Origin of the sequence: Jidongwangia harbinensis (assembly GCF_020216025.1) — a bacterium.
Classification (GTDB): domain Bacteria; phylum Actinomycetota; class Actinomycetes; order Mycobacteriales; family Micromonosporaceae; genus Actinoplanes; species Actinoplanes harbinensis.
Genome location: NZ_JAIWNC010000013.1, coordinates 1 through 56,387, shown reverse-complemented (window position 1 = coordinate 56,387; position 56,387 = coordinate 1). Strand labels below are relative to the sequence as shown.

Sequence of the window (56,387 nt, the reverse complement as noted above, 5' to 3'; positions counted from 1 at the left end):
CGCCCGGTCCACCTCCTGCAACCCCAGCACGTCCGCGTCCAGCCCGGCCACCGCCGACGCCACCCGCTCGGCGTGTACCGTCCCGTCGGACAGCGACCTGCCGTGCAACAGGTTGAACGTCGCCAGGCGCACGCACCGACCCTAACCAACCCGGGTGAACCATGCTCTTCAAGGCACTCTGCTGCACCATGGTGATCTTTCTCGCGATCGGCGCCGCCGGTCTCTGGCTCCGCCGCCGCCGACAATGAACCCATGACCGACGACCCGCACGCCCTCATCGCCCGCCTCGAAGACGACGAACGCCGCCTCACCTTCGACCGGTTCGACAACACCGACGCGCTCGCCCTCGGCACCCTGCTCGTCGACCTCGCCACCACCCGCGACCTGCCCGTCACCATCGACATCCGCCGCGGCACCCAGCAGCTCTTCCACGCCGCCCTACCCGGCACCACCGCCGACCAGGACGCCTGGATCCACCGCAAGGTCCGCGTCGTCGAACGCTACGGCGCCTCCTCCTACCTCGTCGGCCGCCGCCTCGCCGCCAACGACCAGCACCTCGACGCCGAGATGGGCGTCGAGGCCCGCGACTACGCCGCCCACGGCGGCGCCTTCCCCGTCCGGGTACCGCACGTCGGCATCGTCGGCGTCATCACCGTCTCCGGCCTGCCCCAGGCCGACGACCACGCCCTCGTCGTCGAAGCCGTACAGACCTTCCTCGACCGCCGATTGCGCTGACAGCGATCACCCTTCCGCCCGGCACGCCCCACCCGGCACCGTCGGTCCCATGCGACTTCTCGTCCTCGGCGGCACCGGCTTCGTCGGCCGCGCCGTCGTCACCGAAGCCCTCCACCGCCGCCACCACGTCACCGTCCTCAACCGCGGCCACCGCCCCGGCCACGCGAGCGTCACCACCCTCGTCGGCGACCGCACCACCCCCGACGGCCTCACCGCCCTGCACACCGGCACCTGGGACGCCGTCGTCGACACCTGGTCCGACGCACCCCGCGCCGTCCTCGACGCCGCCACCCTGCTCGCCGGGCGCGCCGCCCACTACACCTACATCTCCAGCCGCTCCGTCTACGCCGCCCCCGACACCGCGCCCCTGAGCGAGAACACCCCCGTCGTCGACGGCACCGCCGACTCCACCGACACCACCGACTACGCCGCCACCAAACGCGGCGGCGAACTCGCCGCCCAGCACTTCGGCGACCGGGTCCTGCTCGCCCGTGCCGGGCTCATCCTCGGCCCGCACGAGGACGTCGGCCGCCTCCCCTGGTGGCTGCACCGACTCGCCCGCGGCGGACCCACCCTCGCACCCGGCCCCCGCGACCTGCCCCTGCAGTACATCGACGCCCGCGACCTGGCCGCCTTCGTCCTGGACGCCGCCGCCGACCACCGCACCGGCCCCTACAACCTGGTCAGCCCGCCCGGGCACACCACCATGGGCGAGCTGCTCGACACCGCCAACACCGTCACCGGCGGCCACGCCGACCTGCGCTGGACCGACCCCGACACCATCCTCGCCGCCGGCATCCAACCCTGGACCGAACTACCCATCTGGCTGCCACCCGGCCACGAGGCCGCATACCTGCACCAGGGCGACGTCACCCGCGCCCTCGCCGCCGGCCTGCGCGTGCGCCCGGTCACCGACACCGTCACCGACACCTGGGCCTGGCTGCGCAGCCGGCCCGCCGAACCACCCCACCGGCACACCCGCGCCGCCCTCGGCCTCGACCCCGCCACCGAACAGGCCCTGCTCAGCTGACCGCCAGCAACTCGCCGAACCGCCGCCACCCCACATTGCCCCCCGAGAGAATCACCCCGATCCGCGCCGGCGGGCGCTCCAGCCGGCCCGCCAGCAACGCCGCCACCCCCGACGCCCCACTCGGCTCCAGCACCACCTTCAACCGGTCGAACGCGAACCGCAACGCCGCCCGGATCTCCTCGTCGGACACCAGCACGATCTCGTCCACCAGCCGCACATTCACCGAGAACGTCAGCTCACCCGGCACCGGCGCGGCCTGACCGTCCGCGATCGTCCGCGGCACCGGGATCGACACCCGCCGCCCCGCCGCCAGCGACCGCTTCGTGTCATCGCCCTGCTCCGGCTCCACCCCCACCATCCGGATGCCCGGCCGCACGCCCTTCGCCGCGGTCGCACTGCCCGCCATCAGACCCCCACCACCCACGGGTACGACCAGAGCATCCAGCCCGTCCACCTCCTCGAGCAGCTCCAGCGCCGCCGTGCCCTGCCCGGCCATCACATCCGGATGCTCGTACGGCGGGATCAACGCCATCCCCCGCTCGTCCGCCAGCCGCCGGCCCAGCGCCTCCCGGTCCCCGGTGTACCGGTCGTACGTGACGATCTCCGCGCCGTACCCGGCCACCGCGTCCAGCTTCGACCGCGGCGTGTCCTCCGGCATCACGATCACCGCGGTGCTGCCCAGCTCCCGCGCCGCCAGCGCCACCGCCTGCGCGTGGTTGCCCGAGGAGTACGCCGCGATGCCCCGCTTCAACTGCTCCGCCGACAACCGCGACACCGCGTTGTACGCGCCCCGGAACTTGAACGCGCCGATCCGCTGCAGGTTCTCGCACTTGAGGAACACCTCCGCACCGACCAGCTCGTCCAGCGTGCGCGACCGCACCACCGGCGTGCGGTGCGCCACTCCGGCCAGGCGGGCGGCCGCGTCCCGCACATCGTCCAGGGTCACCGGCGGAGCCGTTGTCATCTGCTCACTCCTCACGTCGTGTCGTCCCTTGAGACGGTCGCACGCCACGTGCCGTGGCACCGGTGACCAACGCCACGCCGTCCGCGGAACGGCCGGATCCGGGTGCGCTTTCCGACCGGCCCGCCCGGCGCCACCGGTCACGCCGCAGCCGCCCTGAACAGCAAGATCAATCCTGCCGGCCGGTTCGGCAATTCAGGGGATGTCGTTGATTCCTTTCTGTTCTTGGTTGTCGGCCGGTGGCGCTGCGTGGCGCGGCGCACACCCTGTAGAGCGTCCTAGGATGTTGGTGGGGCGCGGGTGACGAAGAATGGGGCCGTGGCACAGCCGACGACCCGGGCCGACCCGCCCCCGGCGCACGCGACGCCCGGAGTGGAACAGAGCGCGGCCGAGCTGCGGCGTCTGCGCCCGGATCTGGTGACGGGCTATCGGGCGGCGGTCCCGGCCGCACGGGCGGCGGTGCTGTCGCGGCTGCTGGGTGCGCTGCGCCGGGAACCGCTCCCCGGGTCGGCCGGCTCCGGCCCGGCCCCCGGCGGCACCTGGCGGGTGAGCGTCCGCGGGCGCGACGTCACGTTCCCGGCGGCTCAGGCCCTGCCGTTCGCCCCGGCCCCGGCCGGGCTGTCCGCCACCGTCGACGGCACCGCGTACGCCGACCCGGCCGCGCTGTGCCGGACGCTGTGGCCGGGCACCGCCCTCGCCGCGGAGATCGACAACAGCGTCGCCAACCTGGCCCTCGCCCACGCCGCCCCGCCGCCCCCCGGCCCGGACCACCGCTGGACCCTGCGCGGCGCGGCCGGCGACCCGGACGGCCTGGGCCGCCTCGAACAGCTGGTGACCGACGGCCACCCGCTGCACCCCTGCTGCCGTACCCGCGGCGGCCTGGGCGTCGCCGACGTCCTCGCCTACGCCCCCGAACACCGCACCCGCATCCGCCTGCGCCGCCTGCGCGTGCCGCCGGAACGCTGGCACGGCGGCGCCCCACCGGTCCTCTACGCGCACCCCTGGCAGGCCGCCCGCCTGCAGGCCGAGTTCCCCTGGCTGGCCGACGCCGGGCCGACCGGACCGGTACGGCCGCTGATGTCGCTGCGGACGGTCGCGCCGTCCGGCGGCGGCGACCACGTCAAGACCGCGGTGGACGTGCAGATGACCTCGGCGGTGCGGACCGTGTCACCGGCGGCCGTGCACAACGGGCCGGTCCTGTCCGCACTGCTGGGCACGCTCACCGCGGACCTGCCGCTGACCGTGCTGGCCGAGACGGCGGCCGGCGCTGTGCTGGTCGACGGGCAGCCGCAGCGGCGGCTGGCGTACCTGCGCCGGCGGGCGCCGCGGATCGGGCCGGACGAGACCGTGCTGCCGCTGGCCGCGCTGAGCGCCCGGTCGCCGGTGGACGGGCGCCCCCTGCTGTGCGAGGCGGTCCGGGACCACGGCGGAGATCCGTACCGCTGGCTCGCCGACCTGGCAGAGATCCTGTGGCCGCCGCTGCTGACCGTGCTGGACCGCGGCGTCGCGCTGGAGGCGCACGGGCAGAACACGCTGGTCGTGCTGCGCGGCGGCCGGCCCGTCCGGATCGTGTACCGGGACCTGGGCGGGGTGCGGGTCGGCGCGGCCCGGTTGCGCGCCGCCGGGGTGACACCGCCGCGGCTGCACGGCGACCTGCCCTGCGACGACCCGGCGGCGCTGCGCACCAAGCTCGCCGCGGCGGCGGTCGGCACGGTCGCCACCGAACTGGTCACGCTGCTGGCCCGGCACCACGACGCCGAACCGGCCCGGCTGTGGGGTGTGGTGGCGGCGGCGATCCGCACCGCCGGTACCGCGGACGCCGCCGCGCTGCTGGCCGAGCCGGTGCCGGTGAAAGCGACCACGGCGATGCGACTGGCCGCCGATCCGCTCGTTGACGTGTGGACGTACCTGGACAATCCGATGGCGGGAGAAGCATGACGCACAGCCTGGCCACCGGCCGCCTGGCCGTCGCCGCGGCGCACACCGAGGCGGCGCTGGCGGTGCACGCGCCGGACCTGGTCGACGGGTTCACGGCGGCGCTGCCGGTGGCCGCGGACACGGTGGGGCGGCGGTTACGCGGCGCGCTGGTCCGGGAGGACATCGGCGACGCCCGCGCCCGGCACGCCGGGCGGGGCCGCCGGCACGCCTTCGACCGGGTCGAGTTCGCCACCGCCGCGGCCGACGACCCGGTGGACCTGCTCGGCTCCCTGGACGCGCCCGGGTTCGCCGCCGAGCTGCGCAACGCGGTGGTGAACCTGGCGGTCGCGCTGGCCCGGGGCACCGGTGCGGCCAGGCCGCCGGACGACCCGGACGCGGCCGCGGTCGCCGCGGAACGGCTCGCCCCGGCCGGGCACAACCTGCACCCGTGCGGGCGTACCCGGCTCGGCTGGGACACCGTCGACGTGCTGGCCCACGACCTGGAGGCCGGGCACACCCGGATCGGGCTGATCGCGGTCCGCGACGACGGCCACCTCGGCGACGACGTCGGCGCCGCGCTCGCCGCGGCCTGGCCGGGGCTGCCGGACGCGCCGCCCGGGTACCGGCTGCAGCCGGTGCACGCCTGGCAGCGCGACGTGGTCCTGCCGGCCCGCTACGGCGGCCTGCTGCGCGACGGCGCGCTGCGGATCCTGGACGACGAGATCGACGCCGCGCCCACCGCGGCGCTGCGCACCCTGCTGCTGCCGCCCGGCCCGGACGGGCGGCGCCGCTACCTGAAGCTGTCGCTGGACATCCAGGTCACCTCCACCCGGCGCAGCATCAGCGTGGCCAGTACCCGCAACGGGCCGGCCCTGTCCGCGCTGCTGCACCGGATGGCCGGGGCCGACCCGGACGGCCACCGGCTGGTGCTGCTCGCCGAGACCGCGGGCGCGGCCGTGCCGGCCGGTTCCGGGCGGGACATGTCCGCCATCGTGCGCGACGGCCTGGCCGGGCACCTGGCGGGCGCCGAACGGGCCGTGCCGGGCGGCGCGCTGCCGGCCGTGGACCCGGCCACCGGCCGTACCGTGCTGGCCGGCCTGGTCGCCGGGTACGCCGCGGCCCGCGGCCGGCGCGACGACGCCGGCACCGCCCGGGCCTGGCTGGACGACTACAGCCGGCTGCTACTCCCCCCGCTGCTGCGCCTGGCCACCCGGGGCATGGCGCTGGAGGCGCACCTGCAGAACTGCCTGCCCACGTTCCTCGCCGGAACCCCGCACCGGCTGGTGGTCCGGGACTTCGCCGGGCTGCGCCTGCATCCCGGCCGGCTGGCCGCGGACGGGCACACCATCGCGCTGTGGCCGGGCTCGGTCGTCGGCACCGGCGACGAGCGGGTGCTACGCGCGAAGATCGGCTACACCGCACTGCAGGCCCACCTCGGCGAACTGGTCATCCGGCTGGGCGAATCGCACGGCCTGGACGAGGACGCCGCCTGGCGCACGGTCCGGGCGGTGGTCGACGAGACGTACGCCGCGCTGCCCGGTCCCGCCGCCCGCGCCGACCACGCCGCGTTCACCGCGCCCCGGGTGCCGCACAAGGCCCTGGTCCGGATGCGGCTGGGCGGCGCCGGCGACGCGTACCTCCCGGTCCGGAACCCGCTGCATGCGCCCGCCTGACCGGGTCACGGCCGCGCTGCGCGACCGGCCGCGCCCGGTGTGCGCGTACGTCTACGACACGGCGGCGCTGCGGACCCGGACCGCGGCGGTACGGGCCGCGCTGCCGCCCGGCACCACACTGCTCTACGCGGTCAAGGCCAACGGCCACCCCGACGTGGTACGCACCCTCGCCGCCGGCTGCGACGGCCTGGAGGTGGCGTCCGGCGGGGAACTGGCCCGCGCCGTGGCGGCCGGCGCCCGGCGCATCGTGTTCGGCGGACCGGCCAAGACCGACGCCGAACTGGCCGCCGCGGTCGCCGCCGGCGCGCAGGTCAACGTGGAGAGCGCGCTGGAGTTGCGCCGCCTGGACCGGGCCGCGGCCGCCGCCGGTACGGTCGCCGACGTCGCGGTCCGGGTCAACCGGGCCCGGTCCGCGGTGACCGGAAGCCACGCCATGACCGGCACGCCCACCCCGTTCGGCGTCGACGAGGCCGGCCTGCCGCAGGTGCTCGCGCTGGCCCGGACGTTGCCGGCGGTCCGGGTCACCGGCTTCCACCTGCACGCCGTCTCGAACAACCGGGACGCCGCCGCGCACGCCGCGTTCGTGGCTGACGCGCTGGACTGGTCGGTGCGGGCCGCCGACCGGCACGGCGTGGACCTGCGGCTGGTGAACGCCGGTGGGGGCCTGGGCGTGGACTACCGCTCCGCCGCCACCCTCGACCTGGACGTCCTGCGCGCCGGGCTGGCCGCCGTGGACGTACCCGCCGGGGTGGACCTGATCCTGGAGCCGGGCCGCATCCTGGCCGCCGACGCCGGCTGGTACGCGGCCGAGGTGCTGGACCTCAAGCACACCCACGGGCGCACGTTCGCGGTGCTGCGCGGCGGCACCCACCACTTCCGGCTGCCCGCGGCGTGGGGCTACGACCACCCGTTCACGGTCCTGCCGGTCGAGGCGTGGCCGTACCCGTGGCCCCGGCCCGAGGTGCGCGACGCGCACGTGGACGCGGTCGGTGAGCTGTGCACGCCGCGCGACGTGCTGGCCCGGGACCAGCCGGTGGACCGGCTCCGGGTCGGTGACGTGCTGGTGTTCGCCCGGACCGGCGCGTACGGCTGGGACATCTCGCACCACGACTTCCTGCGCCACGACCCGCCGGAGTTCCTGGTGCTGTGACGTCGTGGTGCTGTGACGTCGGGGGGCTAGGACGCGGTCGCGCGGAACTCGGCCCGCCACCGCCAGCCCAGCGCGTCACCCGGCCGGGGCAGCCGCTCCACCGCCACCGTGGTGAGGCCGCCGGTGGCGAACAGGTCGACCTCGGCGCGGGTCAGCGGCCACGGCGGGCCGTCCTGGTCCACGTCGGTCGCCTGCGCGGCCAGCACCAGCAGCGTGCCGCCGGGTGCGACCAGCGCGGCGACCGCGGCCGCGGCCCGCTCCCGCAGCGACCGGGGCAGCGCCTGCACGGTATTGCTCTCCACCACCAGGTCGGAGCCGTGCCGCCAGGACGGCGGCGGGTCGAACAGATCGGCCACCCGGTAGTCCACGGTGGTGCCGCGGTGCCGTTCGCGGGCCACCCGCACCGCGGTGGGCGAGATGTCGAACGCGGTGGTGGCGAACCCGAGCCCGGCGACGAACTCGGCGTCGCGGCCCAGGCCGCAACCCACCACGAGCGCGGTCCGCCCGGCACCGGCGACGCCGTCGCGGCGCGCCCAGTCGACCAGCAGCGGGCCGGGTTCGGGCCGGTCCCACGGCACCTGCGCGTCGCCCGCCGCGGCCTCGGTGTACAGCCGGTCGAACCAGCCGGTGGGGTCGCCGGCGGCCAGCGACGCGGCGGCCAGCCGGTCGGCGTCGTCCTCGATCCCCATGTCAGGCCCGCGCCGGGCGGATGCGGCGCAGCTCGCGCAGCGCCTGCCGGCGCACGTCGCCGGTGAGGGTGTCCAGGTAGAGGCGGCCGTCCAGGTGGTCCGTCTCGTGCTGCAGCGCCCGGGCCAGGAACCCGGTCCCCTCGATCACCACCGGCTCGCCGTACTGGTCCTGGCCGCGGGCGGTCACCGCGTACGCCCGCGGGGTGGGGAAGCCCAGGCCGGGCACCGACAGGCAGCCCTCCTCGTCGTCCTGGGTGCCGGCGAAGTCCGACAGCACCGGGTTGACCAGGTGCCCCACCTCGCCGTCCACGTTGAAGGAGAACACCCGCAGGCTCACCCCGATCTGCGGTGCCGCGACCCCGGCGCGGCCCGGTTCCCGGACGGTGTCCTCCAGATCGGAGACGAGGTCGCGCAGTGCGGCGTCGAACGACACCACCGGGTCCGCCTCGGTACGCAGCACCGGGTCGCCGTACAGCCGGATGGGACGAACGGTCATGCCCGCAATCGTATCTAGCCCGACCCACGAGCCAATGCGGCGCGAAGCGGCGCAGCTTTCGCGGCCGCCTCCGCCACCTCGGCGGCCGGGTCGCTGTCCCAGGTGATGCCGCCGCCCGCCCACAGGTGCAGCCGTTCGCCGTCGGCCGCCACGGTCCGGATGGTCAGCCCCAGGTCGACGCGGTCGGTGCCGACCCAGCCCAGAGCGCCCATACTCACCCCGCGCCCGACCGGTTCGAGCCGGGCGATCTCGGCGAGCGCGGCCAGTTTCGGCGCCCCGGTCACCGACCCGCCCGGGCACACCGCGCGCAGCAGCGACGCCAGGTCCAGCGGGCCGGTCAGCGGCGCGGACACCACCGACTCGGCCTGCCACAGCCCGCTCCAGTGCCGGACCGCGAACAGTTCGTCCACCCGGACCGGCCCGATCCCGGGCAGCCGGGCCAGGTCGTTGCGTTCCAGGTCGACGATCATCACGTGTTCGGCGCGTTCCTTGGCCGACGCCAGCAGCTCCCGCCGGCCCGCCGCGGTGGCCGGCCGGGTGCCCTTGATCGGCCGGGTGATCACCCGGCCGCCGCGGACCTCGACCAGCGTCTCCGGCGACGCTGTGGCCATCGCCCAGCCGGGACCGGCGAGCACGCCGCCGTAGCGGGCACCGGCCAGCGCGGCCACCCGGCCCAGCGCCGGCCCGGGATCACCGGTGTACGGCGCGGACGCGTGGCCCACCACGTTCACCTGGTACACGTCACCGCGGGCGATGGCGTCGCGGGCGCGGTCCACGGCGGCGGCGTGCGCGGCGGGCGTCCAGGAGTCGCGCCACGGGCCGACCGACAGTGGTGTTCCACCGGAGCGCTCCACTGGAACACCAGCGCCGGGACCACCGGCGTCGTCGTGCGCGAACACCACCGCGTACACGTCCGGAATCCGCGGCACCGGCGTGGGCGCGCCGACCGGCCCGCCGGCCATCACGGATCCGGCGTCCGGCGACACATAGAGTGCCGCGCCGCAGATCCCGCCCGGGCCGAACGGGCGGACCTGCCTGCCCGTTCGGCGGAGGTCTCGCACCGGCAGTCCGTTCGCCGACAGGAACTCGGTAACAAGCTCAGCGGGGTCGCCGGAGTCACCCCGGAACCACGCGAAATCGCATAACGCACGGTGACGGCCCTGGCAGGAGGCCGGAGCGCCCGGATTCGGACGGTGAGGAGGTGTCGGAAAGTGGTCGACGGCGGTCCTACCGTGGACCATCGGAAGCGAGGACTCTGACAACTGACGCCGTCACCCGCTTCGACCGAAGTCGTTCGAACTGAGGTAACCTTCGTCACCGTTGTGAAGCATCACACAGCCCGACCGGAGAAACCCCATGTTGTGCCAGCACAAGACCCCCTGTCCGACCGCCGACGCCGTCGACCGGGAGGCCGCGCGGATCGTCGCGACCTTCCGCGAGCAGGGCTGGAGCCTGCTCTGCAACGGCGTCATCGTCTTCGATGACACCGGTGAGATCCTGCCCGACGGCACCATGATCGAGCCGCACCGCGGCCCGGCCGTGCACGCCCTCGCGGCCTGATCCGCACCCGCCCCGCCGTCACTGACAGTGACGGCGGAGACACCGGAGCCCACCGCACCACCTGACGGGGCCGCGACCAGCGCCGACCGCGGCCCACATCGGCGGCTCACTCCTCGAACGCCTCCGGCGACGGGCACGAGCAGACCAGATTCCGGTCGCCGTACGCACCGTCGATCCGCCGCACCGGCGGCCAGTACTTCGCCGTCCGGTCCACCCCCGCCGGGAACCCCGCCACCGACCGCGGATACGCGTGGTCCCACTCGTCCGCCGTCACCGCCGCCGCCGTGTGCGGAGCGTGCACCAGCGGATTGTCGTCCCGGGGCCACCGGCCCTCCCCGACCGCCGCGATCTCCTCGCGGATCGCGATCATCGCGTCGCAGAACCGGTCCAGTTCCGCCAGATCCTCGCTCTCGGTCGGCTCCACCATCAGCGTGCCGGCCACCGGGAACGACATCGTCGGCGCGTGGAAGCCGTAGTCGATCAGACGCTTCGCCACGTCGTCCACCGAGACCCCGGTCGCCTTCGTGATCGGCCGCAGGTCCAGGATGCACTCGTGCGCCACCAGGCCCCGGTTCCCGGCGTACAGCACCGGGTAGTGGCCGGCCAGCCGGGCCGCCACGTAGTTGGCCGCCAGCACCGCCGTGCCGGTCGCCGCGGCCAGGCCGTCCGGGCCCATCATCCGCAGGTACGCCCACGAGATCGGCAGGATCCCGGCGGAACCGTGCGCCGCCGCGGACACCGCGTGGTGCTCGCCCGGCTCCAGCGGATCGCCGGGCAGGAACTCGGCCAGGTGCGCCCGCACCGCCACCGGGCCCACCCCGGGACCACCGCCGCCGTGCGGGATGCAGAACGTCTTGTGCAGGTTCAGGTGCGACACGTCCGCGCCGAACCGGCCCGGCTTCGCGTACCCGACCAGCGCGTTCAGGTTCGCGCCGTCCACGTACACCTGGCCGCCCGCGTCGTGCACCTGCGCGCACAGCTCGGCGATCCCCCTCTCGTACACGCCGTGCGTCGACGGGTACGTCACCATGATCGCGGCCAGCCGGTCCGCGTGCGCGGTGATCTTCGCGGACAGGTCCGGCAGGTCCACGTTGCCGGCGTCGTCGCACGCCACCACCACGACCCGCATGCCTGCCATCACCGCGCTGGCCGCGTTCGTGCCGTGCGCACTGGACGGGATCAGGCACACGTCACGGTGCGCCTCGCCGCGGGACCGGTGGTAGCCGCGGATCGCCAGCAGCCCGGCCAGCTCGCCCTGCGAACCGGCGTTCGGCTGCACGCTCACCGCGTCGTACCCGGTGATCTCCGCCAGCCAGCCCTCCAACTGCGCCACGAGGGCCTCGTAGCCCGCGGTCCGCGACGCCGGCGCGTACGGGTGGATGTTCGCGAACTCCGGCCAGCTCACCGGCTCCATCTCGGTGGTCGCGTTCAGCTTCATCGTGCACGAACCCAGCGGGATCATGCCCCGGTCCAGCGCGTAGTCCCGGTCGGACAGCCGGCGCAGGTAGCGCAGCATCGCCGTCTCCGACCGGTGGGCCCGGAACACCGGATGGGTCAGGTAGGTGCTCCGCCGGGCCAGCGCGTCCAGCCCCGACGCGAACGCACCCGCCGCCGCCGCGCCGAACGCCGCCAGCACCGTCGCCACGTGCGCCTCGGTGGTCGTCTCGTCGCAGGCCACCGACACCCGGTCGTCGTCCACCAGCCGCAGGTCGACGCCGCGCTCGGCGGCCGCCGCGACCACCGACGCGGCGCGGCCCGGCACGACCGCGGTCACGGTGTCGAAGAACGCGGCGTGGGCGACCTCGACGCCGGCCGCGGCGAGACCGCCGGCCACCGACAGAGCCCGATCATGGGTACGCCGGGCGATGTCGCGCAGCCCGTCCGGCCCGTGGTACACCGCGTACATGCTCGCCATCACGGCCAGCAGCACCTGCGCCGTGCAGATGTTGCTGGTCGCCTTCTCCCGCCGGATGTGCTGCTCGCGGGTCTGCAGCGCCAGCCGGTACGCGGGCGCGCCGTCGGCGTCGCGGGACACCCCGACCAGACGGCCCGGCAGCGACCGCTCCAGCCCGGCGCGCACCGCCAGGTAACCGGCGTGCGGGCCACCGAATCCCAGCGGTACGCCGAAGCGCTGCGTGGTACCCGCGGCGATGTCCGCACCGATCTCCCCCGGCGCCCGCAGCAACGTCAGCGCCAGCAGGTCCGCGGCCACCGTCACCAGCGCACCGGCCGCGTGCGCCGCGGACACCAGCGCGGCGTGGTCACGCACCGCGCCGGACGCACCCGGATACTGCAGGTGCAGGCCGAAGTACGCGTCCGGCAGCGGGTCGCCGGCGTCCAGGTCGACCAGCCGCAGCTCGATGCCGAGCGGCTCGGCCCGGGTGCGCAGAATGGCGAGCGTCTGCGGCAGCGTGTCCGCGTCCACCACGTACACCGGCGACTTCACCTTCGACGCCCGCCGGGCCAGCGTCATCGCCTCCGCCACCGCCGTGCCCTCGTCCAGCATCGACGCGTTCGCCGTGGTCAGGCCGGTCAGATCGGTCACCATGGTCTGGAAGTTCAGCAACGCCTCCAGCCGGCCCTGACTGATCTCCGGCTGGTACGGCGTGTACGCCGTGTACCAGGCCGGGTTCTCCAGCACGTTGCGGCGGATCACCGCCGGCGTGAACGTGCCGTAGTAGCCCAGCCCCAGCATCGACGTGCTGAGCTGGTTGCCCGAGGCGATCGCGCGCAGCTCCGCGATCGTCTCCTCCTCGGTCGCCGCGGCCGGCAGGTCCAGCGTGCCGTGCCAGCGGATCACCTCGGGGATCGCGGCGTCCATCAGCTCGTCCACCGAGGCGTACCCGATCGCCTTGAGCATCTGGGCCTGCTCGTCGGCGTCCGGACCGATGTGGCGGGAGGGAAAAGTCGTCATGGGCACTCCTGGCGGAAGGTCAGCGGACGGACCTCCCCCTCTGTCGTACCCGGAAAGGGCACTCCAGAGTCGCCTCGCCCGCGTGGTCCGTTTGCCTGAGAGGTTCCGGGGAGGAATTGCCCCTTCGGCGCCGCCGGCCGTCTCCGGCCCGGCGGGCTCTCCCACGCGGCTGGCGACCAACCTACCAGCGCACCCGTTACGGCCGCGTGTCCCTAAGGTGTGGCGTGTGACCTACTCTCCCGCGGGCGACCGCTACGACACCATGACCTACCGGCGGGCCGGCCGCAGCGGCCTACGGCTGCCCGCCGTCTCGCTCGGCCTGTGGCACAACTTCGGCGAGGGCCGGCCGCTGGAGACCCAGCGCGCCATCGTGCGCCGCGCGTTCGACCTCGGCGTCACCCACTTCGACCTGGCCAACAACTACGGACCGCCGCCGGGCAGCGCGGAACGCAACTTCGGCCTCCTGCTCGCCGACGACCTGCGCCACCACCGCGACGAACTCGTCATCTCCACCAAGGCCGGCTACCACATGTGGCCCGGCCCGTACGGTGAGTGGGGTTCGCGCAAGTACCTGGTCTCCTCGCTGGACCAGTCGCTGGCCCGGCTCGGCCTGGACTACGTCGACATCTTCTACCACCACCGGCCCGACCCGGACACCCCGCTGGAAGAGACCATGACCGCGCTGGACGCGGTGGTCCGGGCCGGCAAGGCCCAGTACGTCGGAATCAGCAACTACGACGCCGAGCAGACCGCCCAGGCCGCCGCCATCCTGCAGGAACTCGGCACCCCGCTGCTCATCCACCAGCCGTCGTACTCGATCCTCAACCGCTGGATCGAGAAGGACCACCTGCTCGACACGCTGGAACGCGTCGGCGCCGGCTGCATCGCGTTCAGCCCGCTGCAACAGGGCCTGCTCACCGACCGCTACCTGGGCGGCATCCCGGACGACTCGCGCGTACGCACCAGCGTCTTCCTCAACGAGAGCGACCTCGACAACCAGACCATGGGCCGGATCCACGCGCTCAACGACATCGCCAAGGGCCGCGGCCAGTCGCTGGCCCAGATGGCCCTCGCCTGGGCGCTGCGCGACCCCCGGATGACCAGCCTGATCATCGGCGCCAGCAGCGTCGGGCAGCTCGAGACCAACGTGGCCGCGCTGGACGGCCCGCCGCTGACCCGCGAGGAGCTCGACGCCATCGACGGGACCGTGCTGGACCTGTGAACGACGTCATCCTGTCGGTCGTGGTCGGCTCCCGGGCGTACGGCCTCGCCGGCCCGGACTCCGACCACGACCGGCGCGGTGTCTTCGCGGCACCGACCCGCGCGTTCTGGCACCTCGACAAGCCGCCGACGCACCGCGACGGACCGCGCGACGAGGAGTTCTCCTGGGAGATCGAACGGTTCTGCACGCTGGCGCTGCAGGCCAACCCGACCGTGCTGGAGGTGCTCTGGTCACCGCTGATCGAGCGGGTCACCGACGAGGGCCGCCGGCTGCTCGCGGCCCGGTCCGCGTTCCTGTCCACCCGGGTCGCCGACACCTACGGCAACTACGCCCGCGACCAGCTCGCCCGGGTCGAGGCCCGGCAGGCGCGCACCGGCGAGACCAACCACAAGCAGGCCATGCACATGATCCGGCTGCTGCTGGCCGGTGCCCACGTGCTGCGCACCGGCGAGATCCTGGTCGACCTGTCGCCGCTGCGCGACCGGCTGCTCGCCGTCCGCCACGGCACCGCGCCCTGGCGCACCTGGGCGCAGACCCTGCTCGCCGACCTGGCCACGGCAACCTCGGAAACCCGGCTGCCGGCGCGGCCCGACCGCGAGAGGATCGACACGCTGCTGACCGGCGTACGCGAAAGGGGCCTGCGATGACCGTGGACGTGCCCGCCTGGGCCGCGGAGGTGGCCACCGACGTGCCGTACCCCCTGATCTTCGCCACCGTCAGCGGCGCCCACCTGTACGGCTTCGCCTCCGTCGACTCCGACCTCGACGTGCGCGCCGCGCACGTGCTGCCCGCCGCCGAGGTGGTCGGCCTGCGCACCGGCCCGGAGACGGTGCAGGCCGGTGGCGTGCGCGACCGCGTCGAACTCGACGTGGTCAGCCACGACCTGCACAAGTTCGCCCGCCTGCTGGCCACCCGCAACGGCTACGTCCTGGAACAGCTGTTGTCGCCGCTGGTGCTCGCCACCTCCCCGGTGCACGCCGAACTGGCCGGCCTGGCGCCCGGGCTGGTCACCCGCCACCACGCCCACCACTACCTGGGCTTCGCGGCCACCCAGGAACGGCTGTTCGCCCGCACCGGCGAACTCAAGCCCGCCCTGTACACGCTGCGGGTGCTGCTGACCGGCCGGCACCTGATGCGCACCGGCGAGGTGGTCGCGGACCTGAACCGGCTCGACCCGCCGGCGTACGTACCGGATCTGATCGCGGCCAAGCGGGCCGCCGAACACGGACCGTTCCCGGCCGCCGCGCGGGCCGCCCTGGACCGTGACGTGCCGCGCCTGCGCGCCGAGCTGGAGGCGGCCCGCGACGCCTCGGCGCTGCCGGACCGGCCCGACCCGGACGCCCTGACGGCGCTGCACGACCTGGTGGTCCGGGTCCGCCTCAGCTGACCGGGTTCAGCACGGCGCCGGCCACCGTGTCGACGTACCAGCGCTCGAACCGCTCCACCGGCCAGCCCCGCTCCCGCACCAGCCAGTCGTAGTTGCGCACGTCCATGGCCAGCCACAGCACGTCGGCCACGCGGTCCACGTCGTGACCGGCGCGCACCGCCCCGGTCGCCACCAGCTCGGCCGCGAAGACCGCCATGCCCTGGCGGCGCTCGGCCCGGTTCTTCTCCCAGATCTCCGCCGCGTCCGGGTCCGCCGTCGCGGCCCCGGCCAGCGCCACCATCACGTCCGCCTGACGCGCGTGGGTGGTGGTCAGGTGCCGGGCGAACCGGGCGAGCTTGGCCCGCGGATCCGCCAGCGCCCGGATCTCCGCGACGAACGGCCGGTCCGGCACCGCCACCGGCGCGTCGTCACCGGCCACCGTCACGTCGACCAGCGCGGACAGCAACTGCGGCTTGCTGCCGAACGCGGCGTAGACGGTCTGCACCGCCACGCCGGCCTCGGCCGCCACCGCGGTCAACGGCGTGGCCGCGTACCCCGGCTCCACGAACAGCCGGCCGGCGGCCGCCAGGATCGCCCGGCGGGTCTGGCGGGCCTGTTCCTGTCGCCGGGCCGAGTCGTACCGCCGCTTGACAACCACGCCCGCAGTGTAGTGCTCTATTCGATAGAGGTTCACTACAACGAAATTGGGGACGCCATGCCGTTCGGAGTGCTGCAGGAGATGCCGGGCGTCAGCCCGGAGGAATACCGGCTGGTCGAGCAGCACCTCGGCCCGGACCGGCCGCCCGGCCTGCTGGCCCACGTCGCCGGCCCGGTCGACGGCGGCTGGCGCATCATCAACATCTGGCAGGACGAGGACGCGTTCCGGCGGTTCCAGTCCGAACGCCTGATCCGCGCCGCCGGCCTCGCCGCCCAGACCGACGGATTCGACCCCGCCAAGGCCGCCGGCTTCCGCGCCGTCACGGTCGACGGCAACGAGATGCCCTTCTGATGGCCGCCATCGCCACCCTGCGCGACCGCAACGCCGCCTTCTGGGCCCGGGCCGCCCCCGGCTGGATCGCCAACGCCGACCGGCACGACCAGTGGGCCCACCCGATGGGCGCCGCCGCCCTGGACCGGCTCCGGCCCCGCCCCGGCGAACGCATCCTCGACATCGGCTGCGGCTGCGGCGGCACCACCGCCGACCTCGCCGCCGCCGTCCGCCCCGGCGGCACCGCGGTCGGCCTGGACCTCGCCGCCGCCATGGTGGACGCCGCGCGGACCCGGTTCCCCGAGGCCGAATTCCGCCACGCGGACCTGGAGACCGCGGCGCCGCCCGGCCCACCGTTCGACGCGGCGTACTCCCGCATGGCCCTGATGCTGCTCGCCGACCCCACCGCCGGCTGCACCGCGATCCGCCGCGCGCTCCGGCCCGGCGGACGCCTCGCCGCCACCGTCTTCCGCGACGCCGCCGCCAGCCCCTGGCTGCACGCCACCCTGCTCGGCGCCGCCCCGCACCTCGGACCCCTGCCGCCGCTGCCACTCGGCGCCGAACCCGGCCCGTTCGCGTTCGCCGACCCCGCCCGCGTCACCCGGATCCTCGCCGCGGCCGGCTTCACCGCCATCACCGTCGAATCACACGACGCCACGATGGACGTACCCGACGATCCCGACGCGGTCGCCGACTGGCTGATCACGCTCGGCCCGGCCGGGGCGGCCTACCGGACCGCTCCCCCGCCACAACGCGACGCCGCCCGCGCCGAAGCCGCCCGGCTCCTGGACCGGTACCGCACGCCCGGAACCGGATTCCGCCTGCCCACCGGGATCTGGCTCGTCAGCGCGGAGCGTCCGGCGTGACACCGCCGGTCACCCGCCCGGCGGCCCCCGCCGCTCTGGCCATGGTGGCGGTCCTGACGGCCGGCGGCTGCGCCGACCGCCCGGCGGCCGCGCCGGAGGTCCCGCCGCCCGCCGCATCGTCCACCGGCGACGTCGCGTCCCCTGCCCCCGAGGGCTGCGGCGACGTCGCCGACCAGGTCCGCCGGCACCTCGGGCAGGCCGCCGTCCGGTCGGTCACCGCCGAGGGCCAGTGCACCACGATCGTCGTCACGGCCGTCGACGCCGATCCCGCCGCCGCCACCCGGCTCTGCGACGCCGCGGCCCGGGTCGCGTACACCGGCGACGTCAATTCCGTCCGGATACTCGGGCCGTCCGGCGACGAACTCGCCAACGGCATCGCGGGCGCGGACTGCCTGACCGGCTAGCCGCCCGGACCCAGCATGCCGTGAGCGGCTGGCCGCTCGGCCCGGAGGGCCTGTGCGCCTGTGCGCCTGTGCGCCTGTGCGCCTGTGCGTCTGCTGACCTTGGCGTGGAAAGTGTCGTACAGGTGTTCGATACTGGGTGGCGTGCAGGGAGAACTCGAACGACTCGCCGGGGAGCTGGGCAAGCACGCCCTCGCGCCGCTCTGGTCACTGACCGACGCCGAGATCGCCGACACCCTGCACGCCGCCCACCGCCTGCAACAGATCGCCGCCGCCGTCACGCTGCACGTGATCCGGCAGGCCGACCTACGGGAGCTGCACCGCGAGGACGGTTTCCGCACCACCGCCACCTGGCTGCGCACCCAGCTCCGCCTCGATCCCCGCACCGCCCGTGACCTGGTCGACCACGCCACCACCCTGGACCATCGCCCGCATCTCGACCACGCACTGAGCACCGGAGCCATCGACGCCCGGCACTCCGAGGTCATCGCCGCCGCCCTCCGCGCCCTGCCGGCCGACACCCCCGCCGACACCACCGACCGAGCCGAGGCGATCCTGATCGACCACGCCCGCCACCTCGAACCGGCTCCGCTCGGCAAGGCCGGTCACCGCATCCTCGAGCACATCGCGCCCGAGGTGGCCGAGGAGGCCGACCGGCTCGCCCTGGAACGGCAGGACGACCGCGCCCACCGCGGCCGCGGCCTCACCCTCTCGGCACCGTGGAACGGCACCGTCCGGATCACCGGCCGGCTCGGCGTGGAGGACGCGGCGATCGTGCACGCCGCCCTCGACCCGCTCTGCGTACCGCACCACGACGACACCCGCACACCCGCCCAGCGCCGCGCCGACGCGCTCACCGACGTCTGCCGCCTCGCCCTGCGCACCGGCGAGCTGCCCGACAACGGCGGCGAGCCGCCCCAACTGGCCGTCACGGTCGAACTCGATCCGCTGACCGCCGCGCTAGGGCGCGGTCTGCTGGACACGGGCGAGCGCGTCACCCCGGCGACCGTCCGGCGCCTGGCCTGCGACGCGCAGGTCCTGCCCGTCGTGCTCGGCGGCCCCGGTCAGATCCTGGACGCCGGACGGGCCCGCCGCCTGGCCACCGGCCCGCTCCGCCGCGCGCTGGCCGTACGCGACCGCGGTTGCGCCTTCCCCGGTTGTGACCGCCCGCCGCGCTGGTGCGACGCCCACCACATCCGTCCCTGGTCGGACGGCGGACCCACTGCCCTCGACAACCTGGTGCTGCTGTGCCGCCACCATCACCGCGAGATCCACCGCGGCGACTGGGCCGTCCACCTCGCCGACGACCGGCAGCCCGAGTTTCGGCCACCCGCCCGCCTCGACCCCCGGCGACACCCCCGCCGCAACATCTTCCACCGGCGCACGTGACGGTCACGCGCGCCCGAACACACCGCCTAGAGCATCCTAGGATTCTACGAGCCGAGCGGTAAGTGGGACCGCGGTATCCGTTTGGTCTATGTTCGAAGGCTCACCGATCCCCCGCGTCAGCCGAGGGAAGACGACGCCCCCACCGTTCCGCAGGGCCGCCGGTGACCGTCGGCCGGGGGCGGGCGACGGCCGGCCCGCGCTCCACCTCACCGGACTCGCCAAGACCTTCGGCGGCAACACCGCGGTCGACCACGTCGACCTCCCCGACCTCACCGACCTCACCGTCCCGGCGGGATCGTTCTTCGGGCTGGGTCGGGCCGAACGGCGCGGGCAAGACCACGACGCTGTCGATGGCGGCCGGGCTGCTGCGGCCCGACGCCGGTACCTCGACGGTGTTCGGCGCCGACATCTGGGCCGATCCCGTCCGGGCCAAGGCCCTCATCGGTGTACTCCCGGACAGCCTCGCCCTGCCCGAACGGACACTGGTGGTCGACTACTCCACCGGCATGCGCAAGAAGATCGGGCTGGCGACCGCGCTCCTGCACGCACCCCGGCTGCTGGTGCTCGACGAGCCCAGGCGGTCGACCCGGTGTCGGCGGTGGCCCTCAAGACGATTCTGGCCCGCTTCGTCACCGGCGGCGGCTCGGTGGTGCTGTCCAGCCACGTCATGGCGTTGGTCGAGCGGGTGTGCGACACGGTGGCCATCATGGTCCAGGGCCGGGTGGTGGCCGAGGGGCCGCTCGACGAGGTCCGCGGCGAGGGTTCCCTGGAAGACGTTCGTCCGGCTGGCCGGCGCCGACGCTCGCGTCGCTGAAGGGCTGTCGTGGTTGGCGTCCTGATCCCGATGAAGTGGGCGATCATCGGCAACTCCATGACCGGCGGTCGCGCCGCCCTGATGGTCACCGGCGGCACACTCGGCCTGCTCGTCGCCGTCGCCACCATCTGGCTCAGCCTGCTCGATCCGTCCGGGCCGGGTGTGGTCCCCGACCTGCTCGCCACGGCGTACCTGATGTGGATGCTCGGATGGGTGGCCGGCCCGGTCTGAGGTGCCTCGTCGGTGCTGCGGGCCGACCATTTCGCGCTGCTGCCGCTGCCCCGACGACGGCTGGCACTCGGGTTGCTCGGTGCCGCCTTCGTCGCCGTCACCTCGGCCGTCACGGCGTTGGCGTTCCTCAGCCTCGTCGTCTACGGCATCCGTCTGGGTGCGCTGCCGGCCCTGGTGGCGGTGCCGGCGGCCGGCCTGAACCTGGTGCTGGTGGTGCTGCTGTCGCGCGCGTCGTACAGCGTGCTCGGACTGATCGCCCGCCGGCGCGCCGGTTCGGCGTTCACCGGCCTGCTGCTCGCGGCTCCGCACCTGGTGGCGCGACCCGGCCGCACCTCGATGCTCGCGATCGTGTACGGCTGGGCGCTGGGAACCGCGCTGCTGCCCCTGACCCTCGGGCGGACCGAGGCGCTGCCCTTGGCCGGTGCCGGTATGGCCCTGATGGCGGCCACGGTGGCCTGCAACCTCTACGCCGACGACGGCACCGCGCTGTGGCTGACCCTGCAGACCGGCACCGAGAACCCGGACGTGCGTGGACGCCAGTGGGCGCACCTGCTGGTCTTTGGGGTTCCCACGGTCGCCGCCACGGTCGGCCTCACCCTGCGGAGCGGCCACGCCTGCGCCTGGCCGTGGGTACTCACGCTGGTTCCGGCCCTGCTCGGCGGCGGCGTCGGCCTGGCCGTCGTCACCTCGGTCGTCGCGCTGGCACCCGGCCCCGACGCGCACAAACGGCCCGACAACCCGCTGGAGCACGGGGAGACCTCCTGGCAGTCGCAGGTGCTGTTCTGGATCTGCCTGCTGCTGCCGGTGCCGGCCGTCGTGCCCGTCATCGTCGGCACCGTGCTGGGAAACCCGGTCCTGGTGTGGTCCGGCGTTCCGATCGGGCTGCTCACGGGTGTGTTGCTGGCCTGGTGGCTGGGGCGGGTGGCGATCAACCGGCTCCGGGCCCGCGGCCCCGAGATGTTGTTCCTGATGCGCACCGGGCGGCCCGGGACGACCGCCGCCGGCGACGGGACCGGCAACCCCGAGGCCGGCGACCCCGAGGCCGGCGTACCCGCGAGCAAGCTGACCGGACGGGAGAGCCTGGCCGCCGGCGCGTGCTGGATCCTCGGCCCGCTCTGCCTGTTCCCGCAGGGCCTCGTTCCGATGGTGTTCCTGCTGGCCGGCTCGGATCTCACGCTCTGGTTCCTGCCGCTCCACCTGCCCGATCCGTGGCGCTGGCCCGGAGCTGTCGTGCTGAGCCTGCTCGGGATCTTCCTGGTGTACGAAGCGACCCGGCTCACCGTCAAGAGCACCCGTCCGGCGCCGCACCCTGGCGACCGGTCGGCGGCCGACACCGACGCCGGACACACCGCCTAAAGCGTCCTAGGATTCTAGGAGTTAGGTGAGGGGCGACCGCGCGGTCTACCCTGTACGCATGACCACCCCAGTCGTGCACCTCGCCCGGCCCCACCGGCCGGTGCTGGTCGCCGGGACGCTGAGCGAGCTGGCCGGGCCGGTGCACGGTCCGGTGGAGCTGCCGCTGCGGCTGTGGTGGAATCCGAACCGGGTGTTCGACCTGGACCAGCACGACTCGCTGCTGTGGATGTACGAGAACGTGCTGCGCGAAGCCGTGCACGCCGACGAACTCCGCCGCTACCTGCACGGGCCGACGCTGGTGCGGGTCTGGCCGGAACTCAACCTCCCCCGAGGCGTCCGCAACGCCTGGGAGGCCCGGCACCGAGCCCTGCGCACGGCACCCCACAGCACGGCACCCCACAGCACGGCACCCCTCGGCATGGCACCCCTCGGCACGGCACCCCTCGGCAAGGCCCGGCTCAGGACCAGCCCGCCTGCGTGAGCGTCGACCCGTTCTACACCGACGTCGCCCGCATCGCGCTCGGCGTGGCGGACAAGCACGGCTTCGTCCTCGGCGGCGGCGTCGCCTGGCTGGTCAACGGCCTCGTGGAGCGGCCCACCGAGGACGTCGACCTGTTCACCGACACCGACGACGGGGTGATCGCCGCGGCCGGCGAGGTGTGCGCCGCCCTCACCACCGCCGGGTACACCGTGGCGCGCGAGGCCGCCGACGAGCTGTTCGCCGGCATGGAGGACAGCCTGCGGGAGTTCCTCGTCGCCGACGGCGCCCGGGCGCTCCGGCTCACGCTGTGCCGGCTGGACCGCCACCGCGCCCCGGTCGTGATGGACCTGGGGCCGGTGATGCACCTCGACGACCTGGTCGCCACCAAGGTCGCCGCGCTGGTCGGCCGGCGCGAGGTCCGCGACTACATCGACGTCGCCGCGGCGCTCGACCGGTACCCGGTGGACCGGGTGCTCGAGCTGGCCCGCGCCGCCGACCCGGGTCTGGACGACGCGGACATCGCCGAGGCCGGGCAGTACCTGGACCGGCTCGACGACACCCGCTTCGCGGTCTACGGCCTGGACGCCGCCGCGATCACCCGCCTCCGCGACCGCCTACGGTCCTGGCCGCGCTGACCCGGCGCGCCCGGCCGGCCGCAACCGGCCCGCAACCGTCCGCGCACCCGGCCGGCAACCCGGCGTACCCATCCTGGTGTGCACTCCGCAGGGTCCCGCGACCGGCCGGGTGCGAGCGCTCGCACCCGGCCGTCGTGCTGTGGATAGAGTCGGTGCCATCATGACGCTCATCGACCGCCTGCCCGGCACCGCCGAACCCGACGCCGTCTTCGATGCCTTCTCCGGCTGGGTGTCCGAGCAGGGTCTGACGCTCTACCCGCATCAGGAGGAGGCGCTGATCGAGGTCGCCACCGGGTCGAACGTCATCCTCAACACCCCCACCGGCTCCGGCAAGAGCCTGGTCGCCACCGGCGCGCACTTCGTCGCGCTCGCGGACAAGCGGACCACCTTCTACACCGCGCCGATCAAGGCCCTGGTCAGCGAGAAGTTCTTCGCGCTCTGCGCGGTCTTCGGCGCCCGGCACGTCGGCATGCTCACCGGCGACGCCAGCGTCAACGCGGACGCGCCGATCATCTGCTGCACCGCGGAGGTGCTGGCCAACCTGGCGTTGCGCGAGGGCGCCGACGCCGACGTCGGCCAGGTCGTGATGGACGAGTTCCACTTCTACGCCGAGCCGGACCGGGGCTGGGCGTGGCAGGTGCCGCTGATCGAGCTGCCGCAGGCCCAGTTCCTGCTGATGTCCGCGACGCTCGGCGACACCACGCGCTTCGTCGACGACCTGACCCGGCGCACCGGCCGGGAGACCGCGGTGATCGCGACCGCGGAACGGCCGGTCCCGCTGTTGTTCTCGTACGCCATGACGCCGCTGCACGAGACCATCGAGGAGCTGCTCACCACCCGTCAGGCGCCGGTGTACATCGTGCACTTCACCCAGGCGGCGGCGCTGGAACGCGCGCAGTCGCTGATGAGCATCAACATGTGCACCCGCGCCGAGAAGGATTCCATCGCGGCGGCCATCGGCAACTTCCGGTTCACCGCCGGGTTCGGGCGCACCCTGTCGCGGCTGGTGCGCCACGGCATCGGCGTGCACCACGCCGGCATGCTGCCGAAGTACCGCCGCCTGGTCGAGACGCTGGCGCAGGCCGGCCTGCTGAAGGTGATCTGCGGTACGGACACGCTCGGCGTCGGCATCAACGTGCCGATCCGCACCGTGCTGTTCACCGGCCTGAGCAAGTACGACGGCGTGAAGACCCGGCTGCTCAAGGCCCGCGAGTTCCACCAGATCGCGGGCCGCGCCGGACGCGCCGGGTACGACACCATCGGCACCGTCATCGTGCAGGCCCCCGAGCACGTCATCGACAACGAACGCGCGCTCAGCAAGGCCGGCGACGACCCGAAGAAGCGGCGCAAGGTGGTCCGCAAGAAGCCGCCGGAGGGCACCATCGGCTGGGGCCAGCCCACGTTCGACCGTCTGGTCGGCGCGGACCCGGAACCCCTGACCTCGTCGTTCCAGGTGTCGCACGCGATGCTGCTGAACGTCATCGCCCGTGGCGGCGACCCGTTCCAGGCGATGCGGCATCTGCTCACCGACAACCATGAGGAACCGGCCGCGCAGCGCCGGCACGTGCGCCGCGCGGTCGCCATCGCCAAGGCGCTGATCGCCGGCGGCGTGATCGAGAAGCACGGCGACCGGTACCGGCTGGTCGAGGACCTGCAGCTGGACTTCGCGCTCAACCAGGCGTTGTCGCCGTTCGCGCTGGCCAGCCTGGAACTGCTCGACCCGGAGTCGCCGGACTACCCGCTGGACGTGGTCTCGATCATCGAGTCCACCCTGGAGGACCCGCGCCAGGTGCTGTCCGCCCAGCGGCAGAAGGCCCGTGGCGAGGCGGTCAACGCCATGAAGGCCGAGGGCATCGAGTACGACCAGCGGATGGAACTGCTCGAGGACGTCACCCACCCCCGTCCCTTGCTGGAGTTGCTGGAGGCCGCCTACGAGACGTACCGGCGCGGGCATCCGTGGGTCGCCGACTACGAGCTGAAGCCGAAGTCCGTGGTCCGCGACATGTACGAGCGGGCCATGACGTTCACCGAGTACGTGTCGTTCTACGGCCTGTCCCGCTCCGAGGGCCTGGTGCTGCGGTACCTGGCGGACGCCTACCGCGCGCTGCGCCAGACCGTGCCCGAGGACGCCCGCACCGAGGAACTCGGCGACCTCATCGAGTGGCTCGGCGAGCTGGTCCGCCAGGTCGACTCCAGCCTGCTGGACGAGTGGGAGCGGCTGCGTGACCCGTCCGCCGACCCGGCCGAGGTGCGGCTCGACGACCAGCCGCCCGCGGTCACCCGCAACGTCCGCGCGTTCCGGGTGCTGGTCCGCAACGCGCTGTTCCGGCGGGTGGAACTCGCCGCGCTGCGCCGCGCCGACCTGCTCGGCGAGCTGGACGCGGAGGCCGGCTGGACCACGGACCGCTGGGCCGACGCGCTGCAGCGCTACTACGACGAGTACGACGAGATCGGCACCGGCCCGGAGGCCCGCGGTCCGGCGCTGCTGCACATCGACGCCGGCCCGGCGACGTGGACGGTCCGTCAGGTGTTCGACGATCCGAACGAGGACCACGACTGGGGCATCGAGGCCACCGTGGACCTGGCCGCCTCCGACGAGGCCGGCGCCGCCGCGATCACCGTCCTCGACGTCGGCCCGCACTGACGCCCCGCGCCGGCGCCGGGCCACCCGGTCGACCACGGCCGGCGGCGGCGTCGCGGAGCGCCGTGACGAACGCGGCGACCGCCGGATGCCCGGCGGCGCCGCGCCGGTAGGCGATCCGGGTCCGCCGCCGGGTCGGCAGCGGCACCAGGCGTACCCCGGCGGGCGGCCGGTCCGCCGCGAGTTCCGGCACCAGCGCCACCCCCTGACCGGCCCCGACCAGGGCCAGCACGGTGGCGAAGTCGTCGGCGTGGTGGCGTACCCGTGGCCCGAACCCGGCGGTCCGGCACACCTGCACCGCCACCGTGTGGCACAGGGTGCCCGGGCTGCCGACGATCCAGGGCACGTCCGGCAGGTCGCCGACCCCGGACGCGGGCAGGTCCGCGGGTACGGCCAGGTACACCGTCTCGTCCAGCAGCGGCACGCCGTCCAGTGCCGGGTCGGGCCGCACCGGCACCACGTCGTAGTCGTGCAGCAGGCCGACGTCGAGCCGCCGCTCGTGCAGCGCGGCCGGCACGGCGACCGGGTCCATCTCGCTGACCAGCAGTTCCAGCGCGGGGTGGTCCCGGCCCAGCGCCACGAGCGCGGCCGGCAGCAGGGTGCGGACCGCGGTCGGGTACGCCCCGATGCGCACCGGACCGGACAGCCCGGCGGCGGTGGCGGCGAGCGCGGCGGTCGCCTCTTCCAGCGCGGCCAGGACGTTGTCGGCGTGGCCGGCGAGCGTCCGGCCGGCCGGGGTGAGCGTGACGCCACGGCCGGCGCGTTCCAGCAGCGGCCGGCCGGCCTCCCGTTCCAGCGCGGACAGTTGTTGCGACACCGCGGACGCGGTGTAGGTGTGCGCCTGGGCGACCGCGGCGATGGTGCCGAGCCGGGACAGGTCGCGCAGCAGGCGCAGGCGGCGCACGTCGAGCATCAGCGCAGCTTACGCAATGCGCCAGAAAGACGAACTGGATCTTAAGGTACGGCTACCGCAGGCTGATCCCATGACGCTGACCGGGCTGTACGTACCGATGATCACGCCGTTCGACGCCGCGGGGGCGGTGGCCGCCGACGTGCTGACCGCGCTCGCGCACGACGTCCTGGACGCCGGTGCCACGGGCCTGGTCGCGCTCGGCACCACGGCGGAACCGGGGTCGCTGACCGGCCCGGAGCGGGACACCGTGGTGGACGTGCTGGCCGGCGTGTGCCGGTCCCGGTCGGCCGGCCTGCTGGTCGGCGCCGACACCGTCGCGGCGGTCCGCGCCCTGCGGACCCGACCCGAGGTGACCGCGGCGCTGAGCCTGGTCCCGCCGTTCGTCCGGCCCGGCGCGGACGGCGTCGTCGCGCACCTCACCGAACTTGCCGGCACCGGGGTGCCGATCGTGGTCTACCACGTGCCGTACCGGACCGGGCAGTCCCTGCCGGAGGCGGCCCTACGACGGCTGGCCGGCGTGCCGGGAGTGGCCGGCGTCAAGTACGCGACCGGCGCCGTCGACCCCACCGCCGTCGCCCTGCTGGCCGACCCGCCTGCCGGACACACAGCGCCGGGCGGCGACACAGCGCCGGACGGCACAGCGCCGGGCGGCACAGCGCCGGACGACACAGCGGGACCGGGCGGTTTCGCGGTGCTGGGCGGCGACGATGCCGTCGTCGCGCCGCTGCTGGCACTCGGCGCGCACGGCGGCATCCTGGCGTCCGCCCACGTCGCCACGGCCGCTTTCGCCGAACTGATCGCGGCGTGGCGGGCCGGCGACGCGGCCCGGGCCCGGCCGCTCGGGCGGCGGCTCGCCGGATTGTCGGCGGCCCTGTTCGCCGAACCCAACCCCACGGTGGTCAAGGGGGTGCTGCACGCGCGGGGCCGCATTCCGACCCCGGCGGTACGCCTCCCGCTGCTCCCGGCCGCCCGCGACTCGGTGACCGCGGCGCTGCGGCACGCCGAGTCGCTCGAGAACGCCGGCTGACCCCCGTGCGCCGGCCGGTCGCCTGCCCGGCGCCGCCCCACCGCCGGGTGACGCCGGCGGTGGAGGGCGATCGCGGTCGCTATTCGCTGCGCAGGCCGCCGGGCTTGGTCAGCCGCCACAGCAACGGCAGGCTGGCCGCCGTGGTCAGCAGCACCACCAGCGCCGCCGCGCCGGACGTCGCGCCGATGCCGAGCCAGTCGAGGCGGATCGGGGCGCCCGCCGCGGCCTGTAGGACCGCGCCCAGGCCGGTGCCGACGACGACCGCCAGGCCGAGGCCGAGCAGCACCGGGACGGCGATCTGGTACAGCACCGATCCGCCCAGCGTGCCGCGGCGGGTGCCGAAGGCGACCAGGATCGCCAGCAGCCGCCGCCGTTCGCGCAGTTGCTCGATCACGTTGACGAGCATGCTGGCGCCGACGAGCAGCAGCAGCGCGGCGGCTCCGACGAGCACTGCCTCGCGGATGGTGGACAGGACCGAGGCGAAGGTCCGGTCCGGCAGCGTACGGATCATGGCGGTGGGATCGATCCGCGCGGCGGCGTTGCGGAGCCGCTCGATCGCGGCCGGGTCGCCGGTGTCCAGCCCGACGTAGACCCGGTCGGCCGCCAGGGTGGGCCGGGCGTCGCGCACGGCGGCGGGGGTGGCCAGGACGGTCGGCCCGTAGGCGGCCTCGAGGCCGGTGCCGCGGCCGGGCACGGTCGGGGCGTTGCCGGGCAGGGTCCAGGCGACCGTGCGGCCGCTGCCGGGTTCGCCGAGGGTGTACGTGGTGCCGGGGGTGACCGCGGCGCCGCCGGCCGCGCCGTCCGTCTGCGGGACCAGGATGAAGACGTCCCCGTCGGCGCAGTCGCCGATGGTCGCGCGCAGCCGCAGCAGGGTGCAGTCGGCGACCTCGACCGCGTGGGTGTAGCCGTCCGCGGGTGCCGGGGTGGGCGTGGCGGTGACCCGGGACAGGACCCCGGCGGTACGGACGCCGGGGGCGTTCGCCAGGCCCTCGGTCCACCGTGCCGCCGCGCCGGCGGAGGGCAGGACCATGGCCTGGTAGTTGCCGGCCGGGTCGGTGCCGCCCTCGGCCGAGTACTGGCCCTGCACGGCGGACAGGACGCCCTGCAGCGCGATGGCACCGGCCACCGAGACGGCGATGCCGGAGACCGCGCGGACCGCGGTGCCGCTGTCCAGTTGCAGCCGGCGCACGGCGAGCTGCCAGGCGACGCCGCCGCCGTCCAGCCGGCGGACGGCCGCGTCGACCAGCCAGGGCAGCAGCAGCGCCACCCCGATCAACAGGGCCGCCATGCCGGCCATGGCGACGTAGGCAAACCCTTCGCCGCCGCTGGCGTCCGGGCCGCTGCGCACGGTGAACAGCAGGCCGATGCCGACGACGGGCAGGATCAGCCGCCACCACAGGCGCCGGCGGCGGGCCGTGCTGTGCCGGACCACGCCGAGTGGTTCGAGCACCACCCGCCGCAGCGCGGACACGGTGACCAGCACCGCGCCGACCGGCACCACGACCGCGACGATCGCGGCCAGCATCGGGACCGGCCGCAGGTCGGCGCGGTAGAAGCTCATCCCGGGTGGCACCAGCCGGCTCGCCAGCAGTCCGACGACGGCGAACAGCAGCGCGCCGGTCAGCAGCCCGAGCACCGCACCGGCAAGGGTTTCCCCGGCGGCGATCCGCCGGGTCATGGCGGCGTCCGCGCCGACCAGCCGGAGCGCGGCGAGTTGCCGGTCCCGGGCCTCGCCGCCGAAGCGGACCGCGGTGGCCAGGAAGACCGCGACCGGCAGCAGCAACGCGACCAGCCCAACCAGGCCGAGGAGCAGCAGCGGTGCCGCGATGCCCTCGTCGACGGCGCGGGACGAACCGAACGACCGGATCCGGTGCGCGGTCTCGTCGGTGAGCGAGTCCACGCCGAGGTAGAAGACGAACTCCTGGGGGTTGAGCACGCCCTCGGGGCCGAGCGTGCCGACGATCCGCCCGTTCCACCGTTCGGCCAGCAGCGCGCCCTCGCCGGTGGCGAGGTGTTCGGCGAGGGCGGGCGAGACCACCATCTCGCCGGGGGCCGGGATCCGGTCCGCGCCGGGCGGCAGTGGTGCGCGGTCGCCCTCGCGCTGGACCAGGCGGCCGTGGATGGTGCGTTCCCCGTAGAGGGAGTTGGCGTCGGCGATGAGCATGGTGTCGTCGCCGCGGGGGATCTCCGACTGGTTGTCGATGGCGCGGGCCACCAGGCGGGTGTCGCGCGCCGCGACCAGGGCCGGGACGGTGGCGGCGAGCAGCAGCATGGTCACGCCCAGGCCGACGCCGGCGGCGATCATGGCGAGCCGGGCCCAGCCGGAGCGGCCGCCGGCCACGCTGAGGCGTACCCCCATGGCCAGTTCGGCGAGCAGGCGGGACCGGGTGCCGCGGCGGTGCGGCGGGGTGACGCTCATCGGGCGTGCACCTGCTCACGGACCCGGCCGTCGCGGACCACGGCCTCGCGGTCGGAGTACGCGGCGACCCGCGCCTCGTGGGTGACCAGGACGACGGCGGTGCCGGTGTCCCGGGCCGCGCCGGTGAGCAGCTGCATCACCCGTTCCCCGTTGAGCGAGTCCAGGGCGCCGGTCGGCTCGTCGGCGAAGACCACCCGCGGTCCGCTGACCAGGGCGCGGGCGACGGCAACCCGTTGGCCCTGCCCGCCGGAGGCCTGCCCGGGCCGCTTGCCGGCCACGTCGGCGACCTCCAGGCGGTCCAGCCAGGCGGCGGCCCGGCGCTGCGCCTCGCGCCGCCGGACGCCGGCCAGGCGCAACGGCAGCGCCACGTTCTCCAGGCAGGTCAGTTCCGGCACGAGCTGCCCGAACTGGAAGACGAACCCGAATTCGGTACGCCGCAGCGCGCTGCGCTCGGTGTCGGACATCGCGGACAGGTCGCGCCCGGCGTAGCCGACCCGGCCGGAGTCCGGGGTGAGGATCCCGGCGAGGCAGTGCAGCAGCGTGGACTTGCCGGAGCCGGACGGGCCCATCAGCGCCAGCACCTCCCCGGCGTAGACGGTCAGCGACGCCGAGTCCAGCGCCCTGGTGGGGCCGAAGCTGAGGTGCAGGTCGTCGGCGATGAGCAGGGGTGGCTGCAGATGGTTGACCATCAGATCTCCTGGGTCGACGGGGGACGGACCTGGGCGGCGAGCTGGTCGAGGCGCGCGGCGGTGAGTTCCAGCCAGCGCAGATCGGCCTCCAGGTGGAACAGGGCGTGGTCGCAGATGAGGTGGTCGGCCAGGTCACCGCCGGTCTTGCGCCGGGTCAGCTCGCGCATCAGCCGCAGATGCTCGGCGCGCTGGATGTCCAGCAGGTCGGCGGCGTCCCGGCCGGTCAGCAGCGCCAGGACCACCTTGGTGTAGAGCGTGCTCTGCAGGTACGGCTCGGGCTTCTCGGCGTGGGCGAGCCAGCCGGCCACGTCGGTGACACCGGCCTCGGTGATCGCGTACCGCTTGCGGTCCGGACCGTCGCCAGGCTCGGACCGCACCTCGACGAGGCCGTTCTTGAGCAGCCGGGCGAGGGTCGAGTACACCTGCCCGTAGTGCAGTTCCCGCCCCCGGCCGAACCGTTCGTCATAGGAACGCTTCAGGTCGTAACCGTGGCGGGGACCGGACTCCAGCAAACCGAGCAACGCATGACCGACTGACATGCCGGCGACTATACACACCACGTACACACTTGGTGTATACCCAGGTCAGAGCGTTAGGCCGGGATCTGGGTCGTAACCGGGTCCGGCTCCCGGCGGCCGGTGCGTTCCGCGCCGATCCCGGCCACCACCACGAACCCGATCCCGGCCACCGCGTACCCGGTCGGCACCTGATGCAGCGCCACCAGGCCGATCAGCAGCGCGATCGCCGGCTCCAGGCTCATCAGCGTGCCGAACGCCGCGGTGGTGAGCCGGCGCAACGCCAGCAACTCCAGGCTGAACGGGATGATCGGCAGCAGCACGGCCAGCCCCAGGCCGAACAGCACCAGCCCGGCGTCCAGCCGCGGCAGCACCGCCGGACCGACCGCCAAGGTGGCCACCAGAGCCGCCACCGGCATCGAGACGGCCAGCCCCTGCAGACCGCTCACCCGGTCGCCGACCCGCTGGGTGAGCAGGATGTACACGGCCCAGCACGCCCCCGCGGCCAGCGCGAACCCCACGCCCACCGGATCCGCGCCGCCCCGCCACGGCTCGGTGAGCAGCAGCACGCCGACCGCGGCCAGGGCCGGCCACAGCTTGGCGCCGTGCCGGCCGCGGAACACCGCGACACCCAGCGGCCCGAGGAACTCCAGCGCGCTGGCCGTGCCCAGCGGCAGGCGGGCGATCGCGGCCATGAACAGCACCGTGACGCCGGCCGTCACCACCCCGAGTCCGGCGCAGGCGAGCAGCGCGGAGCGGTCCAGGCGGCGCAGGCTCGGGCGGACCAGCAGCGGCAGCAGCAGCCCGGCCCAGGCCAGCCGCAGCCAGGCCGCGCCCTCCGCGCCGAGCTCGTCGATCAGGCCGATCGAGGCGGCGAGGCCGAGCTGCACCAGCAGCATCGACGCGATCGCCAGCAGGGTGCCCGTGCGGGCCGGGTTGCCGGTCATGGCGCCAGTACACGGCAGCGGGATCGTTCACGTCCACGTGGTAATCCTGGACACACCGTTCAGGTATTCCGGACAATATCGGCATGGACACCCGCCGCCTGCGGATACTGCGCGAACTGTCCCGCCTCGGATCGATGCGCGCGGTGGCCGAGGAGATGGGGCTCACCACCTCCACCGTGTCCCAGCAGGTCGCCCTGCTCGCCCGGGACGCCGGCACGGCGCTGATCGAACCGGACGGCCGCCGGGTCCGGCTCACCCCGGCCGGGCGCCGGCTCGCCGAGCACGCCGTGACCATCCTGGCCGCGGTCGAGGCGGCCCGGCTGGACCTGGACCCGGACGCCGAGCCGGCCGGCACGGTGCGGGTCTCCGGGTTCGCCACCGCGATCCGCCGGTCCCTGCTGCCGGTCATGGCGCGGCTGCGCGACACGCACCCGCGGGTCCGGATCGCAATCGCCGAGCACGAACCCGTCGAACAGCTCGCGCTGCTCGCCACGGACGCCGTCGACCTGGCGCTGACCTACGACTACGACCTCGCCCCGGTCGCGTTCGGCGCCACGCTGGTGGCCCGCCCGCTCTGGTCGGTGCCGTGGGCGGTGGGCGTGCCGGCCGGCGCCGCCGACACCGGCGTGCTGACCCGGGACTGGATCGTCAACTCGCGCAACACCGCGGACGAGACGGTGGTCCGTACCCTCGCCTCGATCCGGGGTTTCCGCCCCCGGATCGCCCACCAGGCGGACAGCCTGTCACTGGTGCAGGACCTGATCGTCGCGGGACTGGGCGTCGGCATGCTGCCCGCCGATCAGCCCACCCGGGCGGGCGTGCGGCTGGTGCCGCTGACCGATCCGGAGGTACGGCTGCGGGCGTACGCGGTGACCCGCCGCGGACGCGCGCAGTGGCCCCCGCTCGCGTTGCTGCTGCGCAGCCTCGGCGCACCACCGCCCTGACCCCGGGGGCCGCACCGGCCCCCGGCACCGCGCCCGCCCGCCGCGGTCAGGCCACCGCGCTCCCCCGGCCGGCGAGGCCGACGTACTCCCGCAGGTGCCGGGCGGTCAGCGTGTCCGCGGACCCGACCAGGTCGGCCGGCGTGCCGGTGAACACCACGCGGCCGCCGTCCTGCCCGGCGCCCGGGCCCAGGTCGATGATCCAGTCGGCGTGCGCCATGACCGCCTGGTGGTGCTCGATCACGATCACCGTGTTGCCGTCGTCGACCAGCCGGTCCAGCAGCGCCAGCAGCTGATCGACGTCGGCCAGGTGCAGGCCGGTGGTGGGCTCGTCGAGGATGTACGTGGCCGCCTTCTCCGCCATGTGGATGGCCAGCTTGAGGCGCTGCCGCTCACCGCCGGACAGGGTGGACAGCGGCTGCCCCAGCGACAGGTAGCCGAGGCCGACGTCGACCAGGCGGTTCAGGACCGCCCGCGCCTGCTTCTCGGTGAAGAACTCCTGGGCCTCGGTCACCGACATGGCCAGCACCTCGCTGATGTCCCGGCCGCGCAGCTTGTAGGTGAGCACCTCGGGGGTGAACCGCTTGCCCTCGCACCGCTCGCACACCGACGCCACCCCGGCCATCATGGCCAGGTCGACGTAGACCAGGCCGAGCCCCTTGCAGTTCGGGCAGGCGCCCTCGGAGTTCGCGCTGAACAGGGCCGCCTTCACGCCGTTGGCCTTGGCGAACGCGGTACGCACCGGATCCAGCAGGCCGGTGTACGTCGCCGGGTTGCTGCGCCGCGACCCGCGGATGCCGGACTGGTCCACCACCACCACGTCGTCCCGCCGCGGCATCGACCCGTAGATCAGCGAGCTCTTGCCCGACCCGGCCACGCCGGTGACCACGGTCAGCACGCCCAGCGGGATGTCCACCGACACGTCCCTGAGGTTGTGCAGTGTGGCGCCGGAGATGGTCAGGTGGCCGGTGGCGGTGCGCGGCTCGTCCCGCAGCCCGACCCGGTGGCCGATGAACCGCCCGGTCAGTGAGTCCGAGGCGCGCAGCCCGGCCACGTCACCCTGGAAACAGATCCGGCCCCCGGCCGGGCCGGCACCCGGTCCCAGATCCACGACGTGGTCGGCGATCGCGATCGTCTCCGGCTTGTGCTCCACCACCAGCACCGTGTTGCCCTTGTCCCGCAGGCGCAGCAGCAGCGAGTTCATCCGCTGGATGTCGTGCGGGTGCAGGCCCACGGTGGGCTCGTCGAAGACGTACGTGACGTCGGTCAGCGGCGAGCCCAGATGCCGCACCATCTTGACCCGCTGCGCCTCGCCGCCGGACAGCGTGCCCGACTCCCGGTCCAGCGACAGGTAGCCGAGCCCGATCTCGACCAGCGAGTCCAGGGTGTGCCGCAGGGTGGCCAGCACCGGGGCAACGGACGGCGCCTCCAGCCCGGCGAGGAACTTCGCCAGGTCGCTGACCTGCATCGCCGCGCACTCGGCGATGTTCCGGCCGGCGATCCGGGACGCCAGCACCTCCGGCTTGAGGCGGGTGCCGCCGCAGACGGTGCACGGCTGGAACGTCGCGACCCGGTCGATGAACGCGCGGATGTGCGGCTGGGCCGAGTCCCGGTCCTTCGACAGGTACATCCGCTGCACCTTCACGACGAGCCCCTCGTACGTCGTGTTGATGCCGTTGATCTTGACCTTGGTGCCGGGGTTGTGCAGGAACTGCTCCCACTCCTCGGCGGTGAAGTCGCGCAGCGGCTTGTCCGGGTCGAAGAAGCCGGACTCGGCGAATCCCTTCACGTACCAGCCGTCGGGGCTGAAGTTGGGCACCGTGATCGCCCCGGAGTTGATCGACTTGTCCCGGTCGACCAGGCCGTCGATGTCGATCGTGGTGACCTTGCCGAGCCCCTCGCACGCCGGGCACATGCCCTCGGCGTTGAACGAGTACGCCAGCGCGCTGCCCGCGCTCGGCTCGCCCAGCCGGCTGAAGACGATCCGGAGCATGGTGTACGCATCGGTCGCGGTGCCGAGCGTGGACCGGCTGTTCGCGCCCATCCGCTCCTGGTCCACCACGATCGCGGCGCTCAGGTTGTGCAGGGCGTCAACGTCCGGACGGCTGGGACTGCCCATGAACGACTGCAGGAACGCCGAGTACGTCTCGTTGATCAGGCGCTGCGACTCGGCGGCGATGGTGCCGAACACCAGCGAACTCTTGCCGGAGCCGGACACCCCGGTGAACACGGTGAGGCGGCGTTTGGGCAGGTCGAGCGAGACGTCGCGGAGATTGTTCTCCCGCGCACCGCGGACCTGGATGACCTCGTGGCTGTCTGCGATCTGAGTCACCGCGGGACCATATCCCGCCCTGCGGTCAGAAGCTGACCGTTATCCGGCGCGGCGCCGGGCCCGCCGTGCGGCGAGTTCGTCGCCCGCGGGCGTGTCGGCCGGCACGTCGGTGCCCACCGGCTGCGGCTGCGCCGCCGGTTCCGCCGGCAGGTGCGACAGCGAACCCTGGATCTCCTTGAACGCGCCGCCGATCGCGATGCCGAACACGCCCTGGCCGCCCTGGAGCAGATCCACGACCTCCTCCGGCGACCGGCACTCGTACACCGTGGTGCCGTCCGAGATGAGCGTGATGCCGGCCAGGTCCGCCACGCCCCGCGACCGCAGCGTGTCGATCGCCTTGCGGATGTTCTGCAGCGACACCCCCGCGTCCAGCAGGCGCTTCACGACCTTCAGCACCACCAGGTCACGGAACGAGTAGAGCCGCTGGGTGCCGGAACCGGACGCGTCCCGGATGCTCGGGACCACGAGCGTGGTGCGAGCCCAGTAGTCGAGCTGCCGGTAGCTGATGCCCACCGCCTGGCAGGCCGTGACTCCGCGGTATCCGACCGATCCGTCCTCGCCGACGTGTGGGCCCTCAAGAGGCTGATCGTGCACGCGACTACCTCCCCGCTGCGCGGTGCCGCTGTACTGGACTTCCCGAGCGTATATCTCAGCCGGTCCGGAAACATGGAGGTAATGCCGCGACACGCCGCGTACGGACGACCGGACCTGTGGTAACCGTCGATGCCCGCAGCGTCACCGCCGGTCCACCCCGGTCAGCCGGGTCAGCCCGCGAAGTCCTCCGGGCGCACCTGGTCGAGGAACTCGCGGAACTTCTCCACCTCGTCCTCCTGCTCGTCCGGGATGACGATGCCGGCCTCGGTGAGCACCTGGTCCGCGCAGCGGATCGGGGCGCCCACCCGCAGCGCCAGCGCGATCGAGTCGCTCGGACGCGCGGAGACCCGCAGGTTGTCACCGATCAGCAGGTCGGCGTAGAAGACGTTCTCCTTGAGTTCGGTGATCTCCACCGCCTTCAGCGGCGCCTGCAGCGCCGCCAGGATGTCCCGCAGGAGGTCATGGGTCAGCGGCCGGGCCGGCTTGACACCCTGCTGTTCGTACGCAATGGCGGTCGCCTCCACCGCGCCGATCCAGATCGGCAGGTAACGGTCCCCGTCGACCTCCCTGAGCAGGACGATCGGCTGGTTACTGGGCAGCTCCACCCGAACCCCGACCACGCTCAGCTCGCGCACCGCACGCCTCCGTGTCGCTGTTGTCGCCGCCCCAACAGGCCGTCGACGAGACGGCCCGGTCAGGTCGCCGGTCCATCCACCGGTCTGGCGACCTGCCCTCTCCTGCACGGTACACGCACGTCGTACGTCACCGTTTCCACCCGCATACCCCCGAACAGCCTATGCCGAACCCGTCACCGGCCCAGAGTGCCGCGCAGGCCGGCCCGCACCAGAGCGGCGTGCAGCCGCTGCGACAGTGCCTGCAGCTCCCGGGCCGTCTCCGCGGCCCGGGCCCGGGCCGCCGGGTCGTGCTGGCGCACCAGCGGGGCGAGCAGCTGCGTGAACAGGCCCACCTCCCGGTCCGCGCCGGTCCGGAACGCGCGCAGGTGCCGCAGTTCCAGGCCGTGCCGGGTGAGCCCGACCACCGCCTCCACGATCACCGCGGCGTCGCCGTCGTACCACCCCGGCGGCCGGGCCACCACCAGGCCCAGCTGTTCCAGCTCGGTCAGCATCTGGTCGGACACGCCGGTGCGGGCGATCAGATCGTCGCGCGGCACCCGGGTGTCCGCCGGATCGGTCGCCTTCTCGGTGCCCACCGCGACCAGCGTGGGCCGCTGCGGGGCGAACTGGTCCTCGCCCTGCTCCGCCGCCTCCAGCTGCTCCCGGATCACCCGGAGCGGAAGGTACTGGTCGCGCTGCGCGGTCAGCACGAACCGGAGCCGGGCGACGTCGTGCCACGAGTACTTGCGATACCCGGACGGGGTCCGCTGCGGGTCGACGAGCCCCTCCGCCTCCAGGAAGCGCAGCTTCGAGATCGTCGTGTCGGGGAACTCCGTACGCAGATGGGCGAGCACCTCACCGATGCTCATCAGCGCATGGTCGCTGCGACCCGGACGCCCCGCGCCCGGGTCGTGTGCCGCAGCCCCCGACGGGTTCACGCCCCGCCCTCGCCCTCCGGCCGGGGACCGGCGATGAAGACCAGGCGGAACTTGCCGATCTGGACCTCGTCGCCGTTGCTCAGCGTCGCGGCCTCGACCCGTTCCCGGTTCACGTACGTACCGTTCAGCGAGCCCACGTCGCGGACCGTGAAGGTGCCGGCGTCGCGGTGGAACTCGGCATGCCGGCGGGACACCGTCACGTCGTCCAGGAAGATGTCACTGTCCGGGTGCCGGCCACTGGTGGTCACGTCATGGTCCAGCAGGAACCGCGCACCGGCGTTCGGCCCGCGGCGCACCACGAGCAACGCCATGCCGGGCGGCAGCGAGCCGGACATCCGGCTCGGCACCACATCGGTCTCCGGGCCCTCGAGCACCTCGTCGAGCGCACCGAGGTTCAGCGTGGACGTGACGTCGAGTGGGGGAAACTCGTCGTCTGGGCGCGTCATCGGACCACCTCACGGATCTGTCGGTCGCCGCCCGACGGCACAGGGTGAGCGGGACCGGACATGACGCCCGGAGCGCGGCACCCCCGCCGCTGCCCGGAGGCCCCGGACGGACGACTACTGGTTTCGAAGAGATAACAGTTCAAGCTGTGCCACGCGAGCCTAGTCAGCGCCGGATCGACGCGGCAACCGGACGCGCGGGGCGGATCAACTCTCGGTCAGAGCGCGGTACGCCGAGGCGTCCAGAAGGGCATCCACGGCCGCCGGATCATCCGGAGCGATCTCCACCAGCCAGCCCGCCGCGTACGGCTCCGCGTTGATCAACTCGGGTTCGTCGGCCAGCGTGGTGTTCTTGGCGACCACGGTCCCGGAGATCGGCGCATAGATCTCCGACACGCTCTTGGTCGACTCGATCTCACCGAGCGAATCGCCCGCCTGCACCGCGCTGCCCTCGTCGGGCAACTGCACGTAGACGATGTCGCCGAGGGCGTCCTGCGCGAAGTGGGTGATGCCCACCCGCACCGGTCCGCTGCCGTCGCTGGCCACCCACTCGTGCTCGGCCGTGTACCGCAGGTCCTCAGGAATCACGCATTCCTCCGTAGTCGCACCCGTGCTGCCGGTCACGAGACCGGACGCGCGTACTGCAGGCTGGTGGCCTTACGCACCGCGGTCACCTCGACCGATGTGCGTTGCTCCATGGTCACGCTACCGCCGTCGCTCTGCACCGACGCGACCACCCCACCAGGGATCTCCAACGCCGTCTGCATGGTCTGCGGCACACCGATCACGGTCAGCGTGTACGGCCCGGTCAACCGCGTCCCGTCCACGTCGATCCCGCCACCGCCGGCATCGACGAAATAGGTCGACGCGACGATCCGTACCGAGCCACCGTCACTGCCGGTGACCTGCATGACCTCGCCGCCCGCACCGCGCAGCTCCTGCACCGCGTTGAGAATCGCGGACGCCTTCACCCCGGACACCCGGATCACCAGACCGGTGCCGCGCCCCGGAAGCGTCCCGGCCAGCAGGCCCAGCTCGTCGGCCCGCCGGTCCGCCTCGGCCAGCGCCGCCTCCCGGCCGGCCACGCCGGAGGTGAGCTGCTGCCGGCTGCCCTCCAGCGCGGCGATCTCGGACTGCAGCCGGGTGTCCCGGGCCTCCAGATCGGACAGAATCCGGACCAGGTCGTCCTGACGCGCGCCGGCCAGGCCGTCGTCGGTGTCGTTGCTGCGCAGCTGGACCACCAGGGTGAACCCGAACAGCGCCAGCAGCACCCAGATCAGCGCGCCGGCCGAGGAGAGCCGCCGCCAGGGCGCCACCCGGCCGGGCGCGGGGATCACCACTTCGGGTGACACGGCCGGCTCGACCGGATCGGCCCGGGACGGGCCGGCGGCCTGCGGGCCGGCCGACGGCTCGGCCTCCTGGCCGGCTAAGGCGTCGGCCTCCCGGCCGGCTGATAGGTCGGCCTCCCGGGCCGGGTCCGGGTCCGGGTCCTCGGTCGTGCTCGCGCCCGGGCCCAGGGCCCTCGCCGGGCCACGGTCGGGCTCCCGATGGGGGTCGCGATTGGACTCCCGGTCGGCCGCCAAGTCCGGATTTTCGTCGATGTCCGGATAATCGGTCAGGTCCGGAGGCGGTGCCGAGTCCGGGGCGGCGGCGGGCGCGGGGTGCGGGTCCCACGCGGCCTCCGGTGCCGGGCCCGGGCCGGTGTTGAGGATCGGGCGCCGGGTCTCGCCCGGGACGGCCGGTCCGGACGCGGTGCCGGTGCCGGTGCCGGACGGTGTTGTGCCCGGCGTCAGCGGCACCGTCGGCTCGGCGTCGACGTCCGCCGTCCGGCGGGTGACCACTGTGGGTTCGTCGGCCGGCGGACGGCGGGTCACCACGGTGGGCTCGTCGTCCGTGGGACGACGAGTGGCGACCGTCGGCTCGTCGGCCGGCGGACGGCGCGTCACCACCGTCAGCTCATCGTCGTCGGCCGGGTCCGGCGGCGGCGATGCCGTCCGGCGGAGCGGCCGGGTGGCGTCGTCGCCGGACAGGTCGGGCTCCGCCGGCGATCCCGGGCGGCGGAGCGGCCGGGTCACGTCGTCGTCCGGCCGCACCGGACCCGCCGAGGTCTGGCCGTCGTCCGGCCGCACCAGACCGGCCAAGGACTGGCCGTCGTCCGGCCGCACCAGACCCGCCGAGGACTGGCCGTCATCCGGCCGCACCTGGCCGGCCGAGGACGTGCCGGCCGAGGACTGGCTGTCGTGGTCGTGGCCGTCGTCGGGCCGCTGCTGGTCCGTCATGCGCCGCCCCTCACGCCCGGAACAGGTGCCGGCGGATCGCCGCCACGTTGCCGAAGATACGCACGCCGAGCACGACCACCACCCCGGTGGACAGCTGCCCGCCCACGCCGAGCTGGTCGCCGAGATAGACGATCAGCGCGGCCACCAGCACGTTCGAGATGAACGACACCACGAACTGCTTGTCGTCGAAGATGCCGTCCAGTTTCGCGCGCACCCCGCCGAACACGGCGTCCAGCGCCGCCACCACCGCGATCGGCAGGTACGGCTGCAGCGCCGCCGGCACGGTCGGGTCGAACGCGATGCCGAGCGCGACGCCGGCGATCAGGGCGAGTACGGCGATCATCGGCCGCCTTCCGAGGGTGTGCTCTGTGGCTCGGACGAGCCCGGGTCGGACGCAGGGTCGGACGTGGCATCGGGTGCAGCACTGGACGACGGGCCGGCCGAGGACGCGCTGCCGGAGACCCCCGACGACGGCGCGTACGGCGACACCGACGGCTTGGCCTGGCGGAGCTTCAGCTCGGTGGCGGCGCCCAGCGTCACCGAGTCGACCTCGCGGATGTCGTAGGAGATGCCGTACCGGGCGGACAGCTGCTTGAGGAACCGGCCGGCGTACCCGTCGGAGAAGTCGTCGACCAGCGAGTCCGGGCCGATCGCCACCACCTTGTACGGCGTGGTGACCGGCCGGAAGTCGACCAGGATGGCCTCGCCCGCCTGCCGGATCGTGGAGGTGGCGGTGAGCCGCTGCCCGTTGACCGCGATGGCCTCCGCGCCGGCCGCCCACAGTCCGTTCGTGGCGTACTGCAGGTCGATGTCCTTCACCCGGCCGGCCATCTTCCGTTCCCCGGTCACCGGGTCGACCGGGGTGGGGCCGTCGTCCAGCCGGACCTCGGCTCCCGGCCCGCGCACCGGGGTCACCCCGGTGGCCGCCTCCAGGTTGCGCAGCCGGGCCACCGCGGCGCCGCTGAGCCGCTGCTCCTGCAACGTGGTGACCTCGGCGCGGAGCCGGTCGGCCCGGGCCTGCAGTTGCACGGTGTCGGCACGGCGGCGCTGCACCTGCTCCACCAGCTCGCGCTGGGCGCGGTCGCGGGCCGGTTCGTCGGCCACGGTCTGGCGGTACGCCACCACCAGCAGGAACCCGAGCGCCACCAGGGTCAGGGCGGTGCCCGAACTGATCAGCTTCCGGCGTACCCCGGTGGGTTCGCCCTCGCGGGCCTTCCGGGCCGCCGCGTCCGCGTAGCCCGGGTCCAGCGGATTGCGGAACAGTTCGCTGAGGAAGTCCGCGGTGAACGTGCGGCGCTGACCCGGGCCGTCCGGTGCCGACATCAGCGGACCGCCGCCGCGACCCGCTCGGCGCGCAGCAGTTGCACCGTCTGGGCCAGGTACAGCGCCCCGGCCGCCCAGTACAGCCCGACCGCCCACCAGGCGAGGCCCCAGCCGATCGGGCCGGCGATGTCCGCGGTGGCCGGGACGGCGGCGGCCAGCAGCAGGATGGGGAACGCGGCGAGCACCGTGAACGTGCCGGTCTTGCCGACGTAGTGCACCGGTGGCGGACCGTGCCCGTGGCGGCGCAGCACCAGCAGCGCCACGGCGAGCACCGCCTCCCGCAGCAGCAGCGCGCCGGGCAGCCACCACGGCACCACGTCGCGCACCGTGAAGCTGATCAGCGTGGCCAGGATGTAGAGCCGGTCGGCGAACGGGTCGAGCAGTTCACCCAGGCGGCTGACCTGGCCGAGGCGCCGGGCGACGTACCCGTCGACCCAGTCGGTGGTGCCGCCGACCGCGAGCACGACCACCGCGGCGACGTCGTAGTGCGGGCCGAGCAGCAGATAGAGGAAGAGCGGCACCCCGAGCAGCCGGACGAAGCTGATGACGTTCGGGATGGTCCAGATCCGGTCGGAGGCGAGAACGGGCGCGGGCGCAGACGGCTGCGACATCGCCACTCCCTCTCCCCCAAGGGCGCGGGCCCACGCCCCCACACGAACCGTTCCGGCCCCGGCGAGCCGCCGTCCCCCCTGGTCGGTCGGCCGGACTCGGGCCCGGGCACTCGCCGAGTCACTATAACCAGGCCCGTCGTTGCGTTCCGCGACCCCGTGCCGGGTGACCGCCGGCACCGTGCGTGCGCCGTCCTAGGATACTAGGGCTGGCGGGTGGCGCGGGTCAGCGTCTGCCGCGGCGGGCCCGGACGTAGTCGTCCACCACGTAGCGGCCCAGCTCGGCCGCGTCGGGGCTGAACACCCGCCCGCCGCTGCGCTGGGCCACCGCGTCCACGAACCGGCGCAGCGACGGGTCCTCCCCCAGCATGAAGAGGTTCAGCGTGGCACCGTAACGGGTCAGCTGATCCACCTCGTGCACCGTGGCGCGCACCGTCTCGGCCAGCGGCGGCCAGGAGAAGTACGCCTCGCCGTCCGGCTCCAGGTGCGCCGTCGGCTCGCCGTCCGTCACCACCAGCACCACCGGCTCCGAGCCGGGATGGCGGCGCACGTGCCGGCCGGCCAGCTTCAGCGCGTGCTGCAGGTTGGTGCCCTGGACCATGTCCGGCTCGATCGCGGCCAGTTCACCCTGCGACAGCGGCATGGCGTACTTGCCGAACCCGATGATCTGCAGCGAGTCCTGCGGGAACTGCGTCGCCACCAGCTGGGACAGCGCCAGCGCGGTCTGCTTCATCGGGCCCCAGCGGCCGTCGGCGAACATCGAGTACGACAGGTCCACGCAGAGCGCCACCACCGCGGACGCGCGCCGTTCCGTCTCGGCGACCTCGAAGTCGTCCGGTTCCAGGCGCACCGGCAACGTGGTGACGGCACCGGAGCCGGCCCGGCGGCGGATCGCGTTGCCGATCGTGCGGACCACGTCGAGCGGCTGCTCGTCGCCGTACTGCCAGCGGCGGGACGAGCCGATCAGGTCGCCGGCCCGGCCCGCGTCGCGCAGGTCGTGCTGGCCCTGCCGGCGGCCGCTCAGCTCGGAGAAGACCTGTGCCAGCGCGGTCCGGCCCAGCCGGCGCAGCGCCTTCGGGGACAGCGTCAGCCCGTCCGCGTCGCGGGTCACCCAGCCCTGCCGGCGCAACTCGCGTTCCAGCTCGCGCAGCCGGCGGACGTCGTCGGCCGCGGACCGGCCGAGCTGGCGTTCCACCGCCTCGACGTCCACGTCGTCGAGGGTGGCGCCGGGGTGCTCCTGGCCGAGCTGCTCGAGCAGGTCGTCCAGCTCGCCCAGTTCGCCGAGGGCGGCGGTGGCGTCGCCGTAGTCGAGGTCCTCCGGGCCGCGCATCCGCTCGCCGCGGTTCCAGTTCAGCTCCGGCCGCAGCGCGCGCAGATTGTCGGTGAGCCGGCCCAGCTGGTCGCGCAGCGGCCCGTCGCCGAGCGCCTGGTCCATCAGCTGCGCCAGTTCCTCGCGCTGCTGCGGGCTGAGCGAGCGCAGCAGCCGTTCCGCCGCGGCGGCGCGCCGGGCCAGCGAGTCGATCAGCTCCTCCACCGAGCCCGGCCGCTCCGGGAAGAGGTCGCCGTGCTTCGCCATGAACTGTTGGAACGCGTCGTCGGTGTCCTCGCCGCGGGCGTGCCGGCCGAGCAGGTCGTTGAGGTCGTCGAGCATCTGCGACACCCGGGCGTCGGCGGCCGGGTCGCGACCCTGCAGCGCCTGCTTCATCCCGGCGAAGCGCTGCTCCACCACGTCCCGGCGCAGGCCGTCCAGGATCTGCTGGTAGGTCTGCCGGGCCTCGTCGCTGGCCCAGTCGTAGCCGGTGAGTTCCTGCACGGCCTGGGCGGTGGACCGGGGCAGGTTGTCGAGCACCGCCTCGGCGAACCGGGCCGGGTCGTCGTCGCGGCCGCGCAACTCGTCGCGTTCCGCCGCGAGCGCCTGGTCGAGCAGCTGCTGGGCGCGGGTGACCGCGCCGTCGAGGTTGCCCCGGCGCAGCGCCTCGCGGCGCATCCGGCGGGCGCGGGCCTGCAGGTCGTCCAGGCCACGGCCGTCGCGCGGGCCGCGGCGCAGCAGGTCACGCAGCGCGTCGCGGAGGCTGTCGCCGCCGAGCACCCGCTCGCCGACCTCGTCGACCGCGGCGCGGACGTCGTACGGCGGGGCGAGCGGATCGGGCCCGTCCCGCCAGGCGCCGTACCGGAACCGGTTGCCGGTCACTGCCCATTCCCGGTCATGTCAGCTCCCGTACAGCGTGCGGCCGTCGTCGGTCAGCTCCTTGGCGAGCCGGCGGGTCAGATGCAGGCCCTCGAGGACGAACTCCACCCCGGACGCGGCCTGGCCGGGGCTGGGCGCGTCGCCGAGGCCCAGCCGGTCCAGCACCTTGGCCAGGCCCGGCACGGTGCCGATCTGGGCCAGCAACTCCTCGGCGGAGACCAGATCGCCGGTCTCGATGATGGCGCCCTCGGCGACCAGGTCGGTGAAGCCGGACAGGTCGAGTCCGGCGAGCCGGGCGCGGAACGTCTCCGCCGTGGCGAGGCGCAGCAGGTGGCCGAGCACCTCGGTCTCCCGGCCCTCCTCGCCGCTGTCGAACTCCACCTTGCCGCGCAGCGTCGAGGTGACCGACACGGTGTCGCAGATCCGGGCCACCGCCTCGCGCTCGCGGCGCAGCCCGGAACGGCGCAGCGCGGACGCCGCCACGGTCTCGGCGGCGGCGATCGCGAACCGGGCGGACACGCCGGAACGGGCGTCCACCGCGGGCGACTCGCGGACCGCGCGGGTGTAGCGGGCCAGCACGTCGATCAGGTGCTCGGGCACCGCCGCGGACAGCGCCGCCTCCTGCCGGATCAGCGCGGTCTCCAGCTCGATCTCCAGCGGGTAGTGGGTGCGGATCTCGGCGCCGAAGCGGTCCTTGAGCGGGGTGATGATCCGGCCGCGGTTGGTGTAGTCCTCCGGGTTGGCGCTGGCCACCAGCAGCAGGTCGAGCGGCAGCCGGAGCTGGTAACCGCGGACCTGGATGTCGCGCTCCTCCAGCACGTTGAGCAGCGACACCTGGATCCGCTCGGCCAGGTCGGGCAGCTCGTTGACCGCGAAGATGCCGCGGTTGGTGCGCGGCACCAGGCCGAAGTGGATGGTCTCCGGGTCGCCCAGCGCCCGGCCCTCGGCCACCTTGATCGGGTCGACGTCGCCGATCAGGTCGCCGACGCTGGTGTCCGGGGTGGCGAGCTTCTCGCCGTACCGCTCGGAGCGGTGCAGCCAGGCCACCGGCAGCAGATCGCCCATCTCGCCGGCCAGCCGGCGCGACGCCGGGGTGAGCGGATGGTACGGGTGTTCGCGCAGCTCGGAGCCCTCGATCATGGGGGTCCACTCGTCCAGCAGGTCGACCAGGCCACGGATCAGCCGGGTCTTGCCCTGGCCCCGCTCGCCGAGCAGCACCAGGTCGTGGCCGGCCAGCAGGGCGCGCTCGACCTCGGGCAGCACGGTGTCGTCGTAGCCGACGATGCCGGGGAACCGCGGGGCGCCGGAGCGCAGCCGGTCCAGCAGGTTGTCGCGCAGTTCCGCCTTGACGGTGCGGAACTCGTGCCCGGAGGCGCGAAGCTCGCCGGCGGTGCGCGGGAGATGGGCGGGAACGGCGGGCGTGATCGCGGTTGGTGCGTCAGTCACCTGAATGAAGCTACTCCGCGGGTGTGACAACCCGCGGCGGTGTGACGCGCGCCGCAGCCGGTCACGCCGGTGGCAGTGCGGTGCGGATAACCGGATGACGGCGCCGATAGGCTGACCGGCGCGATGAGCGTCACGATGATCGCCCGTAATCTCGCCGCTGGGCACGGCGACCGCAGCCTGTTCGCCGATCTCGACCTGGTGGTCGGGCCGGGCGACGTGATCGGCCTGGTGGGTGCGAACGGCGCGGGCAAGACCACGCTGCTGCGTACCCTGGCCGGGGTCGTGCCGGCGGAGGCCGGGACCGTCACGCTGAACCCGCCCACCGCCACGGTCGGGTACCTGCCGCAGGAACGCGACCGGCGGCCCGGCGAGACCGTCCGCGACTTCCTGGCCCGGCGCACCGGCGTCGGCCCGGCACTGGCCGCCATGGACACCGCCGCCGCCGCGCTGGCCGCCGGGGCGCCCGGCGCCGACGACACCTACGCGGCGGCGCTCGAGCGCTGGCTCGACCTGGGCGGCGCCGACCTGGACGAACGCGCCGGGCAGGTGGCCGCCGAGCTGGGCCTCGGCGTCGACCTGGACCACCCGATGACCGCGCTGTCCGGCGGGCAGGCGGCCCGCGCCGGGATGGCGTCGCTGCTGCTCAGCCGGTACGACATCTTCCTGCTCGACGAGCCGACCAACGACCTGGACCTGGACGGCCTGCGCCGGCTGGAGCAGTTCGTCACCGGTCTGCGGGCCGGGACCGTGCTGGTCAGCCACGACCGCGAGTTCCTCACCCGCACGGTCACCGAGGTGCTGGAACTGGACCTGGCGCAGCAGCAGGTCCGGCGGTACGGCGGCGGCTACACGGCGTATCTGGCGGAGCGGGAACGGGCCCGGCGGCACGCCCGCGAGCAGTACGACGAGTACGCCGACAAGAAGGACGACCTGCTGGAACGCGCCCGGATGCAGCGGGCCTGGATGGAGAAGGGCGTGCGCAACGCCCGGCGCAAGGCCACCGACGGCGACAAGCACGTCAAGCACCACCGCGGCGAGACCAGCGAGAAGCAGGCCGCCAAGGCCCGGCAGACGGAGAAGCTGATCGAGCGGCTGGACGTGGTGGAGGAGCCGCGCAAGGAGTGGGACCTGCGGATGGAGATCGCCGCCGCGCCCCGCGCCGGGGCGGTGGTGGCCACGCTGCGCGACGCGGTGGTACGCCGGGGCGCGTTCCGGCTCGGGCCGGTCACGCTGCAGATCGACTGGGCGGACCGGGTGGCGATCACCGGCGCCAACGGTTCCGGCAAGACCACGCTGCTCGGGGCGCTGCTGGGGCGGATCCCGCTGGACGCCGGCACCGCGGCGCTCGGCCCCGGCGTGGTGGTCGGCGAGGTGGACCAGGCCCGCGGGCTGTTCACCGGCGAGCATCCGCTGATGGCCGCGTTCGGCGCGGCGGTGCCCGAGTTCAGCGACGCGGACGTGCGGACCGTGCTGGCCAAGTTCGGGCTGCGGGCGGCGCACGTGCTGCGGCCGGCCGGCACCCTGTCGCCGGGCGAGCGCACCCGGGCGGCGCTGGCGCTGCTGCAGGCGCGCGGGGTGAACCTGCTGGTGCTGGACGAGCCGACCAACCACCTGGACCTGCCGGCCATCGAGCAGCTGGAGTCGGCGCTGGCGAGCTACCAGGGCACGCTGCTGCTGGTCACCCACGACCGCCGGATGCTGGACGCGGTCCACACCACCCGGCGGTTCGAGGTGGTGGACGGCAAGGTGACCGGCTGAGGGGTGACCGGCTGAGGGGTGACCGGCTGAGGGGTCACCGGCCGACGGTGAGCGGCGCGCTGAGCGGCCCCTCGTTGCCGGAGCGGTCCAGCCCGCTCAGACAGTAGGTGCCGGGCCGGTCGCCGACCGGCGCGGTGCCCGCCCGGCCGGTCCGGACCAGCGTCGCGGCGTCGCCGGCCACCCGGTACAACGCCCAGCTCACCGGCTTCTCGGCACCGGGACGCCAGTCGAAGGTCAGCTTGCCGGCGGCGGTCCGGGCGGCGACCAGGGCGGGTGCCGGCGGCGGGTCGGCGGGCAACTGCGGCATGACCGGCAGCAGGGCCGGCGTGGCGTAGTGCTTCTTGCGGTACCGGGAGACCGCACCGAGCCGGTCGTCGCGGATCTGCTTGGCGCTGAAGTGGATGCTGCCGTTGACCGCGTACCGGTCGTTGAGCGCGAGTTGCCGGTCCAGCTGCGCCGGGTCGCTCCACGCGCCGTCCTCGCCGACCCGGTAGTCGCCCTGGCCGATGTAGAGGTGCACGCCGGTGCCCCGGACCAGGTCCGACCACCAGGGCAGCACCTTGGCGTAGTCGGCCTTGTCGAAGCCGATCGCCCAGTACAGCTGCGGCACCACGTAGTCCAGCCAGCGTTCGCGTACCCAGGTGCGGGTGTCGGCGTAGATGGCGTCGTGGCTCTCCAGCCCGCGGGTGTCCGAGCCGGAACGGTCGGTGCCGGCGTTGCGCCAGATGCCGAACGGGCTGATCCCGAACTTCACCCACGGCTTGAGCTGCCGGATCCGCTCGTGCATCTCGCGGACCAGGGTGTTGACGTTGGCCCGGCGCCAGTCCGCCCGGCTCTGCCCCTGGTCGGCCCGTTTCGCGTAGCTGGCGTCGTCGTTGAACGTGTGGCCGCCGCCCTCCGGGTACGGGTAGAAGAAGTCGTCGAAGTGCACCCCGTCGATGTCGTACCTGCCGACCGCCTCCAGCATGGCGTCCTCGACGAACCGGCGCGCCTGCGGATTGCCGGGATCGAAGTACAGCCGGGCCCGCTCACCCTCCGGATAGGCGATGGCCCAGTCCCGGTGCTTGCGCAGCGGGTGGTCCGGGGCCAGCTTGGCGAAGTCGGCGCCGGGCCCGTCCGGTCCGGGCTGGCTCCCCCGGTACGGGTTGAACCAGGCGTGGAACTCCAGGTTGCGGGCGTGCGCCTCGGCCACCATGAACGCCATCGGGTCCCAGCCCGGCGACCGTCCGTCCCGCTTGCCGGTCAACCACTCCGACCACGGCGCGTACGCCGACTCCCAGAGCGCGTCCCCGCTCGGCCGCACGTGCACGAAGATCGCGTTGTGCTGCTGGGCGACGGCCAGGTCGAGCCAGCGCCGGTACTCCGCCTGCACCGCGGCCGGGCTCAGCCCCGGCCGGCTCGGGAAGTCGATGTTGTTGACCGTGGTCAGCCACATCCCGCGCAGTTCCCGGGTCGCCCGGACCGGTACGCCGGCGCAGCGCGCGGGTGCGCCGGTGGGTGCGGCGGCCACGGCGGCGACCGGGCCGGCGGCGGCCGGCGGCCGGTACGTCGCGGCCCGGACCAGGCCGAACGCGACCGCCGCGACGGCGATCACCGCGACGACGAGGACCGCCGTGAGCCGGACGGGGGGTCGGGTCAGCATGGCACCCAGTGTGCCCGGCGCCGCCGGACGTAGAGTCGCCCGGGTGAGAGTGACCGTGGTGGGCGCCGGTGTGGCCGGCCTGTCCTGCGCCCGCGTGCTCGCCGACGCGGGCGTGGACGTCCGGGTGCGCGAACGCGGCCGGGTGGTCGGCGGGCGGCTGGCCAGCAAGCGGTTCGACGGCCGGTACGCCGACCTCGGCGCGGCCTACTTCACCGCGGACGACCCGGGTTTCGCCGCGCTGGCCGCCGACTGGCAGCGCCGCGGGCTGGCCCGCCCGTGGACCGACACGCTGCGGACCTACCGGGGCACCGCGGGGGCCGAACCGGCCACCGGGCCGGTGCGCTGGGCCGCGCCCGGGGGGCTGCGCTCGCTCGCCGAGGACCTGGCCGGCGGGCTCGACGTGACGCTGCGGGACGAGGTGACCACGCTGCCGGACGCGGACGCGGTGGTGCTCGCCATGCCGGGACCGCAGGCCCTGCGGCTCGCCGACAGCGCCGCCGCCCGGTCACAGCGCTGGGCGCCGGTGCTCACCGCGGTGCTGACCTATCCGCGGCGGGCGTGGGACGACTTCGCCGGGGCGTTCGTCAACGACCACCCGGTGCTGGCCACCGTCTGCGACGACGGCGACCGCCGCGGCGACCGGGCACCGGTGCTGGTCGCCCATTCCACGGCCGGTTTCGCACACCGGCACCTGGCCGACCCGGTGTCCGCCGCCGGCGACCTGGAGGAGGCGGTCCGCGGCCTGCTCGGGCTGCCGCCGGCCACGGAGACCCGGGTGCATCGCTGGACCTACGCGCAACCGGAACCGGGCGACGGCGAATTCGCCGTGGACGGAACCGTCTACCTGGCCGGCGACGCGTTCGGGCGGCCCCGGGTACAGACCGCCTGGCGGTCGGGCCGGGCCGCGGCACACGCCATCCTTCAGAGCAGCGAGCGGTAGACCGCCATGGTGTCCTCGGCGATGGTGGACCAGGAGAACTTCTCCACCGCCCGGCGGCGGCCGGCCAGCCCCATCGCCCGCGCCCGGGACTCGTCGGCGAGCAGCTCGGTCAGCGCGGCGGCCAGGTCGGCGACGAACCGGTCCGGGTAGAGCGGCGTACCGGTGCCGTCGTCGGCCTGCTCGATCGGCACCAGCAGGCCGGTCTCGCCGTCCGCGACCACCTCCGGGATGCCGCCGGTGGCGGTGGCCACCACCGCGGTCTCGCAGGCCATCGCCTCCAGGTTGACGATGCCCATCGGCTCGTAGATGGACGGGCAGACGAACACCGAGGCGTGCGTGAGGACCTGCACCACCTCGTGCTTGGGCAGCATGTCCTGCACCCAGATCACGCCGTCCGGGTCGCGGGCGCCGCGCAACTGCGCGGCCAGCCCCTCCACCTCGGCGGCGATCTCCTTGGTGTCCGGCGCGCCGGCCAGCAGCACGATCTGCGCGTCCGGCGGCAGGTCGTGGCAGGCCCGCATCAGATAGGGCAGGCCCTTCTGCCGGGTGATCCGGCCGACGAACACCACGCTGGGCCGGTTGCGGTCGATGCCCAGCCGGTCGATCACGTCGGTGCCGTGGTCCGGCTGGTACTGCTCGGTGTCGATGCCGTTGTAGACCACCCGGACCTTCGCCGGATCCACCGACGGGTACGCGGCCAGCACGTCGCGCCGCATGCCGCCGGACACCGCGATCACCGCGTCCGCGTGCTCGATGGCGGTGCGCTCGCAGAACGACGAGAGCGCGTAGCCGCCGCCGAGCTGCTCGGCCTTCCACGGCCGCAGCGGCTCCAGACTGTGCGTGGTGACCACGTGCGGCACGCCGTGCAGCAGCTTGGCGGCGTGACCGGCGAAGTTCGCGTACCAGGTGTGGCTGTGCACGATGTCGGTGCCGGCCGCGCCGGCCGCCATCGCCAGGTCCACGCCCATGGTGCGCAGCGCCGCGTTGGCGCCGGCCAGGTCGACCGGATACGGGTACGCGGTGACGCCCGGCTCGTCGCGCTTGCCGCCGAAGCAGTGCACCCGCACGTCCGCGAGCGCCCGCAGATCCCGGGCCAGGTACTCCAGGTGGACACCGGCGCCGCCGTACACCTCCGGCGGGTACTCCCGGGTGAGCAGGTCGACGCGGAGCGGGGCGGAACTCGAATCGGTCACAGTTCGTAGATTAGTCGCTTCGGCTGGCGCTGGCGCACGCGGAAAGTTAGCGTCCTTGCCATGGCTGTCAAGGTGCTCGCAATCGTTCTGGCCGGTGGCGAAGGCAAGCGCCTGATGCCGCTGACGGCCGACCGGGCCAAGCCCGGCGTACCCTTCGGCGGCATCTACCGCATGATCGACTTCGTGCTGTCGAATCTCGCCAACGGCGGATTCCTGAAGATCGTCGTGCTGACCCAGTACAAGTCGCACTCCCTGGACCGGCACATCACCAAGACCTGGCGGATGTCCACGCTGCTGGGCAACTACGTGACCCCGGTGCCGGCGCAGCAACGGCTCGGCCCGCGCTGGTTCGCCGGCTCCGCGGACGCCATCTACCAGAGCCTGAACCTGATCAACGACGAGAACCCGGACTACGTCATCGTCTTCGGCGCCGACCACATCTACCGGATGGACCCGAAGCAGATGGTCGACGCGCACATCGCCTCCGGCGCGGCGGTCACGGTGGCCGGCATCCGCCAGCCCAAGACGATGTCCGACCAGTTCGGCGTCATCGAGGTGGACCCCGCCGACCCGCGCCGGATCCGCGCCTTCCGGGAGAAGCCCACCGAGGTGGACGGCCTGCCGGACGCGCCGGACGAGATCTTCGCGTCGATGGGCAACTACGTGTTCTCCACCCGGGCGCTGTGTGAGGCGGTCAGCCGGGACGCGGAGGACCCGGACTCGAAGCACGACATGGGCGGCAACATCATTCCCATGCTGGTGGAACGCGGCGAGGCCAACGTGTACGACTTCCGCGACAACGAGGTGCCCGGCAGCACCGACCGCGACCGCGGCTACTGGCGCGACGTCGGGACGCTGGACTCGTTCTACGAGGCGCACACCGACCTGATCGCCACGCTGCCGGTGTTCAACCTCTACAACATGGAGTGGCCGATCCTCACCCAGTACGGCCCGTGGCCGCCGGCCAAGTTCGTGCACGGCTTCGACGACCGGGCCGGCCGCGCGGTGGAGTCGATGATCTCCCCCGGCGTGGTGGTGTCCGGCGCCCTGGTCGAGCGCTCGGTCATCTCGCCGAACGTGCGGGTCAACTCGTGGGCGCACGTCGAGGGCTCGGTGCTGATGGAGGGCGTGCAGGTCGGGCGGCGCGCGGTGATCCGCAACGCGATCCTGGACAAGAACGTGATCGTGCCCGAGGGCGCGCAGATCGGCGTCGACCTGGACCGCGACCGCAAGCTCTACACGGTCTCCGACGCCGGGGTGGTGGTCGTCGGCAAGGGCCAGCGCGTCGAGCTGTGACCGGTCAGTACTCGGCGACGCAGAAGCGGTTGCCCTCCGGGTCGGCGAGCACCACGTACCGGGGTTCGCCGGGCCCGGGCTCCGCCGGGTAGTACGGCCAGTCCACCCGCTGCGCGCCCAGCGCCACCAGGCGGTCCACCTCGGCGTCGAGGTCGCCGTCCGGCGCGGCCAGGTCCAGGTGGATGCGCGGCAGGTCCGGCGCCGGGCTGCCGCTGACGTCCATGGCCAGGGGCACCCCGGGTACGCCCGGCGGCGGCTCCAGCACGATCCAGTCGTCGCCGTCGTACCGGGGCGGACGCCGCACGTACCCCAGGGCCCGCGCCCAGAACGCGCCCGCCCGCTCGTCGTCGTCCACGCCCAGCGACAGCTGCCTGATCACGCTCATGCCCCGCGACCCTAGGCGAACCGGCGGGCGAAGTCCCGGTGCCGGGCCGCGGCGTCCGCGGTCTGCCCGCCGGTCAGCGGGCTGCCCGGCAACCGGCCGAGGTCGTCCAGTTGATCGGCGAGCTTCAGGTGTCCCCGGTGCGCGAACTGGCGGCAGGCCAGGCAGGTGACCTTCTCCGGGTGCACGGACGTCATCGCCAGCGGCACCCGCCGGTCGCATCCGGTGGTGACGCTGGCCGGCAGGTCGGCGACCAGGCCGAAGGTGGCCGCCAGCCGCTCGCGGACCGCCACGCCGCCGAGCAGCTTCGCATCGACGTGGATGTGCGGATCACCGTCATGCATGCCCTCTCTATAGCAGACGGCGCCGCTGGACCGGCTCGGCTAGCGTCGCCGCGTGGCACGTATCGCGATGTGGCTGGGCTGGATCCCGGCCGCCCTGCTCCTCACCCCCGGGTGGCTGGCCGCCGGGCAGCACGAGGGGCACCGGCCGGACCGGGCCGAGGTGGTCACGCTGGCGGCGGTGGTCGTGGCGGTGGCCGGCCTGGTGCTCGGTGCCCACCACGGCCGGCGGACCGCCCCGGGAGCCGGCGCCGCCGCGATCGGCCGGCGACTGGCGCCGGTGCTGGCCGCGGCCGCCGGGGTCGCGGTGGTGTACTTCGCCGCCGGCGACGCGGTCTTCCGCTGGGTGATCCCGCTCGCGGCGGATCTGCGCGACGGCCCGTCCTGGGTGCCGCTGATCCCGGTCCCGGTGGCCACCGCCGCCCTCGGCTTCGGCGCCGGGCTGCTGCGGCGTCGCCCGCCCGCGGTGGTCCCGGCCCGCCGTTGGTACCGGGTGGCCGGCGCGGCCGCGATCCTCGGCGTGTACGGCGTGACCGGTTTCGTCGGCCACGGCGCCGAGATGGCCACCGCACGGTTCGTCCCGGCACGCACCACCACCGCCGCGTCGGTCGAGCTGCCGGCCGGACGGCACGCCGTGTTCGCCCGGTACAACGACCAGCCGGGGTCCTGCACCGTCACCGGCGCGGACGGGAACGGGATCGCGGTGCGGCAGCCGTCGGTGCGGTTCACCGACCACGGCGACGGCGTGGTGACCGTCCTGTTCGGGGTGTTCGACCTGCCGCGCGCCGGGCGGGTGGCGGTCGCCTGCCCGGGCGGTGAGATCGGCGCGCCGCCCGAGGTGCGCGGCCCGCTCGGCAGTCTGGTGTTCGTGCCGGTGGCGGTGCTGTGGCTGATCGGCCTGATGCCCGGGGCCCTGCTCGCCCTGGCGGTGTGGCGGCGCGCGCGGCAACCGCGGCCCGGGGCGCTGGCGGGCGCCCCGCCGGTCTCCGGCTGACCGATCTCCGGCTGACCGGTCTCCGGGTGACCGGTCAGCCGGCGGCCTGCCCGGCCACGAAGGCGGTCGCCTCGTCGGCGAACCCGCCGTAGGCGAGGTGCGCGGCCAGACTGGTGCCGCCCTGGCAGAAGCGGTCGTTGCGGTTGCAGAACGACTGGGTCCGATCGGCCACCGTGTCCAGGCGTCCCGCACCGCGCGGGAAGATGCCGGACCGGGCGCCGTCCGTGACGTTGAACGGTTCCCCGGCGGTGAACGCCGGATCGCCGAACAGCAGCACCGCGGCGATCCGGTCGGTCAGCGCGCCGGACAGCGCCGGTGCCCGGCGGCCGCTGCCGGCGATCGCGTCCCCGACCACGTCCGCGCCCTGCGAGTAGCCCATCAGGACGAACCGGGTGTCCGGGCACGCCCCGGCGGTGCGTTGCAGGTCCGACGCGAGCCGGGTGACGCCCTGGCGCACGCTGGCGGTGTAGTTGAACGAGGCCGGATAGTCCAGTGCCGTGGTCCGTACCGTCTGCGGCACCTCGCGGGTGATCCGCTGCGCCAGCGGCGTGAGGACCACGCCCAGGCCGGGCCGTTCGGTGGTGCCCCGGGCACCGATGATCTCCAGGTCCGGGCAGCTGTTCGCGGGCGCCTGCGCGGCGAACGTCAGCGGCGCCACGGCCAGCCCCGCGGCCACCGTGACGGCTGCGATCCCGAGCGCGAGCGCGGTGCGTCCTCGCATGTCGATCGTCCCCTCTCGTAGTGCGATCTTCTTGCACTACATACGCAGAAACCTGCGGACGGGACGGCCGCTATGCGGTTGTGCACAGAACCCGCCGAGGGTGAACCCGGGACCTCCACCGTGCGTAGTATCCCCTGGTAGATCACTCGTCGAAGTCGACCACCACGGTCGGCGAGACCGGGGTCGACTGACACGTCAGGACGTACCCGGCGGCCACCTCGCGCGGCTCCAGCGCGAAGTTGCGGCGCATCGTGACCTCGCCCGCCACCACCCGCGCCCGGCAGGTGCCGCACACCCCGCCCTTGCACGCGAACGGCAGGTCCGGCCGGGACCGCTGGGCGCCCTCCAGCACGGTGTGGCCGGCCGCGACACCGACCGTACTGGCCCGCCCGTCGAGCACCACGGTGACGTCGCTGACCGGGCCGTCCGGCCGGCGTTCCGCGCGGACCACCTCCGGCGGGGCCTCGTCCACCCAGAACAGCTCGCGGTGGATCCGGTCCGGTGCCACGCCCAGCTCGCCGAGCACCTGGGTCGCGTCGGTCACCATGCCGAACGGGCCGCACAGCCACCAGTGGTCCACGTCCGGCACGTCGATCAGCAGCGGCAGCAGCATCCGCAGCTTCGGCGCGTCCAGGCGACCGGTGAGCAGGTCGGCCTCGCGCGCCTCGCGGGACAGCAGATGGACGAGTTCGAGCCGCGACGGGTACGCGTCCTTCAGGTCGGCGAGTTCCTCGGCGAACATCACGGTGTCCGCCCGGCGGTTGCCGTACAGCACGCTCACCTGGGCGTCCGGGTGCCGCAACAGGGACGCGGCGATGGACAGCAGCGGCGTGATCCCGGAACCGGCCGCGACCAGCACGTGCCGCCCGCCGGCCGCCAGGTCCGGCGTGAACGTGCCGGACGGCGGCGCCACCTCCACCCGGTCGCCCGGCCGCACCTCGTGCACCAGCCAGGACGAGACCAGCCCGCCCGGCACCTCACGCACCCCGATCCGGGGGCGGGCGCCGGCCGGGGCGCAGATCGAGTACGTACGCCGCTCGTCCGCGCCGCCGATCGACCGGCGCACGGTCAGCGACTGACCCGGCCGGAACGCGTACCGCCCGGCGAGGTCGGACGGCACGTCGAAGGTCACCGCCACCGCGTCGTCGCAGAGGCGCTCGACCGCGGCCACCCGCAGCGGATGGAACTCCCGTACCACCACCTCAGATCTCCTTCACGTGTTCGAAGGGTTCCCGGCAGGACGGGCACCGGCGCAGCTCCCGGCACGCGGTGGCACTGAACGCGGCGATCCGCTCGGTGGCGGCGTGCCCGCAGTGCGGGCACGCGGCCGCACCGGGCGCGGGGGCGAGCACCAGCGGCACCGGCCCCGGGGGCCCGCGGGGGGCCGGG

The 56,387-nt window shown here is 74.0% G+C and carries 54 protein-coding genes, 2 pseudogenes and 1 riboswitch (1 of these 57 running past the window's edge); of the genes and pseudogenes, 25 read left to right on the top strand and 31 right to left on the bottom strand.

The features are described 5' to 3' along the window. On the bottom strand, positions 1-132 hold the 5' end (the start) of the coding sequence (locus LDL48_RS19010; RefSeq protein WP_225256500.1) for an endonuclease/exonuclease/phosphatase family protein. 642 nt of this gene lie to the left of the window's left edge; the window shows 132 of its 774 coding nt (coding positions 1-132); it begins with the start codon at positions 130-132; the stop codon falls past the left edge of the window. 120 nt (positions 133-252) lie between these two features. Here LDL48_RS19010 and LDL48_RS19005 point away from each other — a divergent pair, with 120 nt between their 5' ends. After that, positions 253-735, top strand: coding sequence for a heme-degrading domain-containing protein (locus tag LDL48_RS19005; RefSeq protein WP_225256499.1), 483 nt, complete (start codon positions 253-255; stop codon positions 733-735). A 49-nt stretch (positions 736-784) separates the two neighbouring features. Continuing rightward, positions 785-1,765 (top strand): NAD-dependent epimerase/dehydratase family protein, encoded by a 981-nt coding sequence (locus LDL48_RS19000; RefSeq protein WP_225256498.1) that lies wholly within the window; start codon positions 785-787, stop codon positions 1,763-1,765. On the opposite strand, the gene LDL48_RS18995 is transcribed toward LDL48_RS19000, so the two are convergent. Beyond that, the gene (locus tag LDL48_RS18995; RefSeq protein ID WP_225256497.1) at positions 1,758-2,729 is read right to left on the bottom strand and encodes a pyridoxal-phosphate dependent enzyme; all 972 of its coding nucleotides are present in this window, start codon (positions 2,727-2,729) and stop codon (positions 1,758-1,760) included. The two genes, LDL48_RS19000 and LDL48_RS18995, sit on opposite strands and share 8 nt — an antisense overlap. Positions 2,730-3,044: 315 nt before the next feature. On the opposite strand from LDL48_RS18995, the gene LDL48_RS18990 reads away from it, so the two are divergent. Genes LDL48_RS18990 through LDL48_RS18980 form a run of 3 tightly spaced genes read left to right on the top strand, consistent with a single transcriptional unit; the run spans position 3,045 to position 7,466 of the window. Further along, positions 3,045-4,664 carry an IucA/IucC family protein gene (locus tag LDL48_RS18990; RefSeq protein WP_225256496.1) on the top strand — a complete coding sequence of 540 codons (1,620 nt, stop codon included), beginning with the start codon at positions 3,045-3,047 and terminating at the stop codon, positions 4,662-4,664. Continuing rightward, on the top strand, positions 4,661-6,316 hold the full coding sequence (locus LDL48_RS18985) for an IucA/IucC family protein (protein WP_225256495.1): 1,656 nt from the start codon (positions 4,661-4,663) through the stop codon (positions 6,314-6,316). Before LDL48_RS18990 ends, LDL48_RS18985 begins: the two co-directional genes overlap by 4 nt. Further along, positions 6,303-7,466 carry an alanine racemase gene (locus LDL48_RS18980; RefSeq protein ID WP_225256494.1) on the top strand — a complete coding sequence of 388 codons (1,164 nt, stop codon included), beginning with the start codon at positions 6,303-6,305 and terminating at the stop codon, positions 7,464-7,466. The genes LDL48_RS18985 and LDL48_RS18980 overlap by 14 nt, the downstream gene beginning before the upstream one ends. 26 nt (positions 7,467-7,492) lie before the next feature. On the opposite strand, the gene LDL48_RS18975 is transcribed toward LDL48_RS18980, so the two are convergent. The 3 genes from LDL48_RS18975 to LDL48_RS18965 are packed head-to-tail and all read right to left on the bottom strand — an operon-like array spanning position 7,493 to position 9,892. Then, the gene (locus LDL48_RS18975) at positions 7,493-8,155 is read right to left on the bottom strand and encodes a class I SAM-dependent methyltransferase (protein WP_225256493.1); all 663 of its coding nucleotides are present in this window, start codon (positions 8,153-8,155) and stop codon (positions 7,493-7,495) included. 1 nt (position 8,156) lies between these two features. Further along, the gene (locus tag LDL48_RS18970; protein ID WP_225256492.1) at positions 8,157-8,651 is read right to left on the bottom strand and encodes a peptide deformylase; all 495 of its coding nucleotides are present in this window, start codon (positions 8,649-8,651) and stop codon (positions 8,157-8,159) included. 14 nt (positions 8,652-8,665) lie between these two features. Then, positions 8,666-9,892, bottom strand: a complete 1,227-nt coding sequence (locus tag LDL48_RS18965; protein ID WP_372472148.1) for a chorismate-binding protein — start codon at positions 9,890-9,892, stop codon at positions 8,666-8,668. 118 nt (positions 9,893-10,010) lie between these two features. Between LDL48_RS18965 and LDL48_RS18960 the strand changes: the two genes are divergently transcribed. Further along, positions 10,011-10,211, top strand: coding sequence for a DUF5999 family protein (locus tag LDL48_RS18960; RefSeq protein ID WP_225256658.1), 201 nt, complete (start codon positions 10,011-10,013; stop codon positions 10,209-10,211). A 106-nt stretch (positions 10,212-10,317) separates the two neighbouring features. Here LDL48_RS18960 and gcvP read toward each other — a convergent pair whose 3' ends face one another. Next, on the bottom strand, positions 10,318-13,125 hold the full coding sequence (gene gcvP, locus LDL48_RS18955) for an aminomethyl-transferring glycine dehydrogenase (RefSeq protein ID WP_225256491.1): 2,808 nt from the start codon (positions 13,123-13,125) through the stop codon (positions 10,318-10,320). Between the two features lie 73 nt (positions 13,126-13,198). Continuing rightward, a riboswitch (glycine riboswitch) is annotated at positions 13,199-13,299 on the bottom strand. 52 nt (positions 13,300-13,351) lie between these two features. Between gcvP and mgrA the strand changes: the two genes are divergently transcribed. The 3 genes from mgrA to LDL48_RS18940 are packed head-to-tail and all read left to right on the top strand — an operon-like array spanning position 13,352 to position 15,734. Next, positions 13,352-14,347 (top strand): L-glyceraldehyde 3-phosphate reductase, encoded by a 996-nt coding sequence (gene mgrA / locus LDL48_RS18950; protein WP_225256490.1) that lies wholly within the window; start codon positions 13,352-13,354, stop codon positions 14,345-14,347. Continuing rightward, a complete protein-coding gene (locus LDL48_RS18945) occupies positions 14,344-14,994 on the top strand; it encodes a nucleotidyltransferase domain-containing protein (protein ID WP_225256489.1) in 651 nt (216 codons plus the stop codon). Before mgrA ends, LDL48_RS18945 begins: the two co-directional genes overlap by 4 nt. Beyond that, positions 14,991-15,734 (top strand): nucleotidyltransferase domain-containing protein, encoded by a 744-nt coding sequence (locus LDL48_RS18940; RefSeq protein WP_225256488.1) that lies wholly within the window; start codon positions 14,991-14,993, stop codon positions 15,732-15,734. The genes LDL48_RS18945 and LDL48_RS18940 overlap by 4 nt, the downstream gene beginning before the upstream one ends. Here the strand turns inward: LDL48_RS18940 and LDL48_RS18935 are convergent. Beyond that, on the bottom strand, positions 15,727-16,371 hold the full coding sequence (locus LDL48_RS18935; RefSeq protein WP_225256487.1) for a TetR/AcrR family transcriptional regulator: 645 nt from the start codon (positions 16,369-16,371) through the stop codon (positions 15,727-15,729). The two genes, LDL48_RS18940 and LDL48_RS18935, sit on opposite strands and share 8 nt — an antisense overlap. A 57-nt stretch (positions 16,372-16,428) precedes the next feature. On the opposite strand from LDL48_RS18935, the gene LDL48_RS18930 reads away from it, so the two are divergent. The 10 genes and pseudogenes from LDL48_RS18930 (at position 16,429) to LDL48_RS18880 (ending at position 25,518) form a co-directional block, all read left to right on the top strand. Further along, the gene (locus LDL48_RS18930; RefSeq protein ID WP_225256486.1) at positions 16,429-16,722 is read left to right on the top strand and encodes a hypothetical protein; all 294 of its coding nucleotides are present in this window, start codon (positions 16,429-16,431) and stop codon (positions 16,720-16,722) included. Then, positions 16,722-17,567, top strand: coding sequence for a class I SAM-dependent methyltransferase (locus LDL48_RS43550; protein WP_255628460.1), 846 nt, complete (start codon positions 16,722-16,724; stop codon positions 17,565-17,567). Before LDL48_RS18930 ends, LDL48_RS43550 begins: the two co-directional genes overlap by 1 nt. Beyond that, complete coding sequence (locus LDL48_RS18915) at positions 17,564-17,971, top strand: hypothetical protein (RefSeq protein ID WP_225256485.1); 408 nt, start codon at positions 17,564-17,566, stop codon at positions 17,969-17,971. The genes LDL48_RS43550 and LDL48_RS18915 overlap by 4 nt, the downstream gene beginning before the upstream one ends. A gap of 141 nt (positions 17,972-18,112) precedes the next feature. Continuing rightward, positions 18,113-19,357 (top strand): HNH endonuclease signature motif containing protein, encoded by a 1,245-nt coding sequence (locus tag LDL48_RS18910; protein WP_225256484.1) that lies wholly within the window; start codon positions 18,113-18,115, stop codon positions 19,355-19,357. Between the two features lie 193 nt (positions 19,358-19,550). Beyond that, positions 19,551-20,196 (top strand): annotated as a pseudogene (locus LDL48_RS18905) (ABC transporter ATP-binding protein); the annotation flags it as partial. Further along, entirely contained in the window at positions 20,181-20,402 is a 222-nt protein-coding gene (locus tag LDL48_RS18900) for a hypothetical protein (protein WP_225256669.1), read from the top strand. The pseudogene LDL48_RS18905 and the gene LDL48_RS18900, both read left to right, overlap by 16 nt. Before the next feature lie 12 nt (positions 20,403-20,414). Continuing rightward, entirely contained in the window at positions 20,415-21,758 is a 1,344-nt protein-coding gene (locus LDL48_RS18895; RefSeq protein ID WP_225256483.1) for a hypothetical protein, read from the top strand. Between the two features lie 58 nt (positions 21,759-21,816). Further along, positions 21,817-22,137, top strand: a pseudogene (locus LDL48_RS18890) (hypothetical protein); the annotation flags it as partial. A 98-nt stretch (positions 22,138-22,235) separates the two neighbouring features. Then, positions 22,236-22,874 (top strand): nucleotidyl transferase AbiEii/AbiGii toxin family protein, encoded by a 639-nt coding sequence (locus LDL48_RS18885; RefSeq protein ID WP_225256482.1) that lies wholly within the window; start codon positions 22,236-22,238, stop codon positions 22,872-22,874. Positions 22,875-23,034: 160 nt separating this feature from the next. Continuing rightward, positions 23,035-25,518 carry a DEAD/DEAH box helicase gene (locus tag LDL48_RS18880; protein ID WP_225256481.1) on the top strand — a complete coding sequence of 828 codons (2,484 nt, stop codon included), beginning with the start codon at positions 23,035-23,037 and terminating at the stop codon, positions 25,516-25,518. On the opposite strand, the gene LDL48_RS18875 is transcribed toward LDL48_RS18880, so the two are convergent. Beyond that, positions 25,490-26,428: a LysR family transcriptional regulator gene (locus LDL48_RS18875; RefSeq protein WP_225256480.1), complete on the bottom strand. Its 939-nt coding sequence runs from the start codon at positions 26,426-26,428 to the stop codon at positions 25,490-25,492. The two genes, LDL48_RS18880 and LDL48_RS18875, sit on opposite strands and share 29 nt — an antisense overlap. Before the next feature lie 70 nt (positions 26,429-26,498). Between LDL48_RS18875 and LDL48_RS18870 the strand changes: the two genes are divergently transcribed. Beyond that, complete coding sequence (locus LDL48_RS18870; protein ID WP_225256479.1) at positions 26,499-27,455, top strand: dihydrodipicolinate synthase family protein; 957 nt, start codon at positions 26,499-26,501, stop codon at positions 27,453-27,455. A 79-nt stretch (positions 27,456-27,534) separates the two neighbouring features. Here LDL48_RS18870 and LDL48_RS18865 read toward each other — a convergent pair whose 3' ends face one another. Genes LDL48_RS18865 through LDL48_RS18850 form a run of 4 tightly spaced genes read right to left on the bottom strand, consistent with a single transcriptional unit; the run spans position 27,535 to position 32,025 of the window. Continuing rightward, positions 27,535-29,874 carry an ABC transporter permease gene (locus tag LDL48_RS18865; protein WP_225256478.1) on the bottom strand — a complete coding sequence of 780 codons (2,340 nt, stop codon included), beginning with the start codon at positions 29,872-29,874 and terminating at the stop codon, positions 27,535-27,537. After that, complete coding sequence (locus LDL48_RS18860; RefSeq protein ID WP_225256477.1) at positions 29,871-30,563, bottom strand: ABC transporter ATP-binding protein; 693 nt, start codon at positions 30,561-30,563, stop codon at positions 29,871-29,873. The genes LDL48_RS18865 and LDL48_RS18860 overlap by 4 nt, the downstream gene beginning before the upstream one ends. Then, positions 30,563-31,102, bottom strand: a complete 540-nt coding sequence (locus tag LDL48_RS18855; RefSeq protein ID WP_225256476.1) for a PadR family transcriptional regulator — start codon at positions 31,100-31,102, stop codon at positions 30,563-30,565. Before LDL48_RS18855 ends, LDL48_RS18860 begins: the two co-directional genes overlap by 1 nt. 53 nt (positions 31,103-31,155) lie before the next feature. Beyond that, positions 31,156-32,025, bottom strand: a complete 870-nt coding sequence (locus tag LDL48_RS18850) for an EamA family transporter (protein WP_225256475.1) — start codon at positions 32,023-32,025, stop codon at positions 31,156-31,158. 83 nt (positions 32,026-32,108) lie between these two features. Between LDL48_RS18850 and LDL48_RS18840 the strand changes: the two genes are divergently transcribed. Continuing rightward, positions 32,109-32,969 (top strand): LysR family transcriptional regulator, encoded by an 861-nt coding sequence (locus tag LDL48_RS18840; RefSeq protein ID WP_272493069.1) that lies wholly within the window; start codon positions 32,109-32,111, stop codon positions 32,967-32,969. 46 nt (positions 32,970-33,015) lie between these two features. On the opposite strand, the gene LDL48_RS18835 is transcribed toward LDL48_RS18840, so the two are convergent. From LDL48_RS18835 to LDL48_RS18780, 12 genes are all read right to left on the bottom strand, one after another. Next, positions 33,016-35,298 (bottom strand): ATP-binding cassette domain-containing protein, encoded by a 2,283-nt coding sequence (locus LDL48_RS18835; protein ID WP_225256474.1) that lies wholly within the window; start codon positions 35,296-35,298, stop codon positions 33,016-33,018. A gap of 39 nt (positions 35,299-35,337) precedes the next feature. Beyond that, the gene (locus tag LDL48_RS18830) at positions 35,338-35,892 is read right to left on the bottom strand and encodes a MerR family transcriptional regulator (RefSeq protein WP_225256473.1); all 555 of its coding nucleotides are present in this window, start codon (positions 35,890-35,892) and stop codon (positions 35,338-35,340) included. 170 nt (positions 35,893-36,062) lie between these two features. Continuing rightward, on the bottom strand, positions 36,063-36,527 hold the full coding sequence (locus tag LDL48_RS18825; protein WP_015622091.1) for a bifunctional nuclease family protein: 465 nt from the start codon (positions 36,525-36,527) through the stop codon (positions 36,063-36,065). Between the two features lie 173 nt (positions 36,528-36,700). After that, positions 36,701-37,375 (bottom strand): transcriptional regulator FtsR, encoded by a 675-nt coding sequence (ftsR, locus tag LDL48_RS18820; protein ID WP_225256472.1) that lies wholly within the window; start codon positions 37,373-37,375, stop codon positions 36,701-36,703. 65 nt (positions 37,376-37,440) lie between these two features. Continuing rightward, on the bottom strand, positions 37,441-37,890 hold the full coding sequence (gene odhI, locus LDL48_RS18815; RefSeq protein WP_225256471.1) for an oxoglutarate dehydrogenase inhibitor Odhl: 450 nt from the start codon (positions 37,888-37,890) through the stop codon (positions 37,441-37,443). Positions 37,891-38,094: 204 nt separating this feature from the next. Next, positions 38,095-38,475, bottom strand: coding sequence for a glycine cleavage system protein GcvH (gene gcvH / locus LDL48_RS18810; protein ID WP_225256470.1), 381 nt, complete (start codon positions 38,473-38,475; stop codon positions 38,095-38,097). Between the two features lie 32 nt (positions 38,476-38,507). Beyond that, entirely contained in the window at positions 38,508-40,166 is a 1,659-nt protein-coding gene (locus tag LDL48_RS45060; protein ID WP_372472147.1) for a DUF881 domain-containing protein, read from the bottom strand. A 10-nt stretch (positions 40,167-40,176) separates the two neighbouring features. Beyond that, complete coding sequence (locus LDL48_RS18800; RefSeq protein WP_225256469.1) at positions 40,177-40,509, bottom strand: small basic family protein; 333 nt, start codon at positions 40,507-40,509, stop codon at positions 40,177-40,179. Further along, positions 40,506-41,489 carry a DUF881 domain-containing protein gene (locus tag LDL48_RS18795; protein WP_225256468.1) on the bottom strand — a complete coding sequence of 328 codons (984 nt, stop codon included), beginning with the start codon at positions 41,487-41,489 and terminating at the stop codon, positions 40,506-40,508. The genes LDL48_RS18800 and LDL48_RS18795 overlap by 4 nt, the downstream gene beginning before the upstream one ends. Beyond that, positions 41,489-42,100: a cardiolipin synthase ClsA gene (gene clsA / locus LDL48_RS18790; RefSeq protein ID WP_225256467.1), complete on the bottom strand. Its 612-nt coding sequence runs from the start codon at positions 42,098-42,100 to the stop codon at positions 41,489-41,491. Before clsA ends, LDL48_RS18795 begins: the two co-directional genes overlap by 1 nt. A 223-nt stretch (positions 42,101-42,323) precedes the next feature. Further along, the gene (locus tag LDL48_RS18785) at positions 42,324-44,288 is read right to left on the bottom strand and encodes a vWA domain-containing protein (protein ID WP_225256466.1); all 1,965 of its coding nucleotides are present in this window, start codon (positions 44,286-44,288) and stop codon (positions 42,324-42,326) included. A gap of 18 nt (positions 44,289-44,306) precedes the next feature. Continuing rightward, positions 44,307-45,731 carry a sigma 54-interacting transcriptional regulator gene (locus tag LDL48_RS18780; protein WP_225256465.1) on the bottom strand — a complete coding sequence of 475 codons (1,425 nt, stop codon included), beginning with the start codon at positions 45,729-45,731 and terminating at the stop codon, positions 44,307-44,309. Positions 45,732-45,854: 123 nt separating this feature from the next. On the opposite strand from LDL48_RS18780, the gene LDL48_RS18775 reads away from it, so the two are divergent. Next, a complete protein-coding gene (locus tag LDL48_RS18775) occupies positions 45,855-47,489 on the top strand; it encodes an ABC-F family ATP-binding cassette domain-containing protein (protein ID WP_225256464.1) in 1,635 nt (544 codons plus the stop codon). A 34-nt stretch (positions 47,490-47,523) separates the two neighbouring features. On the opposite strand, the gene LDL48_RS18770 is transcribed toward LDL48_RS18775, so the two are convergent. Next, a complete protein-coding gene (locus LDL48_RS18770; protein ID WP_225256463.1) occupies positions 47,524-49,131 on the bottom strand; it encodes a glycoside hydrolase family 10-like protein in 1,608 nt (535 codons plus the stop codon). A gap of 43 nt (positions 49,132-49,174) precedes the next feature. On the opposite strand from LDL48_RS18770, the gene LDL48_RS18765 reads away from it, so the two are divergent. Next, complete coding sequence (locus tag LDL48_RS18765; protein ID WP_372472146.1) at positions 49,175-50,071, top strand: NAD(P)/FAD-dependent oxidoreductase; 897 nt, start codon at positions 49,175-49,177, stop codon at positions 50,069-50,071. On the opposite strand, the gene glgA is transcribed toward LDL48_RS18765, so the two are convergent. Beyond that, positions 50,053-51,264 carry a glycogen synthase gene (gene glgA / locus LDL48_RS18760; protein ID WP_225256461.1) on the bottom strand — a complete coding sequence of 404 codons (1,212 nt, stop codon included), beginning with the start codon at positions 51,262-51,264 and terminating at the stop codon, positions 50,053-50,055. The genes LDL48_RS18765 and glgA overlap by 19 nt on opposite strands. Positions 51,265-51,324: 60 nt before the next feature. Between glgA and glgC the strand changes: the two genes are divergently transcribed. Continuing rightward, entirely contained in the window at positions 51,325-52,560 is a 1,236-nt protein-coding gene (glgC, locus tag LDL48_RS18755) for a glucose-1-phosphate adenylyltransferase (protein WP_225256460.1), read from the top strand. A gap of 4 nt (positions 52,561-52,564) precedes the next feature. On the opposite strand, the gene LDL48_RS18750 is transcribed toward glgC, so the two are convergent. Further along, entirely contained in the window at positions 52,565-52,945 is a 381-nt protein-coding gene (locus LDL48_RS18750; RefSeq protein WP_225256459.1) for a VOC family protein, read from the bottom strand. 11 nt (positions 52,946-52,956) lie between these two features. Then, positions 52,957-53,286, bottom strand: coding sequence for a hypothetical protein (locus LDL48_RS18745; protein WP_225256458.1), 330 nt, complete (start codon positions 53,284-53,286; stop codon positions 52,957-52,959). 52 nt (positions 53,287-53,338) lie between these two features. Between LDL48_RS18745 and LDL48_RS18740 the strand changes: the two genes are divergently transcribed. Then, complete coding sequence (locus LDL48_RS18740; protein WP_225256457.1) at positions 53,339-54,277, top strand: hypothetical protein; 939 nt, start codon at positions 53,339-53,341, stop codon at positions 54,275-54,277. 34 nt (positions 54,278-54,311) lie between these two features. Here the strand turns inward: LDL48_RS18740 and LDL48_RS18735 are convergent, their stop codons facing one another. The 3 genes from LDL48_RS18735 to LDL48_RS18725 form a co-directional block, all read right to left on the bottom strand. Next, positions 54,312-54,998, bottom strand: a complete 687-nt coding sequence (locus tag LDL48_RS18735) for a cutinase family protein (RefSeq protein ID WP_225256456.1) — start codon at positions 54,996-54,998, stop codon at positions 54,312-54,314. A gap of 142 nt (positions 54,999-55,140) precedes the next feature. Beyond that, a complete protein-coding gene (gene paaE / locus LDL48_RS18730) occupies positions 55,141-56,199 on the bottom strand; it encodes a 1,2-phenylacetyl-CoA epoxidase subunit PaaE (RefSeq protein ID WP_225256455.1) in 1,059 nt (352 codons plus the stop codon). A 1-nt stretch (position 56,200) separates the two neighbouring features. Then, the coding region (locus LDL48_RS18725) for a PaaD-like zinc ribbon domain-containing protein (protein ID WP_443667677.1) at positions 56,201-56,387 on the bottom strand (187 nt) is incomplete at its 5' end.

What these genes read in the sequence shown, in the direction of transcription:
- LDL48_RS19005 (WP_225256499.1), top strand. Translation starts at nt 253, where the DNA reads ATGACCGACGACCCGCACGCCCTCATCGCCCGCCTCGAAGACGACGAA.
- LDL48_RS19000 (WP_225256498.1), top strand. Translation starts at nt 785, where the DNA reads ATGCGACTTCTCGTCCTCGGCGGCACCGGCTTCGTCGGCCGCGCCGTC.
- LDL48_RS18995 (WP_225256497.1), bottom strand. Translation starts at nt 2,729, where the DNA reads ATGACAACGGCTCCGCCGGTGACCCTGGACGATGTGCGGGACGCGGCC.
- LDL48_RS18985 (WP_225256495.1), top strand. Translation starts at nt 4,661, where the DNA reads ATGACGCACAGCCTGGCCACCGGCCGCCTGGCCGTCGCCGCGGCGCAC.
- LDL48_RS18980 (WP_225256494.1), top strand. Translation starts at nt 6,303, where the DNA reads ATGCGCCCGCCTGACCGGGTCACGGCCGCGCTGCGCGACCGGCCGCGC.
- LDL48_RS18975 (WP_225256493.1), bottom strand. Translation starts at nt 8,155, where the DNA reads ATGGGGATCGAGGACGACGCCGACCGGCTGGCCGCCGCGTCGCTGGCC.
- LDL48_RS18970 (WP_225256492.1), bottom strand. Translation starts at nt 8,651, where the DNA reads ATGACCGTTCGTCCCATCCGGCTGTACGGCGACCCGGTGCTGCGTACC.
- LDL48_RS18965 (WP_372472148.1), bottom strand. Translation starts at nt 9,892, where the DNA reads ATGGTCCACGGTAGGACCGCCGTCGACCACTTTCCGACACCTCCTCAC.
- gcvP (WP_225256491.1), bottom strand. Translation starts at nt 13,125, where the DNA reads ATGACGACTTTTCCCTCCCGCCACATCGGTCCGGACGCCGACGAGCAG.
- LDL48_RS18940 (WP_225256488.1), top strand. Translation starts at nt 14,991, where the DNA reads ATGACCGTGGACGTGCCCGCCTGGGCCGCGGAGGTGGCCACCGACGTG.
- LDL48_RS18930 (WP_225256486.1), top strand. Translation starts at nt 16,429, where the DNA reads ATGCCGTTCGGAGTGCTGCAGGAGATGCCGGGCGTCAGCCCGGAGGAA.
- LDL48_RS43550 (WP_255628460.1), top strand. Translation starts at nt 16,722, where the DNA reads ATGGCCGCCATCGCCACCCTGCGCGACCGCAACGCCGCCTTCTGGGCC.
- LDL48_RS18880 (WP_225256481.1), top strand. Translation starts at nt 23,035, where the DNA reads ATGACGCTCATCGACCGCCTGCCCGGCACCGCCGAACCCGACGCCGTC.
- LDL48_RS18875 (WP_225256480.1), bottom strand. Translation starts at nt 26,428, where the DNA reads ATGCTCGACGTGCGCCGCCTGCGCCTGCTGCGCGACCTGTCCCGGCTC.
- LDL48_RS18870 (WP_225256479.1), top strand. Translation starts at nt 26,499, where the DNA reads ATGACGCTGACCGGGCTGTACGTACCGATGATCACGCCGTTCGACGCC.
- LDL48_RS18865 (WP_225256478.1), bottom strand. Translation starts at nt 29,874, where the DNA reads ATGAGCGTCACCCCGCCGCACCGCCGCGGCACCCGGTCCCGCCTGCTC.
- LDL48_RS18860 (WP_225256477.1), bottom strand. Translation starts at nt 30,563, where the DNA reads ATGGTCAACCATCTGCAGCCACCCCTGCTCATCGCCGACGACCTGCAC.
- LDL48_RS18855 (WP_225256476.1), bottom strand. Translation starts at nt 31,102, where the DNA reads ATGTCAGTCGGTCATGCGTTGCTCGGTTTGCTGGAGTCCGGTCCCCGC.
- LDL48_RS18850 (WP_225256475.1), bottom strand. Translation starts at nt 32,025, where the DNA reads ATGACCGGCAACCCGGCCCGCACGGGCACCCTGCTGGCGATCGCGTCG.
- LDL48_RS18840 (WP_272493069.1), top strand. Translation starts at nt 32,109, where the DNA reads ATGGACACCCGCCGCCTGCGGATACTGCGCGAACTGTCCCGCCTCGGA.
- ftsR (WP_225256472.1), bottom strand. Translation starts at nt 37,375, where the DNA reads ATGAGCATCGGTGAGGTGCTCGCCCATCTGCGTACGGAGTTCCCCGAC.
- odhI (WP_225256471.1), bottom strand. Translation starts at nt 37,890, where the DNA reads ATGACGCGCCCAGACGACGAGTTTCCCCCACTCGACGTCACGTCCACG.
- LDL48_RS45060 (WP_372472147.1), bottom strand. Translation starts at nt 40,166, where the DNA reads ATGACGGACCAGCAGCGGCCCGACGACGGCCACGACCACGACAGCCAG.
- LDL48_RS18800 (WP_225256469.1), bottom strand. Translation starts at nt 40,509, where the DNA reads ATGATCGCCGTACTCGCCCTGATCGCCGGCGTCGCGCTCGGCATCGCG.
- LDL48_RS18795 (WP_225256468.1), bottom strand. Translation starts at nt 41,489, where the DNA reads ATGTCGGCACCGGACGGCCCGGGTCAGCGCCGCACGTTCACCGCGGAC.
- clsA (WP_225256467.1), bottom strand. Translation starts at nt 42,100, where the DNA reads ATGTCGCAGCCGTCTGCGCCCGCGCCCGTTCTCGCCTCCGACCGGATC.
- LDL48_RS18775 (WP_225256464.1), top strand. Translation starts at nt 45,855, where the DNA reads ATGAGCGTCACGATGATCGCCCGTAATCTCGCCGCTGGGCACGGCGAC.
- LDL48_RS18770 (WP_225256463.1), bottom strand. Translation starts at nt 49,131, where the DNA reads ATGCTGACCCGACCCCCCGTCCGGCTCACGGCGGTCCTCGTCGTCGCG.
- glgC (WP_225256460.1), top strand. Translation starts at nt 51,325, where the DNA reads ATGGCTGTCAAGGTGCTCGCAATCGTTCTGGCCGGTGGCGAAGGCAAG.
- LDL48_RS18750 (WP_225256459.1), bottom strand. Translation starts at nt 52,945, where the DNA reads ATGAGCGTGATCAGGCAGCTGTCGCTGGGCGTGGACGACGACGAGCGG.
- LDL48_RS18745 (WP_225256458.1), bottom strand. Translation starts at nt 53,286, where the DNA reads ATGCATGACGGTGATCCGCACATCCACGTCGATGCGAAGCTGCTCGGC.
- LDL48_RS18735 (WP_225256456.1), bottom strand. Translation starts at nt 54,998, where the DNA reads ATGCGAGGACGCACCGCGCTCGCGCTCGGGATCGCAGCCGTCACGGTG.